The 57,671-nt window shown below is 60.3% G+C and carries 38 protein-coding genes (1 of these 38 running past the window's edge); 7 read left to right on the top strand and 31 right to left on the bottom strand.

The window, feature by feature from the left end:
* From MTX36_RS22040 to MTX36_RS22020, 5 genes are all read right to left on the bottom strand, one after another.
* Positions 1 to 326: the beginning of a ParA family protein gene (locus MTX36_RS22040; protein WP_243621783.1), read on the bottom strand. It extends 529 nt beyond the left edge of the window; 326 of the gene's 855 nt are visible here — the first part of the coding sequence; the start codon lies at positions 324 to 326; its stop codon lies beyond the left edge, outside the window.
* Positions 327 to 359: 33 nt separating this feature from the next.
* Positions 360 to 3,284 carry a Z1 domain-containing protein gene (locus MTX36_RS22035; RefSeq protein ID WP_243621782.1) on the bottom strand — a complete coding sequence of 975 codons (2,925 nt, stop codon included), beginning with the start codon at positions 3,282 to 3,284 and terminating at the stop codon, positions 360 to 362.
* A complete protein-coding gene (locus MTX36_RS22030) occupies positions 3,281 to 4,798 on the bottom strand; it encodes an ATP-binding protein (RefSeq protein ID WP_243621781.1) in 1,518 nt (505 codons plus the stop codon). Before MTX36_RS22030 ends, MTX36_RS22035 begins: the two co-directional genes overlap by 4 nt.
* Positions 4,791 to 6,839: a hypothetical protein gene (locus MTX36_RS22025; protein ID WP_243621802.1), complete on the bottom strand. Its 2,049-nt coding sequence runs from the start codon at positions 6,837 to 6,839 to the stop codon at positions 4,791 to 4,793. Before MTX36_RS22025 ends, MTX36_RS22030 begins: the two co-directional genes overlap by 8 nt.
* 133 nt (positions 6,840 to 6,972) lie before the next feature.
* Positions 6,973 to 8,073, bottom strand: coding sequence for an LLM class flavin-dependent oxidoreductase (locus tag MTX36_RS22020; protein WP_243621780.1), 1,101 nt, complete (start codon positions 8,071 to 8,073; stop codon positions 6,973 to 6,975).
* A 309-nt stretch (positions 8,074 to 8,382) separates the two neighbouring features.
* On the opposite strand from MTX36_RS22020, the gene MTX36_RS22015 reads away from it, so the two are divergent.
* Complete coding sequence (locus MTX36_RS22015) at positions 8,383 to 9,387, top strand: MBL fold metallo-hydrolase (RefSeq protein ID WP_243621778.1); 1,005 nt, start codon at positions 8,383 to 8,385, stop codon at positions 9,385 to 9,387.
* 57 nt (positions 9,388 to 9,444) lie between these two features.
* On the opposite strand, the gene MTX36_RS22010 is transcribed toward MTX36_RS22015, so the two are convergent.
* Positions 9,445 to 10,371: a universal stress protein gene (locus MTX36_RS22010; protein WP_243621777.1), complete on the bottom strand. Its 927-nt coding sequence runs from the start codon at positions 10,369 to 10,371 to the stop codon at positions 9,445 to 9,447.
* On the bottom strand, positions 10,368 to 11,801 hold the full coding sequence (locus tag MTX36_RS22005; RefSeq protein ID WP_243621775.1) for an amino acid permease: 1,434 nt from the start codon (positions 11,799 to 11,801) through the stop codon (positions 10,368 to 10,370). The genes MTX36_RS22010 and MTX36_RS22005 overlap by 4 nt, the downstream gene beginning before the upstream one ends.
* Positions 11,802 to 11,947: 146 nt before the next feature.
* Here MTX36_RS22005 and MTX36_RS22000 point away from each other — a divergent pair, with 146 nt between their 5' ends.
* Positions 11,948 to 13,741: an alanine racemase gene (locus MTX36_RS22000; protein WP_243621774.1), complete on the top strand. Its 1,794-nt coding sequence runs from the start codon at positions 11,948 to 11,950 to the stop codon at positions 13,739 to 13,741.
* 9 nt (positions 13,742 to 13,750) lie between these two features.
* Here MTX36_RS22000 and MTX36_RS21995 read toward each other — a convergent pair whose 3' ends face one another.
* Genes MTX36_RS21995 through MTX36_RS21975 form a run of 5 tightly spaced genes read right to left on the bottom strand, consistent with a single transcriptional unit; the run spans position 13,751 to position 19,931 of the window.
* Positions 13,751 to 14,725, bottom strand: coding sequence for a TauD/TfdA family dioxygenase (locus MTX36_RS21995; protein ID WP_243621772.1), 975 nt, complete (start codon positions 14,723 to 14,725; stop codon positions 13,751 to 13,753).
* 56 nt (positions 14,726 to 14,781) lie between these two features.
* Positions 14,782 to 16,482, bottom strand: a complete 1,701-nt coding sequence (locus MTX36_RS21990; RefSeq protein ID WP_243621771.1) for an ABC transporter ATP-binding protein — start codon at positions 16,480 to 16,482, stop codon at positions 14,782 to 14,784.
* A 25-nt stretch (positions 16,483 to 16,507) separates the two neighbouring features.
* Positions 16,508 to 17,362, bottom strand: a complete 855-nt coding sequence (locus tag MTX36_RS21985; RefSeq protein WP_243621769.1) for an ABC transporter permease — start codon at positions 17,360 to 17,362, stop codon at positions 16,508 to 16,510.
* Positions 17,359 to 18,318, bottom strand: a complete 960-nt coding sequence (locus tag MTX36_RS21980) for an ABC transporter permease (protein ID WP_243621768.1) — start codon at positions 18,316 to 18,318, stop codon at positions 17,359 to 17,361. The genes MTX36_RS21985 and MTX36_RS21980 overlap by 4 nt, the downstream gene beginning before the upstream one ends.
* A gap of 8 nt (positions 18,319 to 18,326) precedes the next feature.
* Positions 18,327 to 19,931, bottom strand: coding sequence for an ABC transporter substrate-binding protein (locus tag MTX36_RS21975; protein ID WP_243621766.1), 1,605 nt, complete (start codon positions 19,929 to 19,931; stop codon positions 18,327 to 18,329).
* 376 nt (positions 19,932 to 20,307) lie between these two features.
* On the opposite strand from MTX36_RS21975, the gene MTX36_RS21970 reads away from it, so the two are divergent.
* Positions 20,308 to 20,733: a nuclear transport factor 2 family protein gene (locus MTX36_RS21970; protein WP_243621765.1), complete on the top strand. Its 426-nt coding sequence runs from the start codon at positions 20,308 to 20,310 to the stop codon at positions 20,731 to 20,733.
* 3 nt (positions 20,734 to 20,736) lie between these two features.
* On the opposite strand, the gene MTX36_RS21965 is transcribed toward MTX36_RS21970, so the two are convergent.
* From MTX36_RS21965 to MTX36_RS21900, 14 genes are all read right to left on the bottom strand, one after another.
* Entirely contained in the window at positions 20,737 to 20,970 is a 234-nt protein-coding gene (locus MTX36_RS21965; RefSeq protein WP_243621764.1) for a hypothetical protein, read from the bottom strand.
* A gap of 57 nt (positions 20,971 to 21,027) precedes the next feature.
* Positions 21,028 to 22,527 (bottom strand): hypothetical protein, encoded by a 1,500-nt coding sequence (locus MTX36_RS21960; RefSeq protein WP_243621763.1) that lies wholly within the window; start codon positions 22,525 to 22,527, stop codon positions 21,028 to 21,030.
* Between the two features lie 36 nt (positions 22,528 to 22,563).
* Entirely contained in the window at positions 22,564 to 23,142 is a 579-nt protein-coding gene (locus tag MTX36_RS21955) for a hypothetical protein (protein ID WP_243621762.1), read from the bottom strand.
* Entirely contained in the window at positions 23,139 to 24,782 is a 1,644-nt protein-coding gene (locus tag MTX36_RS21950) for a DUF4407 domain-containing protein (RefSeq protein WP_243621761.1), read from the bottom strand. Before MTX36_RS21950 ends, MTX36_RS21955 begins: the two co-directional genes overlap by 4 nt.
* 39 nt (positions 24,783 to 24,821) lie before the next feature.
* The gene (locus MTX36_RS21945; RefSeq protein WP_243621760.1) at positions 24,822 to 25,436 is read right to left on the bottom strand and encodes a hypothetical protein; all 615 of its coding nucleotides are present in this window, start codon (positions 25,434 to 25,436) and stop codon (positions 24,822 to 24,824) included.
* Positions 25,433 to 26,797 (bottom strand): TerD family protein, encoded by a 1,365-nt coding sequence (locus MTX36_RS21940; RefSeq protein ID WP_243621758.1) that lies wholly within the window; start codon positions 26,795 to 26,797, stop codon positions 25,433 to 25,435. The genes MTX36_RS21945 and MTX36_RS21940 overlap by 4 nt, the downstream gene beginning before the upstream one ends.
* 4 nt (positions 26,798 to 26,801) lie before the next feature.
* Positions 26,802 to 27,971, bottom strand: coding sequence for a hypothetical protein (locus MTX36_RS21935; RefSeq protein ID WP_243621756.1), 1,170 nt, complete (start codon positions 27,969 to 27,971; stop codon positions 26,802 to 26,804).
* Positions 27,968 to 28,804 carry a hypothetical protein gene (locus MTX36_RS21930; protein WP_243621755.1) on the bottom strand — a complete coding sequence of 279 codons (837 nt, stop codon included), beginning with the start codon at positions 28,802 to 28,804 and terminating at the stop codon, positions 27,968 to 27,970. Before MTX36_RS21930 ends, MTX36_RS21935 begins: the two co-directional genes overlap by 4 nt.
* 167 nt (positions 28,805 to 28,971) lie before the next feature.
* Positions 28,972 to 31,911 (bottom strand): hypothetical protein, encoded by a 2,940-nt coding sequence (locus tag MTX36_RS21925; protein ID WP_243621753.1) that lies wholly within the window; start codon positions 31,909 to 31,911, stop codon positions 28,972 to 28,974.
* Complete coding sequence (locus MTX36_RS21920; RefSeq protein WP_243621752.1) at positions 31,908 to 33,890, bottom strand: hypothetical protein; 1,983 nt, start codon at positions 33,888 to 33,890, stop codon at positions 31,908 to 31,910. The genes MTX36_RS21925 and MTX36_RS21920 overlap by 4 nt, the downstream gene beginning before the upstream one ends.
* A gap of 14 nt (positions 33,891 to 33,904) precedes the next feature.
* Complete coding sequence (locus tag MTX36_RS21915) at positions 33,905 to 36,640, bottom strand: magnesium transporter (RefSeq protein WP_243621750.1); 2,736 nt, start codon at positions 36,638 to 36,640, stop codon at positions 33,905 to 33,907.
* Between the two features lies 1 nt (position 36,641).
* Positions 36,642 to 40,214 carry a tubulin-like doman-containing protein gene (locus MTX36_RS21910; protein ID WP_243621749.1) on the bottom strand — a complete coding sequence of 1,191 codons (3,573 nt, stop codon included), beginning with the start codon at positions 40,212 to 40,214 and terminating at the stop codon, positions 36,642 to 36,644.
* Positions 40,215 to 40,254: 40 nt separating this feature from the next.
* A complete protein-coding gene (locus MTX36_RS21905) occupies positions 40,255 to 43,023 on the bottom strand; it encodes a vWA domain-containing protein (protein WP_243621747.1) in 2,769 nt (922 codons plus the stop codon).
* On the bottom strand, positions 43,020 to 43,571 hold the full coding sequence (locus MTX36_RS21900; protein ID WP_243621746.1) for a hypothetical protein: 552 nt from the start codon (positions 43,569 to 43,571) through the stop codon (positions 43,020 to 43,022). Before MTX36_RS21900 ends, MTX36_RS21905 begins: the two co-directional genes overlap by 4 nt.
* Before the next feature lie 353 nt (positions 43,572 to 43,924).
* Here MTX36_RS21900 and MTX36_RS21895 point away from each other — a divergent pair, with 353 nt between their 5' ends.
* The gene (locus tag MTX36_RS21895) at positions 43,925 to 45,457 is read left to right on the top strand and encodes a stealth family protein (protein ID WP_243621801.1); all 1,533 of its coding nucleotides are present in this window, start codon (positions 43,925 to 43,927) and stop codon (positions 45,455 to 45,457) included.
* 2 nt (positions 45,458 to 45,459) lie between these two features.
* Here MTX36_RS21895 and MTX36_RS21890 read toward each other — a convergent pair whose 3' ends face one another.
* Entirely contained in the window at positions 45,460 to 46,359 is a 900-nt protein-coding gene (locus MTX36_RS21890) for a phosphodiesterase (RefSeq protein ID WP_243621744.1), read from the bottom strand.
* Positions 46,360 to 46,678: 319 nt separating this feature from the next.
* Between MTX36_RS21890 and MTX36_RS21885 the strand changes: the two genes are divergently transcribed.
* Positions 46,679 to 48,052, top strand: coding sequence for a dicarboxylate/amino acid:cation symporter (locus MTX36_RS21885; RefSeq protein ID WP_243621743.1), 1,374 nt, complete (start codon positions 46,679 to 46,681; stop codon positions 48,050 to 48,052).
* 77 nt (positions 48,053 to 48,129) lie between these two features.
* Here MTX36_RS21885 and MTX36_RS21880 read toward each other — a convergent pair whose 3' ends face one another.
* From MTX36_RS21880 to MTX36_RS21870, 3 genes are all read right to left on the bottom strand, one after another.
* Positions 48,130 to 49,224: an alpha/beta hydrolase family protein gene (locus MTX36_RS21880; RefSeq protein ID WP_243621741.1), complete on the bottom strand. Its 1,095-nt coding sequence runs from the start codon at positions 49,222 to 49,224 to the stop codon at positions 48,130 to 48,132.
* Between the two features lie 110 nt (positions 49,225 to 49,334).
* Positions 49,335 to 50,474 carry an alpha/beta hydrolase family protein gene (locus tag MTX36_RS21875; protein WP_243621740.1) on the bottom strand — a complete coding sequence of 380 codons (1,140 nt, stop codon included), beginning with the start codon at positions 50,472 to 50,474 and terminating at the stop codon, positions 49,335 to 49,337.
* A gap of 192 nt (positions 50,475 to 50,666) precedes the next feature.
* On the bottom strand, positions 50,667 to 51,839 hold the full coding sequence (locus MTX36_RS21870; RefSeq protein ID WP_279394895.1) for an alpha/beta hydrolase family protein: 1,173 nt from the start codon (positions 51,837 to 51,839) through the stop codon (positions 50,667 to 50,669).
* A 114-nt stretch (positions 51,840 to 51,953) separates the two neighbouring features.
* Between MTX36_RS21870 and MTX36_RS21865 the strand changes: the two genes are divergently transcribed.
* Complete coding sequence (locus tag MTX36_RS21865; protein WP_243621739.1) at positions 51,954 to 55,163, top strand: DEAD/DEAH box helicase; 3,210 nt, start codon at positions 51,954 to 51,956, stop codon at positions 55,161 to 55,163.
* A 122-nt stretch (positions 55,164 to 55,285) separates the two neighbouring features.
* Entirely contained in the window at positions 55,286 to 55,861 is a 576-nt protein-coding gene (locus MTX36_RS21860) for a TerD family protein (protein ID WP_094274183.1), read from the top strand.
* A 59-nt stretch (positions 55,862 to 55,920) separates the two neighbouring features.
* Here the strand turns inward: MTX36_RS21860 and MTX36_RS21855 are convergent, their stop codons facing one another.
* Complete coding sequence (locus MTX36_RS21855) at positions 55,921 to 57,354, bottom strand: plasmid pRiA4b ORF-3 family protein (RefSeq protein ID WP_243621738.1); 1,434 nt, start codon at positions 57,352 to 57,354, stop codon at positions 55,921 to 55,923.
* Positions 57,355 to 57,671 lie beyond the last annotated feature (317 nt).

Here is a 57,671-nt window from a genome sequence, read left to right as displayed (position 1 = left end):
ATCAGATCCAGTGACGACGGCAGCAGGTCTACGCCCGTCACCGGCTTTACCGGAGATACCGACCGCTGAATGGATCCCTCCAAGTCGAAGTTGGAGGTGCCGTCCACCGCGTCACGGAAGATAGTCGCGCTGGTCAGCCCCTTCTTGTTGAGTTCGAGCCAGTGATCCTCGCTGATCATCATGGTCGTGAGGTTGATCTGCGCATCCAAATCGACCAGCAACACCCGCTGCCCGAACTCCAGCGACATGAACTCCGCCAACCCCGCCGTGATCGTCGTCTTGCCGACCCCGCCTTTGAGGTTGATGGTCGCAATCGTCTTTGCCATCAGAATCTATTCCTGTCATTCACTCTGTCGTTCTCAGTTTGCATCGACGATCGCACCTGTTCCTGATTTCTTCACTCGAAAACCTATCCGCCCCAATGGCTCCGCTGCATGCGGCAATGCGTACGAAAACAGCGTCGCAAAGTCACGCGAATCCACCGGACCGGCCTTAGCCCGCTTGAGCTGACGCGGCCCCGGATCGTTGGCAAACACCAGAATCAGCGCGCCGCGAGTCTTGCGGTACAGCGACGCGGCCAGCGGCCCGCCGTTCTTCTTCGGGCTGCCTGCAATGTGCTCGATGGCATCCCGCTCGCGAACGGCGGTACCGGTGAATCCAGTCCGGTACTCGCGCTCCTGACGCTTACGATTGACGATCGGGACCTTTTCACCCCAACCGTTGATTTCGATGGGCTCGCGTGTCTTCGGTTGCGGGAGCAGTACGGCGAAGTCTTCGAGCAAACCGGATTCGATTGCGGCAGAAAGCGCCTCGCGGTGCGGACCGAAATTCCAGCCGGTGGCCCATTCGAACTGATCAAGCGCAACCAACACGTCCCCAGCCGGAACAATTCCGTACCGCGCCGTGAAGGAGCGCGAAATATCGTCCTTATCCAAGAAATTGAAGCTTCCGGAATCAGAGAGCATCTTCAACAGCGGTGAGACAGCCGTGAAGTGACGAGCATTGTTGGAACCGTCGCCGCGCGGCGGCTGCATCGTGAAACTGAAACTCTCGCCGCCCATTCCCCGATACGCCAGATCCGCATTGAACATCTTGTTGCGGGCGGTGGGCCTAAGCCACGGAAGCTGCTGAAACACCATCGGCGGGACATCGCGCGGCGTCACCCAAGGCTCACCCTTCTCGTTGGTGCCACTGAACCGAACCAGCTCCTGCCGAAATTCTTCTTCGTCCCGGACAACCGCTTCGAAGGCCTTGTACATATCGAAGTCGGCACCGGCCGGCCCACCCACCGTGCGACCGATGAAGAGCCGTACCAAGTCTCGGTATCCCGGCCGGAAGCCGAACCATCGACCCATCTGCATCAGCGTGTCGGCTTGCCCGGTCCGCCGGGTGTAATACGTGATGGTCAACCCCTCGACGGTAAAGCCGCGACTGAGTTTGGTACCACCGACGAGGATCTTCCAGACGCCCCGTGCCTGAAAGTCGAGAGAATCTTGTTTGTAGTCCTTCTCGGCCGCACCGTTGACCACGATGACCGGACTGGTGCCCTCCGAAATCTTGTCGTAGGCCGCGCCGACAAATTCTTCCAACTCGTCGAACGAGCGTGGATTCGATTGGTCACTGCCGCGGGCTGCACTCACTGGCGCAAAGTCGTCTGACCACAACTGTTCCAAGCGAGCAAGGCTTTTCGCCTGGCTGTACCCGGCTGACTTCCACAACGCCTTGAAATCGTCAGCGACAGCGTCGTGTTCAGCCTGCTTGACGGATTCGTGCACAAGCATCGTGTGATGGCGATACGGCTTGGCGCCCTTGGATTCCCGAAATAGTTTGATCGCACCGGACAGGACAAACGAGTCCAGGGCTCGAAGTTGTTCGAGCGCACGATCTTCGTCGGAGTCAGCCCTCAGATCTCGGACATACGCCTTTTCATTCGAGTTCTCCGGCGTCTTCTGATCCTCGTCGAGGTCGTCGAAATCGTGGAAGTCCGCACCACCCATATAGGGCCCGGGTCGTTCAAGACTGACGATGAAATCCGACGGGAAGACGTTGACGCTGTCTTCGGGATCGACAAACACGTTGGCGAACGGGGTTGCGGTGTAACCGATGTACTGCGCACGCTTGAGGAGTCCGAGAATCTCGGCGATCTGACCGTTGATGGCGGTTCGCTCGATCTGCTCCGACTTCATCTTCTTCGGATCGATCGTGTTGACCGAAGCCTGATCAGCCTCATCGTCGATGATGAGGGTCGGGATCTGATCCAGTTCGGTGGGAACCTTCTTCAAATCTGCGACCAACTTCTTGAGACTGGACACGTTCTTCTTGACCACGGCAATACGAATGTTGCTGGGGTAGAGATTCTTCGGATCGTTGAGCGGAAGCGAATGATCAACAGTTTCGAAGTGCAAGGCACTCAGACCTGCCAGCAAGCTCTTGTAATCGAATGTCGATGTGGTCAATCGACGAATCGCCGGAATCTCGTTGGTCTTATTGGGATCCAACTCGTGTTCGAGAAAGTTCCCGTCCCGCCAGTCCTGGTCGTTGACGTAGTCGTCGTCGACACCCGCGCTGATGTTCTGCCGGCCAACGAGTTCCATGTCGAGGCGTCGCTGCGTCTGGCTCCGCAAGATCTCGATCGTGCCGGTCAGGACGATGACCAATCGGTATCCGGCATCGATAGCCTTTGCTACTACCCCGCTGAAGTTGGCCGTCTTTCCGCTCTGCACGTAGCCGACAACAAGGCCTTTGGACTGATAGGGCTCGGCCCGAGTCGGATCTGCCAGTCGCTGAACAACTTCGGTTGTCGCAATATCCAACCTACCGATAGTTTCGTCGTCCCAGTTCTTCTCGGACAGTACGCGTTTGTAGGCGCGCCAATAGAAGTCGTGTTCTCGTCGCCGATCAGACGTGTACCACGGATCCCACGGTTGTTGCGCCGCAATCACTACGGGTCCACCCTCACGCGGAAATACCGCGTCGAGTTCGGCATGAACCTCGGTAGGGATACCGAGCAGTTCGTATACCAACGTACGACGCTGCTCACTGTGGGGAGCGGTCCCACCAACCCACTTCTCCACGCTCTCCGCATCCCACTGCCGCAGACGCGACTTCAACGCGGTCCGCACCGCGACGGCACTGCCGTCGAGAAAGACATCGACGATGTCAGCAATGGTCAGTCCATCCGGATAGCTCCCCCGCAACCGCGCGTTTACCGGGTACAACACATTCTCGGGTGGAAATCCGTCGCCGAGTTCGCGCGCGAGCGCCCGGAACACTTCCTCGCTCACAGCGCTACCTGCTCCCGGTGCGCGGCAATCGCAGCGATCAGCACTTCTTGCCAGGCGTCCATCTTTTCCTTCTGCCGTGCGCTGATGCGGACTCCTTCGAACATCTCACTCACCAACAGGAAGATCAGCGATTTGAGTACGGGTGCATCCGTGGGATTGAGACTTCGATGCCCCAGCAGGTCACGCCGAAACCTGGCATTGATCCACAAAGTGCGCGTCTTGAGATCGACTTCGAAGAACTGATCGCGGGCCAAGGCACGCCAACCCACGGCGACGGGATCCTCGCCGACGGTGAAATCGAATGCATCGCTGAAAGAATCGAGAACGTCCTCGGGAAATCCTGATACCGGCTCGATGACGCTGATGGGCCTGGGCTGATGACTTCGGGCCGCGCGCACTGCAGCTTCGGCATCGCCCAGATAGGTCCGAAAACCGCCATCACCGTCAGCGAACACCGCACTGTCAATTGCCGCCGAGGCCGTAGCGTCGAGAGTGACACCAGATTTCTCCGGGTTGATAGTGATGCGCTGCAACAGATTGTCATCGAGCTCGATTGCGATTCGAGCCAAACCGAGGTCCGGTCGAGCACGAACTATTCCGTTCCATCCACCAACCTGCAAGAGCCGCTCATGGCGATAGAAATAGATACCTTGATGCTCACGCCCCGGAGAGCCGTGCAGTCGAAACTCGGGTGCATTGCTCCGTGCCGGCCAGAGATGCGCTGCCGCAGGCACGGTCGATCCGTCCAGCGAAACAGTCAGCGGCCGTGGATACTTCCCAGCTCCGGCAACTGGGTACTTGAACGGATCTATCGCATTGACTGCACGGAGGGCGCCAGCCCGGCCTGCTTCGACGTCGAATACATCCACAGTCACAGCAACCCGGCGAGATTCGATCAGCCGATGGAACACGATGCCCACATGACTGCGCACATCGTTGATTGTTTGCTCGAGCCAGCTGGTCTGCTCGTCGACGTGCGCCGACATCAAGAAGGTGGAGATCCCACGCCATTCGACGATCGTACCGGTATCCAACGGGAATCTCGGCGTCACCGAACCGAAGAAGCCGGTGGCCTGATCTCCGTCGATCACCGAGACGCCTTGACGTCCGCGTTCCGACGCCGAATCGATTTCACGCCCCACCGCCGGATGACCCGTCGCCCGTGACCACACCCGCAGTACTCGCGCCTGACTCAGTGACGCAGCCTTCATCCCGACACCAAAATGGCCCAAATCCGCTGCAGCGTAGTCACGTCGGCGGCCATAGGTCATCGCCGAATCAATGGCGACGTTATCCATGCCGCTACCGTCGTCGATCACCATCATCGACACGATGCGGGTTCCGTCTTGAACAAACCTGATCAGCACATGAGCCGCGCCGGCGTCCAAGCTGTTGTCCACCAGATCGGCCAGCGCGGTGGGGATAGTGTGATGCAAACCCACAGCACTGGCGAGGGATTCGTCGGCTACAACTGTCTTGGTGCCGACAACCTTGATTTCGGAGACGTCAGGCATCTGGCACCTCCTTGACCCACGCAGCTTCCAACAAGTCGATGATCGCGTCCTCACCACGATCTTCGTACGCTCTCAATATCTTTCGTGGACGGTCTTCGCCCACCAAACCGACTGCTTCCGCGAGGATCCGGATAATGTGTCTCTCCGAAGTGCGCAGCGGTTCACGATTGCCGATCTGGGCAAGCGCCTGCCGGAGCGGATCGATATCCGAGTGCACAATTGCCGGCCGAACCACCCGGAAGCTTCCGTCGTGCCACAGTTCGAGGAGCACGTCCTCACCCTCGACCACGGAAAGTTCGCGAAGGAATCGGCGGATAGTTCCCAGGGTCGGCTGGGGCCCAGTCCACCGAACCGCTTGCACACCAAGATGACTGTCGAGTTCAAGAGTCTCGCCCCGCACGCAACCCGCGGCGACTGCGACGCCGGCCGGCACAGCAAATCCCGAGCCCCGTAAGTGCTCCGCAGTCACTGTCGTCCGGTAGCGCCAGGTACCGCCCGATCGATACAGGCGTCGCGTCTGCTCGGGCGTCTTCCAGACATTGCGAGTGCGTTTACGTCGCACAATTCCGTCACCGTCGACATTGAAGTCACTAACTTCCGAAGCGCTCTCTTCGGCAACGGAATCTGCACTACCCCAGGCTTGGAGGTGCCACCGACCACCGTCGAACAAAGCACGATCATCCGCTTCGAGGGCTCGCTCGAGAGATCGTTCGGAACGATCGAACTGCAATGCGTCAACCAACTCGGCTACCGTTTGCGACGAACCCAGAGCTTCCAACCCGCCGATTGCCAGATCAGATATACGCCGCACGCGGGTGAGCGCGGAACCCGCTACAACGATGACTCCGCACCAGGCAAGCCACTTTTCGAGTTCGCTTCGAGACATCGATACCGATTCTGCGACATCACCAAGAGCAACAACACCATTCGGCGACTCGAAATCTTCGAGCAAAGTCTGGGTTCGCTTCTTGGCCGCTGCCACCCCCGGCGCTGCGGCCCAGCCGTCGGTCACCTCGAAATAGTCGTCCAGGCGATCGAGAACCAACCACAGCGGCACACCGTAGCCGGGAACTTCCGCGGCGATACTCGGATGCAGTTCCAGTAGTCGTTCCAGCGAGGCCACCGGCTGAATTTCGAGCCGAAGGCTCGCGAGAGTGTTCCCGACAGCCGTCCCAAAACCGCAGGCAGCGTTCAGTTTTGCCTTCACCTCAGATTCGATCTGCCCCACGCGCCCCGAACCCACTCCGATTCTGGCTCCGATTGCACCCCGCCGCTGCGGCACCCGTGCCACGAGTCGCTCACGCAAGACCAGAGATTCACGTTCATCGAGTTGCGAAAACAGGTTGTCGATCTCGTCCATGACATCCGTGCGATCAGCATCCGGCAGATCGTTCGGAGTAAGCGCAGAGATCCGTGCCGCCAATTCCTGAATCGGCTCCGGCGACTCGTCGTCGATCTCAACCGTGACCAATGGCCGAGCATCCTGACCGCGGACGCGTCGCCACATCGCCAACTGTTCGAGGTCGTCGAGCAAGGCCGTAATCGCCGGCGTGGAGGCACTGTCGTCCTCCCCCTCGATGCGCGACCGGGGATCCGCCATCACAGCGCACACCAGCAAGTTCAGAACCACATCATGGACGCTCTGCTCACTAGTCCCACGAACACCGAAGATCGCTGTGGTTGTGTGCTCGAGCAGGGCGCCGATAGCTTTGCCAGACGTCAATCGCCCGAGCGACGTCGAAGCTCGGGTATCGAGTACCAGCGCGGCAAGAGGCAGCGCCGGGTCAACGAGCGGAAAACTCACGCTCAACACTTCCGACGCGTGGTGTGCGATGTAGAGCGCTGCCAGCTCGGACAGGACCTTCTCGAGGTCAACTTCCAGCGCGGTAAAGGACGGTGATTCGCTGAACCACCAGTCCGGCGAGGGCGCCAACGGCTCGAGCAGTGCGGCACGATCCGAAACGTAGTTATCCAGCCAAGGAAAGAGATCAACCCAGAGGGTCTGGCTCAGTTCTGTCGCGGGAAGCGAGTTAACACCCACAGTCAACGCACTACTCCCACCCACATGACGTCAATTCAGCCAAAACCGACCGTTATATCAAGTTGCTAAGTTACGGCAGGCGTGGGGAGGGAGCAGCAGCGGTCCTGCCTACTTCAGAGTGAGCATCTTTAGCTCAGCCAACCGCAGTAAATCCCTTCGCCCGATCCTGGTCTGCGGAGGTCCACAGCGTGGTGGACACCTCCGCCTTCACCAGTGGAATCACTTCTTCTGCAAACCTGCGCACAGTGTCCTTCTGCCGCTCGAAGTCGAGCACATGGTTGACCGATACCGACTGAAAGTCGTGGCCGTAGCTCTCGTAGTAATCCAGGATCTTTTCGGCGACGCGCTCCGAAGACCCGACCAACGCCGGGCCACGGTCGACGGCTTCTTCGATGGTCCGGAAACTCGTCGACTTTCCGACTGCCTTGGGATCGTGCTTACGCTTGTCCGCCTGAGCGACTGCGCCTTCGTAAATGGGGCGGAACTCCTCCACAGCTCGCTCGGTGGTGTCCCCAAGGAAAAGGCCGCCCGAGCCCGAGCCGACGTACGCCTTGGACGGATCATGGCCATGCGCTATGGACTGCTCGCGGTAGTGGTCGATCAGCACCTTGTAGTTCTCACGCGGCTGGAGTGCGTTGGCAGTAACTATGGGGTCGCCCCACTTGGCGGCAAGTTCGACGGCTTCGAAGGATGTCGCGGACCCATGCCAGATACGGAAAGGTCCGTCGTACGGACGGGGAAGTGTCGTCGCGTTCTCGAGCGACGGCCGGTGGGTACCGACCCACTTGACGTCTTCCTCGCTGATCAGGAGTTTGAGGAGTTCGTAGTTCTCGGTCAAATACTCGTACTGCTTGGTGATGTCAAGACCGAGTAGCGGGTACTGCAGTACCTCATTGCCTTTACCAATCACGATTTCGAGCCGTCCACGACTGAGTTGATCGATAGTTCCGAAGTCCTCGGCAACGCGGATCGGGTCAAGCAACGACAGGACGGTCACACCCGTCGACAGCAGGATTCTATCTGTGGCCTGCGCAATTGCGCCCAGAACAACCGTCGGCGCAGAGGAAAGTACGGGACCTGCATGACGCTCCCCGACCGAGAAGGAATCGATCCCCAACTCTTCGGCGAGAACTGCAAGTTCAACCACTCTGTTGAGCCTGTCCGACGGGGCAACTTCCTCTCCGGTCACGGGGTGAGGCGGATTGAAAATGATGTCCAGAACCTGAAAACGCATGACCCGACTCTCCTTCGAACCCCGCGGGGTGCCTGTGCTTCGCAGGCTAGTTTCTGCGACAGCCGGGGAACCGCGAGAGCCACGCCCGATCAGTGCCGCCCCGGCTCTAGAATATTCGAAACAACAACCCGCTCAACAACTTTCCAATCAAGGCGAGAGAACTACTGATAAAACTCTCATCGATTCGAAATCGTCGCCAAGTGCTGACGATTCCCGCCAAGTAGGACCAGCGTCACGCACCAGACGAGCGCACGGTAAACATGAAGGACATAGAAACAGATTCCCTTATCGGTAAATGAGGTACGACAGATGAACGGTGCAGCTGCCATCGGTGATGGCATATTCCAGATTCCAGTCCCCATCACAAATAACCCGCTGGGCAATACGCTGGTCTACGCGATGGAATCTCCCAACGGTTTGATCCTCGTCGATGCTGGTTGGGGCGATGACAACGGCTGGCAGGGCCTCAACGCCGGCTTGGCGGAGATCGGTCATTCGGTCACCGATATCGAGGGCGTTGTCGTGACGCACTTCCATCCTGACCACACGGGCCTATGCGGCCGGGTACGCGAGGCTTCGGGCGCCTGGATCGCAATGCACGAGGACGATCACGACCTCTTCAACAAGATGGCCACCACTCGCGATGACGACTGGATGGCACATCAACTCGGCAACATGACCAAGGCTGGGGCACCGGAAGCCGATCGCGAAGCTTTCCGGCATTCAGCCGCCGAAGGAGATTCTCCGGTCGGCATCGAGTCCGCTCCGGACCGCATTCTCTCGGACAACGAGATCATCGCGCTGACCGGTCGTGGACTCCGCGTCGTCTACACCCCCGGACACACGCCGGGCCACGTCTGCTTCTATCTCGAAGACGCGAATGTCATGTTCACCGGCGACCATGTCTTGCAGAAGACGACCCCGCACGTCGGAAACTTCACGTACCCCCTCGAAGAACGTGACGCGTTGGCCGATTTCTTCGCTTCACTACGACGCGTCCAGACCATGGACATCACGCGCGGCCTGGGCGCTCATGGCATTCCGATCGACAGTGTCGGTGGCCGCGCGGGCGAGCTGATCGAGCATCACGAGGAACGTCTCGAACACCTGCTCGAAGCTTTTGCCGATCAGAAGCTGACTGTATGGGACGTTGCGGCGCACATGAAGTGGTACAAGCCGTGGTCGGAGATTTCACCGATGGGCAAGACCATGGCATTGTCCGAAGGTGCTGCGCATCTGCGCCATCTGGTTGCGCGCGAGCAGGTGTCGCAGGTTCCGGATACGGACCCCGCACTGTTCATTCGTACGTACTGAAACAAACTGTACTGAGACAACGAATCAGGGCCGACGCGTATGCGTCGGCCCTGACTTCTATTTCGCGTCAGCTTCGGCTTGATCGACAATTCTTGTCGACGCCGACCGAGGAACCACCACCACCGGAACCGGTGAGTAGCGAACGATTTTCGCGGCCCGCGATCCGAGGAATACTCGGGCGATGGGTCCGGCCTGACTTGATCCGACGGTCAATACGTCACCGCGATCCCAGTCGATATCTTCGAGCGCCTCGTCCCAGTTGCGGCCATGACCGACAACGGCTTCCATGCTGTCGGGCGTCTCCGGCAAGGCTCGCACCCGCTCGAATGCGGCGTTGGTCTCCCGCTCGACAACTTCAGCCCATTCCATGACCACTTGGTTATCACCTTCGGTGCCGAGGGTGGTGGTGTACTGCGCCGAGGAACGAACGGCGAAGGCAGCCAGACGAAGTCCCGCGCTAACCCTCGCGGCAACTGTTGCAGCAGCCAAAACGAGCTCGTCCTGATCGGGAGTACCGGAATAGGCGGCGGTAACTCGCCGCACCACTTCGTTTTTCTTGACCCGGAAACCTCGGGGTGCCAGCGCTACCGGAACGTCGGAACTATGAAGGAGTCGAGAAGTCACACTGCCGAGCGCCACGTGACCGAAAACTCCGGCCGTCGACGAGTCCAGGATGATCATCTTCGCGTCGCGCTCGTGAACGAGGTCTAGTAGGCCACCGGCGGTGGAATTCGCCTCGTGGATGACGTACTGGGCATCGATGTCCGCGGGAACCTCGGCACGCGCCTTCGCCAGTGCCTCTTCGGCTTCGGCGCGTAGTTGCTGGTGGTACTCGGCGTCGACACGCATCATTCCGGGTTGCGGCGGAGACGGAATTACCGAGCACACGATCAGCGGTTCACCGGAAGATCTCGCCAACAGTGTTGCGAGATGAATGGTTCCGACGCTGCTGTGGTCCGGTGCGTAGCCTGCGAGGAGAGTCATGACTCAACCTCGGTTCGCTTCGGGTTACCCAACTTGGAGTGCTTCATAGAGTAAGCGAAGTACCAGATGATTGCGACGGAAACCCAGACGAGGAACACATAGATCGTGACGGTCCGAAGATCCTTGATGATCCACAGGCAACCCAGAATCGACAGGATCGGAGTCACCGGATACCCGGGAACCTTGAAGCTACGAGGCAGATCCGGATCACTGCGTCGCAAGAGAATGACACCCACCGAGACCACGAGGAACGCTACCAAGGTTCCGATGCTGGTCATCTCGGCGAGGAAATTAATGGGGATGAATCCGGCCAAAATACTGATGACGATGCAGACGATGATGGTGTTGGGAACGGGAGTGAGCGTCCGCGGATTCACCTTGTGGAAGATGGACGGAATCATGCCGTCGCGCGACATCGCAAACAAGATTCGGGTCTGACCGTAGATGACAACGAGGGTGACGCTGCAGATCGAGATCACCGCTCCGGCGGCCAACAACGTTCCCGGCCAAGTAGATCCGGTCACTCGCTCGAGGATGGCGGAGAGTCCGGCTTCTTGACCTTCGAATGATGCGGAGTCCTGAGCGCCGATGGCAACAACCACGACGGCGATGTAGATCGCGGTGACCGATACCAAAGCGATGAGGATGGCCAGCGGCAGGTTTCGACGCGGATTCTTGACCTCTTCACCGGCCGTCGACACGGCGTCGAGGCCGATGTACGAGAAGAAGATGATGCCGGCAGCGGACATGACGCCACTGAATCCGAACGGAGCGAAGTCAGCGAAGTGGTTGCTGTTCCACCCGGCGATACCGACGACGATGAAGAGCAGCAGAATCGCGAGCTTGATCGACACCATGATCGCGTTGGCCTTGGCGGATTCACTGGCACCGCGAATGAGGAGAACGCCGCAGAGGCAGACGAGGATCACAGCCGGCAGGTTGATGATGCCGCCCTGCTCGGGGGCCTGGGACAGCGCGTCGGGGATCCGGAATCCGAAGAGATTACCGAGCAACTGATTGAGATACTGCGACCACCCAACGGAGACAGCAGCGGCAGACACCCCGTATTCGAGAAGCAGGCAAGCGCCGACGGCCATGGCCGGTAGCTCTCCGAGCGTCGCGTAGGCGTAGGAGTACGACGAGCCCGACGCTGGGACAGCTCCGGCCAACTCGGCATAACAGATTGCCGTGAGTCCGGCGACAACACCGGCAACGATGAAGGAGATGATCACAGCCGGACCGGCGACCGGAACGGCCTGGGACAGGACGAAGAAGATGCCCGTACCGATAGTGGCGCCGATGCCGAACATCGACAGCTGCACCAACCCGATACTGCGGGTCAGCTCACCGCCTTCGGTATCGGCTCCTGTCTCCTTATCTATCTGTGTAGCAGGCTTGCGCCGAAGTACGTTTTTGACGAGAGTAGCCATCGACGCTCCTCTAGAGTGACTGGTAGGAAACTGCTGTATCCTCATACTGCACGTAAGTGTCCTAGGGCACAACAGTTGAAGCAAAGTTGTCTAGATCACGCCAACCGTCCGGTCTGCGCCCGGACTTTCGAGAAACCGGGGAGCTCATGACCGGACCGACGATCACCATCGACCTGCGCCGTATAGAACAGAATGCGCGCGTACTGGTCGAGGCGTCCAGACAGCACAGCATATCGGTGGCCGGTGTCAGCAAATCGACGTGCGGGTCCCCCAAAGTGGCGCGCGCCATGGTCCGCGGCGGCGTTGCCCAGATCGCCGACTCGCGCCTCGACAATCTCGCGCGGATTCGGCGCGACGGAATCACAGTTCCCCTGATGCTCATCCGTGCACCATCACTGAGCGAGATCGACGACACCGTGCGCTACGCCGACATCAGCCTCAACTCCGAACTGGCAACAATCGACGCTCTCGGTCGCGCAGCTCATGCCCGCGGACTGGTCCACGACATCGTGCTGATGATCGACCTCGGCGACCTCCGCGAAGGGATTCTGCCCGCCGAAGCCTTCGATGTCGTCTCGCAGATCCTCCCCATCGACGGAATCCGACTGATCGGAATTGGCGCAAACCTGGCCTGTGTCGGCGGCATTCAGCCCACCGTCGACAACCTGTCCAATCTTGTGTACATCGCCGAGGAGATAAAGAAGCGGTTCAAGATCGAGCTGCCGATAGTCTCCGGCGGCAACACATTCTCACTGCCACTCCTGGAAACCGGTGCCATGCCGGCGGGAATCAACCACCTCAGGTTGGGGGCCAGCATCGTACTGGCCGAATCTCCCACTCCCCCCGGGCTGTACGAGCTACTCAACAAAGACGCCTTCACTCTGACGGCCGACATCATCGAAGCCAAGATCAAACCGTCTCGGCCCTATGGCGTTTCGGGTGAAGACGCGTTCGGCCGGCGGCCGGTCTTCGATCACGAAGACACCCCCAGCCGACGCCTCATCCTGTCCATCGGCCGGGAAGACATCTCACCCGAAGGACTGACGCCGGTCGATCCGCGACTGAGGGTCATCAGCGCCAGTAGCGATCATCTGCTTGTCGACGCCGGAGAGACGGGCGACGAATACCGCCTGGGCGGGAGCGTGGATTTCACGATCGACTACGGCGCACTACTGATGGCGATGACGTCGCCGTACGTCGAAAAGCGTTATGTCCTGGGCACAGAACCTGTTGCTGCAAACGCAACTCTGGCTTTGCACAACCTCGGACGTGACGGATTGTCCCGACATCTTCTCGAACACGGTTTGCGCGACGACGTGAGTGGGATCGGGTACACGTGCACCGAAAGCGCAACCATCGCAGCTGGATCCACAACATTGCCACTGTGGTTGTCGCCCGACGCCTGGCAGAACACCCGGATTCCGATCGGCACCGACGCTGGAACCGACTTGGGCGCAATCGTATTCGCAGCGCACGGTGACATCGAGCAGCTGCTGCACCTGGCTACCGACGGCCACGGGCCGAGTTTGGAAAACACCGTGCTGGTCGGGGTCAAGAACGCAACCGTCAGCCACAAGCGCGCACTCGACGAATACGGGGTGCTACTGGTGACTATCGACGAAATCGACCGCCACGGTATGGCTTCCCTGATGCCGCGCGTGATCGCAGCGGCCGGTCAAGGTGTCAACGGAGTGCACGTGCATTTCGACCTGGACATCATCGACGGCCGCGTATTGGGCGTCGACGACATGCTGCATCAAGGCGGGCTGACCTTCCGCGAAGCGCACCTGGCGGCCGAGCTCATCAGTGAAACGGGATTAACCCGGTCCATCTCCATCGGCAGCACTGCAGATGAAGATTCAGATGTGAACGGCCGCCAGGCGCGGTTCGTCAACGGACTCCTTGCATCCCTACTCGGACGCAAAGTGGTGAAGCAATAGAACTCTCGATCAGTTGGTGGCAAACCCGGGCAGTCGCTCGACGTCCTCGATGATCGAGAACTCGGACGCGTCGCCCTTGATGATGCGACTGGACTCACCACGGACGTCGACGGGTACGTCGCCGGCCAGTGTCACGCGGTGCACGCTGCGCGCCTGGGTTCCGTAATCGGAAACGCCGTAGTGCTGGGTGGCCTGGTTGTCCCAGATTGCCAGATCACCGGGAGCCCACGACCAGCGAACGGTGTTTTCCAACTTGATGATTCGAGCCTGCAGCAGCTGATAGAGAGCTACCGACTCTGACGGCTTGAGTCCGACAAATTCCTTGACGAAGTGACCCAGAAGCAGAGTCTTCTCCCCCGTCACCGGGTGGATGCGGACCACCGGATGCTCCGTCTCGTAGATCTCCCGCGTGAATTCACCGTAATTGGTCACGCGCTGAGAGTTACCCTGCTGCACCTTGTCCACGATCTCTCCGTAGTCGTAAGCATTGGTATGAACGGCACGCAGGTTCTCGACCAGAACCTTGAGTGAGTGCGGCAGCTGGTTGTACGCAGCGGTCGTGGACGCCCAGGTGGTGGCTCCGCCGTACTCGGGAATGGTGGTGGGGCGCAGGATCGACGCCTTCGGGATGCGGTCGATGAACGTGACGTCGGTGTGCCAACTGCTGGCGGCGCCGTCGAGTACCAACAGCTTGTTGTCCTTGGACGTGAGCGTGGGGTGCGTGGTGGTCTGGGTGCCGAGGGTTCCCGCAAATTCGTACTGCGACACGTCGTCGAGGTGCTGCTGGCCGCGGAAGAACACAACCTTGTGCGCCGCCAATGCATATCGAATTGCGTAGGCCGTCTCTTCGGAGAGATCACCGGAGAGATGAACTCCGTCGATCCGGGCTCCGATCAGCTCTCCGACCTTGTGGACGGTGATGCCGCCGGCTGCGTAAATCGCTTCGGGGGTAAGGGTTACGCGCTCGAGTTCACTGATGGACATGAAATTCTCCTGGGGAATCTAAAGTGAAAGAAGTTGGTGTCGAACGTGCAGATGGGTCAAACCGCAACAGTCAGGTCGGGCGCCACACGTGCACGTTCCCGTCCTTCGCGCTGACGCAGCGGATCCGGAATCGGAACCGCCGCAACCAATTGCCGGGTGTAGTCCTGACGCGGTGAGCGAAATACTTCTGCAGCGGGGCCCTCTTCGATCAATTCCCCGCTGCGAAGTACTGCTACCCGATCGGCTACCTGATGGACAACGGCCAGATCGTGGCTGATGAACAGGCATGCGAAGTTGTATTCCTCTCGTAGATCGGCAAAAAGCGACAAAACATCAGCTTGAACGGACACATCCAGCGCGCTGGTCGGCTCGTCCGCCACCAAAAGTCGTGGCCCGAGCGCCAGTGCGCGGGCGAGCGCAACTCTCTGGCGTTGCCCACCGGAGAGCTCCCCCGGTGCTCGATGCGCAAAAGACCTTGGTAGACGGACTGATTCGAGCAACTCCCCCACCCTGTTCCGCAGCAGCGCGCCGGTCGCAAAGCGATGAACCTCGAGGGGCTCTCCGATGCTCTGGCCCACCGAACGTCGTGGATCAAGCGATGCCGCTGGATCCTGGTGGATGAGAGCCATCCCCTTACGCAGGCCTCGAAGGTTGGTTGCCGAGATCGTCCCGAGATCCGTGCCGTCGAAGCTCACACTGCCACTGGTGGCCCGGATAACCCCGAGGGCTGATCGCCCGAGAGTTGTTTTACCCGAGCCTGATTCGCCGACCAGCCCGACAACCTCACCCGGACGCACACTCAGACTCACACCGTCGACGGCCCGAAACGCCTTGTTACCCAGCCGCGACGGGTAAACGATGGATACGTCGTCGAACCGGAGAATCGGAGTGAGAAGCGAGTCTTCCAATCGTTCGACCAAAGCGACGGCCGGTCTTGCGTGCCCAGCCTCCGGCAACCGGGGAACAGCAGCCAGGAGGGCCTTCGTATACGGCTCAGTCGGTGCCGCAAAAAGATCGAAGACCGACCGCTCCTCCACCACCTGCCCCGACTTCAACACGAGCACGCGGTCGGCGATGTCCGCTACAACGCCCATGTTGTGGGTGATGAGCAGAATTGCGGTTCCGGATCGATCCCGCAAATCTCTCAGCAGTTCCAGAATCTCAGCCTGCACCGTCACGTCGAGCGCTGTGGTGGGCTCGTCGGCAATCAGGAGGTCCGGTGAACCCGACAGCGCCAGAGCAATGACCACACGTTGCTTCTGGCCACCCGAAAGTTGATGCGGGTACCAGTCGACTCGACGCTCCGGATCCGGAATCTCGACCATCGCCAACAGCTCGATCGCCCGGAAACGTGCTGCAGCCCTTGAAATCTTGCCGTGGGCCCGCAGCACCTGGGCGATCTGCCACCCCACCTTCTGAACCGGATTGAGTGCAGTCTGAGGTTCTTGGAAGACCATCGCAGCCTTGATACCTCGTACCTGATTCAACGTTGCCTCGTCGGCTCCGAGCACCTCCTCACCATCGAGTTCGATCGACCCACTCGCCTGCGCACCGTCCGGAAGCAGTCCGAGAACGGCCCGCGCGGTCAGCGACTTCCCGGAACCCGACTCGCCGACCAATGCAAGAATTTCCCCTTGTCTCACTTCGAGATTCACATGATCCACGACGGTAGTCAATGGGCCTCGGGAACCGTCGGCGCCGAACGTGATCACCAGGTCCTTGATGGAGAGGACCGCTTGTTTCGCTGCTGTTTTCATCGCTCGTCCTTTCAAAGTAGCGGAGTCAGATACGGCGGGCCCGGCCGAGGGACTGGGCAATCAGAAGGAAGCTCAGGACCAACGCCGACACGATCACCAGCGGTCCGACTGCGTAAGCCGGATTGGCATCAAGATTGGGGATAGCGCCGGCGATGATGGATCCCAACGACGGATCCGGCGGACGAACCCCGATGCCCAGGAAACTCATCGCGCTTTCCGCAAATACTGCGACCGACATCGAGAGCGCAATCTGCACACCCAAAGGTTCGATAGCGTTGGGCAACACATGCTTACGGAGCACCCACCATCGACTCGCGCCGATTACCTCGGCAGATTCCACGAACGGCAACTCCCGCACCTTGAGAACCGTCGTGCGCACCAGACGCCCGAACAACGGTATTTCCGCAGCCACGATCACGGCAATGACCGGGCCGACCCCGGGGCCGGTGATCGCGACCAAGGTAATCGCCAGAATCAACAGTGGGAAAGCAAGAATCACGTCGAAGATGCGCTGGGCGATGACGTCGGCAACGGGATTGATACTCGACACCAGGCCGGCCAGTGAGCCGATAATCGCGCCCAACGGCACGGCGACCAGCACAATGACGAGGTTGATCCGGATGCCGTAAAGCGAACGAGTGAAGACGTCACGGTTCACCTGATCAGTCCCGAACCAGTGCTGGGCACTGGCGCCCAACAGATTTGCGCCCTCGATCTGCTCGTTGGGCCCGTAGTGCGTCAGCAGTGGTGCTGCAATTCCCGCTGCCGCGATGACCAACAGAATCAGGACACCAGCCAAACCCTGACCGTGTGTCAGAGCCGCAAGGACGGGCCGCGATCGACGAACCTCGAGGTCGACGGGATGATCGACAACAGTCATGATTGGCCTCCGATTCGGATCCGTGGGTCAAGGTAGGCGTGCACGATGTCGGTCACAAGCTGAATCAAGACGAAGATCGTGACCGACAGCAGGAGAAGCACCTGCACAACCGGGTAGTCACGTCGGCCGATTCCCTGCTCGATCAACTGACCGATTCCCGGCCAGGCAAAGATTGCTTCCACCAGAACTGCACCGCCGAGGAGGTGGCCGGTCTGGATTCCGAGCACAGTAAGCATGGTCGGCAGTGCGTTACGTAACGCACTGCGCGTGACCAGGTTCCATCGAGACACACCAGCAGCCTGGGCCGTGATCACGTACTGCTGCGCCATCTCGGTACGCAGGGCTTCCGAGAGAAATCTGGTCAAGGCGGCCGCGACCGGAAGGGCCAGGCACAGAGACGGCAGCACCAGATACTGAAGCGTGATGTCGGGATGAGCAAGGTACCCGCCAGGCGGAACGCCGCCGGACGGCAGCACCGGAATCACTATGGCAAAGACCAGGACAAGCAGAACACCGGTCACAAAATTGGGCAATGCCACCGACAGAGTGTTGAGAACGTTCACCGCCGATGTGAGCCACTTCTTCGGCCACACCACCACCGCCACACTCAGGACCAAGCTCAGCACCACAGCCACGAGCAATGCGCTGCCGGCCAGAACTGCTGTATTGCCCAAACCTGCCAGCACCAGATCTGAAATCTGGCCACCGAGGACAAACGAACGTCCCAGATCCAGCGTCAGCACGTCGCCGATCCACGAAATGTACTGCGCCGGAATCGACTTGTCCAGACCGAGCGAATGACGAATGGCTGCAATCGATTCGGGCGTCGCATCCGGGCCGGCCAGCGCCAACGCAGGATCACCAGGCACGAGTCGCATCACCGAGAAGATCAGAAGTGACGCCAGAAAGAGAACCACCACCGCCGACGGTATTCGGCCGGCAACATAGCGAATCATGTTCTCCCCTAGGCCAGGAAGGTGTTGGCGAACTGCGGCTGACGACCCTTTGTCCACGCAAGATCACGAACTGTGGATGCCGCTGATACCTGCGGAACGACCACGCCGATCTCGATCAGGAACAACTCGTCGAGTAGTTGCGTTCCCAGATCGGCGTACAGCTTCTTGGCCGCGTCACTCGAACCATCCGGTACCTGCCATGCAGCGTCGGCCACTGCCGAGTACGCCGGCGAACTGAACTTGGATGCGTTGTGGGCGGCGTTGAAGGGATAGGCACTGACCGTCAACGTCGACGGAACATACTGGGCAAACGTGTGATTGGTCAACCACAGACCCTTGAACTCAGCGCCGATCAGCTGTTTGAAAAAGATAGTTGCCTCGACGGGATCCAACTCGACGGTGATTCCAGCCTCGGCAAGATTGGCCTGAACGATCTGCGCTGCCGCCTCGAAATCCGGGCTTGCGCCGGTATAGGTCAATGAAATCGTCGGCAGCGCTCCGACCTCACTCACCAACCCGCGGGCCTTCGCAACGTCACGGGTATACGTCGAGTTCTTGGCAGCGTCGTACGCCGGCGACGATTTCGGCCACGGCAGATTCACGGCGTAACCCGTGTCGCGATAGACCTCCGTCATGATGCGTTCTCGATCGATTGCATAGGCCAAGGCTTTTCGCGTCCGGACGTCAGTCAGCCCCTCGGCGGTCACATTGGCGCCGAGATAGATCTGCAATTCGGCCCCGTCGATCGACGTCGTTTCGAAGCCGCTGGTCTTGGCCAACGTCTGCGAGTCCCGGAAGGTCAACCAAGCCGGAGAGACCAGCGCGACCTGGCCCGATTTCAGTGAAGTCAGACGTGCCTGCGAATCGGGAACGATGCGCGCTTCCACCCGATCGAGGTACGGCCGCTCCGCAATCCAGTAGTTCGGGTTGCGTTCGAACGAGATTGCACTGTTCGGCGTCCGTGAAACGAATACGAATGGTCCTGTGCCGATGAAAGATTCACCGGTTACTGCCTTGTCAAACGTCTGGGAGTCGAAAATGGGTGCCAGGTCGAGCAAGTCGAAGATATTGCCGGTTCTATGCGCGAGGGTGATGACCAGGGTGTGTGGGTTCGAGGAATCGAACCCGGTGATAGCGGCGGCGGTACTTCTGAGCTGGGCGGAGAACTTGGGGTCGGCGTAGGCGCGAAGCGAAAACTCTGCGTCTGCCGAGGTGAACGGTCGACCGCTGTGGAACGTGACGTCGTCACGCAAATTCAGCGTCAGCGTGAGACCGTCGTCCGAAAGCTTCCAGTCCTTCGCCAGAACAGGCTGGGGCACTACGGAATCGAGCGGATACCGGGTCAATGTCTCGTACACGAGACCGGAAAGGGTGACACCCGCTGCGGTGGTGCTGGTCAGCAATGCTGACGGGCTGATGTCGTCCGGGATTGCCAGCGTCAGTGTGCCGCCGCGAACCGGATTCACGGATTCTCCGGCCCCGGAAGACTGTTCACCAACCGCCGAAGAGCACGCAGCGAGCGAACCGCTACCGAAGATTGCAAGCGCAGCAATGGCACTGCCACGGAAAAAGGCACGGCGGTCGAGGCCGGCCGTCGAAAGAGACGAGTTCACGACAGTTTTGGTCCTTCGTACGAGGGTCCGCAGCAGCGCACTCAGGGTGCGGGCATGCGAAACGAAATGTGTATCGTCCTGGCGGCCTCGAACACCCCGGTAATGAAGGGGAAGTGAGGGCTACGCCAGCCGGTGTGGCACTGAAGAAATCAGCGCAGACATCGCAGAGGGACGGACACGGTAAACCTTCCGGTCAGATTCAAGGCGCCTGCCTTGATAAACACACTTAATCATTTCCCCCGATACTGAGGACATAGTTGAACTCACCGTGATCTGAACTCGTGAGTCTGTCTACCGCTCAACGGGACAGCACTCCCGGTGCCGCACACCATCGCGATAGCGTCCGAGAAACCAGACGTCGACACCGAGGAGACCCATGCAGCCCGAAAGCCCGGCCGAGCAGATCCGAACCACCCTCGCACGGATCGCACACCTCGCAGATACCGGAACCGTCGAGGACTACGTCGAACAGTTCACTCACCAGGCCGAATGGACGATGCCCGCCAACCCGGACCGCGGATTGCCGACGCAGGTACGACGCGGCCGCGACGAAATTGCGGCCGGCGTGCGTGAGCGTCGTAGCGCCGGAATTCAGGGACCGGGCACGTTCACCCGCCACGTCACCACCGCTATCGCCGTCGATGTCACCTCGGAGACGACTGCGCTCGCCGAGGCTGTGTGGACGTTCTACGTCGATACCGCTACTGCACCTCGGCTGAGCGGCGTCGGGAGTTACGCCGACGAGTTCGAACTCGAGGATGGCCGCTGGAGACTGTCGAAGCGAGTGATCGCGCGCGGCTGACGGTCAGTCCTCCTCACCGGTGATCATCTCGCACCAGTCTTCGACCTGATCGATCCCTTCGTCAGCCCACTCCGGGCTGTTGTCCTCCAGGGCGTCGAAGACGCTCTCGCAGGTCAGCGCGTTCGGTAGACTTCCCGAACCCCCAGGTTCCGAGTCTTCGGCGGACGCAATCGAGACGGGACCAGCGACCAGCGCGAACGCGACGACGCCGGTCCCGACCAGGCTTTTCACACGCATGATTGACTCCTCCACACTTGCCGATGTTTTCGGAGTACCCGGAGCCAGTCGCGTTATTCACTTCGATCGCGCGTTGACGACTCTTGACGCCAGTGATTGCACTCGACTGACCACCATCGCCGCGGATGTCCGGAGGCTGCACCTGGCGCGTACTCCGCCCCGAACTTCGGTATCCGCGGCACGCATGACGTCATCGATGACTGCGGTCAACCCCTGCCAGTCCACCTGTTCCAGAGCCACTCCCGCCGATGCGAACTGCGGAAGATCCGGCAACGGCGGCAGCTGAGGCGACGCTACGGCGTCGAAACCTCCGTCGAGCCAACTGAATTCTGCACCCTCCACAACTTTGTCCGACAGTATCGTCGAATCGAGCCCTGTCATCGCCTTTTCGACGCCGCCCAACTCGGGAACTTCCATAAATCGCACGGCCGGCGGATCGAACGCGTACACGACGTCACTCAACCGCTCCGTGGTGCCATTGCGATTCGACGCTGTCAACCGGAACTGTCCCGATTGTTTGAGCATGAGCAGATGTTTCGACTCGCTGATATCGAGCTTGTGGATCTCGCCCCACGGCGTTTCGAGTGCAAGTTCTCGATATCCCGCAGCGTGCCAAGTGAATTCGATGTATTGATTGCGCAGACCATGTCCAGGAACTGCACCGAACATGCCGATGGAGGGCGGAGTCGACAGCGACATGATCTGGCTGTAAAAGTACTCGTACCAATCCAGTGCACTCGGGCGAAGTTCGCTCTTGCCGCCGAGTCCACTCTCGAACAATACAATTCCGTCGTGATCAATTCGTCCCGCCAGTGCAGCCAGCACCGAACTCCGGTCACCACCGACGCCCAGAATATCGCGAAACAGCACTGCCAATTTGTATCGGTCCGTGCCAAGATCCTGAACCGTCTGCCCACGAACAGATTCGGGCGGTTTCATGCCTGGTGCATGTATCTCCGGAATACTCGACCCCGAGGAACTGCTCAATGTGAACTCCGACGCAAGCAATACAACGTCGATCGGATCTGCGCTCCACACCACCCGAAGCGGACCGATGTCCCCGAACACAACGGAACGAGAATGCAGGAAGTGAACGGCGCGAGCAATTTGGGCACAGTAGGTAATTCGCGAGATGATGTCGTCAGGTTCGACAACAAGCGAAGCCTCGACCGCACGCGAATGTTCGGGACTGTTGAGCCAATCCAGAGTTCTGGCTACCTTCACCTGCCCAGAATGTGGCGTGTGCAGACTCTCTTCGAATCGGGCGGGTAGAACCCCGGTGATGTAACCCACTGCGGCGCCGTTCGATTCGACAATTTCGAGCGGCCACAGAAACAACGAATCGAGTGTGCGTCGATCGTTGTCGGGCAGCCTCCGCCGAAACTCGATCAACTCTCGCATGTTCGGCGCGAGGCCCGAATCGTCGTCCGCGAACTCGCGGTACAGACAGCGGAAACCTCGACCGACCCCCTTGGGTGCCTTGATCTCGGACACCAGAAAGCCTTCCGGCACATCGATAGTACGGAGGACAACCAGATCAGGAAGACTGATACTCACGCTTTCACTTCCTGCCCGAAAGAACGTGCAACCGGTTCATGAGACCACATAGCCGAGCCCTCCCATAGCGGCGCTCAAGGCGGTACTTTCCATCAATTCCGCACACGAATCCGCGGAACTGCCGACGGCAGCACGTACCAGTTTCCGGCAGATCTCGACAAACAACTCCGTCGACAGTGACGGATCAGCGACCGTTCTACGCCTGCGCGGAATCTGACTGTGGTGAACGGAGAGAAGGGAATCGAACGCATCCTCCCCCACCAACCAGACCAGGAGCGGCGCCTGCGAATCAACTTCCAGAATCTCCATGTTCTGCGCAACGGCCGTACCCGAACCGACCACAATCGACAGCACCCGGGAAGCCGGAATTCCGTCGTACATCCGGCCGCGCCCGTAGTCTGCGCGACTGTCGAAATATACGGTGCCGCCCTGGCCGCCGGTAACTGCAACCTCCAGCAGGTCTACCAGAATCGGCCGACGGGCAAACTCGTCATTCAGCCACTTCGTCAGTGGTACAAGACATTCAAGCTCAGGGGTGCTGATGAGTCCGCCCAGCGCAACACGAACATCGATCCGTACCCGAGTGATCGGTTCGATCTCGAGCCCGGCAGTCACGGCTGCATCGTCTCCGGCCGCGGCAGATGCGACGCCTGATCGGCAGCCCAGTTCGTCTCGGACATCCAGTGCGGCAGCGGCCCGGCTGCATGCGCTGTGCCTGCCACAGGGTTCTGGGGGTAGCTGCCGCCGACGTAGGCGGCAGTTACCGTCTCACGCTCGGGGGATACCGCCGGCTTGTCGAGCACCACACGGTTCGGCGGCGCCGCCGCCGGAGCAAACGTATCTGCCTCTCGCTGCCTCGACCGCTCGGGCTGCGCGTCACTTGCCGGACGCACCTGCCCAGCCCCGACCAGTCCACGCTCCCATTCCCGCAGACGCTCCGAAGACACACGCTTGGCGTGACGGCTCCATTGTTCGAGTGCCTCGTCGACAACTTCGGCCTGATGCGCCACAACGGTTTCGTTGACCTTGAGGACTGTTTCCTGCTGCTTGCTGATCCGATCCTGTTCGGCCTCGAACTCTGCATCTCGTCGAAGTTCACTCACGCGCTTGCGGGTATCGATCACCTCGGTCGCGTCGCGCTTTTCTTCCTCTTCAAACGCTTCGACCAATTCGTCGTATGCCGTTCGAGTACCCGCGTTGGACATCACTTTGAACAGAACGGGCAGAAGTTCGACAAGCATGAAGAGGATCGAGACCGCCATGTGCGCCATACCGGCGGTGCCGTCGCTACCCGACAGATCGTTGAGAGCCTTGAGCCGCGCAATGATTCCGGTGTTGGCCTGTTCGAGGGCATACGAACCGTTCTGCGCGCTGTCGACCTGCGAACGCAGCGTCTCGACGGTCTTCTCGACTATCGGCAGATCGTTCTCCGCGTCAGCGACGGCCTTCTTACTCTCCTCGAGGAGAACTCCCTTGAGTCGCTCGATAACCGCGGCCTTCTCACCTTCCTTGACGGCTATCTGGTCGAGAGTGCCCTGCCACAACTTCTCGGCATCGTCTGCCAGCCTCTTCTTTTCGACACACAACGCCGCACATCCCGCCACACCGGTACCGGCCGAACCCTCCTCTTCTTGAAGAGCTCTCGTGCGCGCAGCATCGTAATCAGCCTTTTGCTTTGCTGCAGTCGCCTCGAGCTTGTCGATCTCCGCTTGAACCAGGCCGACCTCCGGATTGACTGCCGGATCGGCGGTGGGCCCGGCATTGATCAGGGCACGCATTTGAGCTAGCTCGGCTTCGGCCTCGGTCAGGTCCGAACTCAACGTCGAATCCTTGAGTCCCGTACGCAACTCTTCCTGCGACGTGAGGATATTGCGGTTGAGCTGAGTTTCGATTTCGCTCTCGAACACCTTCAGCATCAACGGCGTCGAGATGACAAAGCCGATGACGATGGCCAGGACCACTCGGGGCAACGCCAGCATCAGACTGCGGCCGATACGCTTTTCGCCGGAGAGTCCGATCACCAACAACCGGTCGAGGTTGAGAATCGCCAGGCCCCACACCAAACCGCCTGCAATAGCAGTCCATCCGGTCGCAATGCCGGTAATCGACAATGCATAGGCAGCCGAAATCGTGGCAAATCCAGCCGTCGTCAGCAATACCGCACCCATCGCGGTCTGCTTCGCTACCGAGCCCGGAAGTTTCTCCAGGACATCGACGCGAGAGCCCGCCAAGCGCGCAAGAAAGTACTTTTTCATACCGATCCATTTCAAGTCTACGAGAAGAGATATCGAGGGCTACGTTTTCGACTGACCGAATCTGGCCAATGTGAGAGGAAAAAGAATGTAAATCATCGTGAGGGACAACAACATCGGCAAGGCCGTCGACATCTGCCACATTCGCACGTACCCGACAAACGAGTAGCACGAATCGGCGACTACCGGTCCGGTGAACGACTGGATGGTCTGGCAGGGACCGTACGACGGCCAGGTCGGTGTGGAACCGTAAATTGCCTGCGGCGTTGTAGCGCCCTGCCAACCGTCGGTCATCTCCGCCATCACCGAAGGAGCTGCCATAGCCGTGAGGTCGCCTCGAAAGAACACTTGCACGGCCGGTACCGAAAGCAGTGCTGCAACAACGACTATCAGCAGGTACGCGGTAACCTGGTACCGGCGACCAGGCGCCGCACCAGGACCGATACTTTCCAGTCCGGATCGGATCCGGCGGTGCAGTTTTTGTACAGAGAACAGTGCGATCACCGCAACGACATATCCGAGCGGCCTCCAGAGAATCGACCCCAGTGCGATCGCGGAGAGCACAGGCATCATCGTAACTACCAGCAACGACGCAGAGTACGGATTAGTCAGCAGTCCTCGTAGATCGGCGGTGCGGCGGGAAGCGAGTTCAGTCACCCGTGTCCGTCCACGACAACGCCATACGAAGTCGCGAGTTCCGCGAGACCCCCGTCATAGCCCTGCCACACCGAGCGCACTCGCCAGCGGCCGGCCCTCATATAGAACTCGCCGACGATCATCGCCTGTTCTGTGGTCCCGTGCACGCATACTGAATCGACAATCGGAACTTCGTTGTCCGTCAACACCATTCGTAGCGGATTCAATTGGCTGAACGAACCGTCACCGGTGATGACGACCCCCAGTGCCACGCGGTGATATCGCGGCGCAAGGGCGCCGAAATCGATGTCCACACGTTGAGTGTCGGGCGCTAGCGTGGCAAGTTTGACCGCTCCACCGCCGCCCACCGGCGTGTTGTAGAAAACAAAATCCTGGTCGCCGTTAACTTTTCGATTCTCGTCGAGGAGAAACGCAACGAGGTCGACGTCCAAAAAGTTCGATGCGGGCTGGGTCCAGGAGACCGAGCATCCCCAGCGCAGAGAGTCCGGCGATAAATCTACCGCTTCACCCATGACAATCGTGCGGGGCTCCGGTTGCGTTGCAACCGGATTGGGTGCCGATTGGGGTGCTGGAACCGATTCCGGCAGCCTGATCAATGGTTCTGGTGTGTGCAGTATCGGCTCGGGAGCAGGCCCGGCGGTCAATCGATCCCGCCACGCAACCGCTGCGTCGCGACCCAAACCGCCGGCAACAGTGCCGACCGCAAGGTTGAACAGTTCGGTCTGATCGACCAATGCCCACGGTGAGTGTTCCCGGATAACCTCTGCCGCGGTTCCCATCGACTCATGCATCTCCGGCGATGACGCCACGGCCATGGCCAAGGGCCACAACCGATGCACGCTCCCGTTCGCGAATTTCTTGTCGATGGATTCCTGAAGATCAAGCGCGTCGTGGGCCGTCTCCGGATCGACGAGTACCGCTTCGGCCAGAAGTGAAGCCTGCGTGACGGTCACGGACATCCCGCGCTCAGTCTGATGCGGATCGACCGACATCTCTCCCAGGCTGCAGTTGTCGTCCTCGCCGATCACCACGGCGCCGGTTCCCGCCCACATTGCCAGACTCGACACGGGAGCAGTGATCAGATGTCTGTCAGTGCCCACCTGAGCCGGGTCCATGGCGTGCTGCCAACGGAATTCGTCTGCCGAACTAGGTGCGCCGAGCATCGACACAGCGCCACTCCACAGTCGCCCGACCGGCAAGTCACGTACGCCGAGAACAACAACCGGACCGCCGCTGCGCGACGCATCGACCGCGTCGAGCAGCAGACTCAGTACACCGGTTCGCCATGTACCGGGTTCGAGGAGAAAGTCGAGGATCTCCGCGCGCGTTACCGCGCTCGGACTCGGATCCGATTGAGTCATGACGTCACTGCCAGTGCCACACGCCGCGGGTTGCGAGCACCCAACGGACAGGATCGAGGCAACGGAATGGTGTGATTCCACTGGCGTGCAAGCGATCTCCAACGGGAGATTCTCCCAACGCTGAAACAGCGAAGTAGCGGTTGGCCAACGGACGGCCGGTGTGCGGCTGATCCACCGACATCACCATCGGGGTGGCATCCAGCTTCTTGAGCAAGCTGCGCACTTCCTGATTGAGAAGCTGACCGTCGCCGTCATGATACGGCGCCGGCCGCAAGCTGAAGTCCCGCGAGAACGCCGCTCCCGGATTGGACATGATCCGGCTCCAGTCACTTCCTTCGACGCTCTGAAGCGCCTGCAGTGCATCAAATTTGGAAAGAATGATGGCCAGGTTCGGAGTTCCCAACCCGATGATGCCCAAAACAGTGCGCAATACGGTTCGGGGATCGCCGCCTACCCGCTCTTGAGTGGGCACCAGATCGTGCAGTTGGTTGGTCACCGATTCGACCTTCAGCGGATCGAACATGAAAAGCACACCGTCCGCGTGCGCGAAGAACTGCAGCCACGGCGCTCGTGCGTTCTCCTGATTCTCGAGGTCCTCGCCGGCAACGTCGCGAATCACGAGAATCTGCGACACGTTGTTCCAATGGCCGAGACTGAAAATCAGTGGCTCTCGCTGGTACGGATTTCCGGTGTGCGCGGCCGGGGTGGCTTCGAGGATTCCCCGAGCCTCGTACAGCGGCGCCTCGTAATGATCGCGATATGTTGCTTCGGTAGTGCTGTCGAATGGTTCGACGACGGCATTGAAGCTCTCACCGAGCAATTGCAGTTGCTTGATCAGCACCGCAATGTAGACGGTCTTACCCGTTGCACGGGCACCTGCCATCGCGATGCAGGTGACCTGTGCGTTGCGCCAGCCGTCAACGAGCACGTAGTGGCACGTGGGGCAGACTTCGCGGACGGGTCCACCGAGCTCGAGCTCAGCGTATTGCGGCGGCGGCGCCCAGCTCGCATGAGCGTCCGCCGGCCGACGCAACTCGATGATCTTGCGCGAGAGCACCTGGCCACCGTGATACGAGCTGGCAACCGGGTCTGCCTCGGTTGTCGTACCGGACACCTGGGTCCAGGCAAAATGGTCAGCAGTCAAGCTGACGAAGCAGCGTGGGCATTTGCTCACGGGAAACCACCGGTGGTCGAATCGGACATAACAGGAGACAATAGCTGGGAAACTATCCGGGACAGTCCACCCGGATCAGTGATGAGCGTCGCCACCGCCCCCGGCGCGATCACAGTGCAGTACGCCCCGACAGGAACCGTCCCCGGTAACGCATCGGACAACACCACCAGATGCCGAATCGCCGACGAGTCAGCCGTGGCCGCAGCAAAGTCAGCCGGTACGGCGTCGGTGATCGTGTAGACGATTCGCCGCGACTGCTCGGCAGATGGCAGAGCACGCGTGGCCTGGAAGCCGACACCGAGCAGCGCCGAATCCAGGTGTCCCTGAAGCACCGGCAGGAGATCGCGCAGTGCACATTCAGGCACGGGGTGCGTCTGCGAGCCGAGCACGGACACCGCCGGTGTCACATCGCCGAGCACAGTAGAGACTCCGGCCAGCAGATCTGCGACGGTAGCAACACTGGAATCGTCGAAACGACGCATCATCGACATGGAACTGTCGACGTCGATACTCACCGCGTATCGCTCCGCATCGCGAAGTCGATCGGTACGCAGAATTCCGCGGGCACTCGAGCGTGCCAGAGAAGCCAATTCACCCAGAGCAACATCGACTTCAGTTCTCCGCGCGGCAATTTCGAGCGAATCAGCACCCAACGTGACGGTGGCCAGATCGGCGCGATGCAAACCTGAAACATCCATCGGCCGAAGCTCGGCGCGGTCAGGGTCGTGATCGTTCTGGCTGTCGACACCGATCGTCACCCGCAGGACAGTTCCCTGAGGAAACGCAACAAGCCCGTTGCCGGGGCGAGCTGAAATCGTGATGACGTCTGCCACGCGAGGCAGAATCATCAGCCCCGGTCGAGGATGCACAGCACCAGTAGATTGGCCGGATTCCGCAGTGGCCGAAAGTTCGACACCCACTCCACCTGCATCGGCACTGACAGCCAACGGCCGGCGCGGAAGTTCTACTCTCCCAGATCCATCGAGCACATATGCGGGCATCAGCTATTGTCCCTTCTAAAACGAGCGAACATTCCATTTGAAGTCGGCTCGGACTTCGCCGTGACTAAATAGTCGAACCATTGCCACGCATGAGGGCGGTATCTGTCGACGTCCACCAACTGACCCGCGGACTCCCGACGCCACGCTTCATCACGAAACATGTCGACGATGGGCGACAGACTGTTGCGGTCGGCGTCATACAGATCGGCCAGCGACTCACGTGCCAGGAACTCCAGGAGTCCGTTTCCGTTCTTGCTCCCGAGTCCGAGACTCGTCAGGAGATCCGGAGTTGGGCGTTCCGTCTCGGGAGCGCCATCGGTCAAGAGCATCACTGTTGCCAGCAGCCACTCCCGATCGATGATGCGTGACCGAATCAGCTCGGCAATATTGTCGCTGACATAGTTGCTCGGACCCAGAATCGATCGCCTCAAACCGGCAATCTGAGCGTCACCAACAAACGGCACAAAGGGCGCACCGTGTCGGTCGCGAGCCCATCGGGATGTGAAGAACAGAACCGCGAGCCTGTCCAGGATATCGTTGGACAGTTCGGCAATCTCGGCTGCGTTCAGGTGGCAGTAATCGATGAGGGCGGGTCGCATCAGCCCTACCCGATACTGCAGTTCCCCGGAACCCTGCTCTGCCCATCGATCGATGAATCGCACCTGCGCCCAGGCCAATGCGGTTTCATCGCCCCGCCGATTCGGCGGGGTGATGACCGTATCCAGTCGTTGAGCCTCCACGTCGGTACACAACAGATGTGCTGCTGCCGTCGCGAGTTCGCCTGATCTCGGATTCAGATTATGCGACACCATGATCCGCTGAAGGAACCGTGGCGCAATCACTCCGGGATATTGTGCGGCCAAGTTCACGAGATCCTCGGCAAGAAGATGGGGAGAACTGAGCAATCTGCTCGCCGGTGAGGGCACAAACCCACCGTTGTAGGCCTCCCACAGAACGCGCCACAAGGATTGCGGCACATACGTTCCCCAACCGTCCGCGCCGTGATCAGACGGTCCGGAAAGTTTCCGGAGCACCAAATCCGACGCTAACGCCACGGCAGACTCGGCGACGACCTCCGGGTGCACGTCGATTCGCCCATCCGTGGGCAGATCGTCGAACTGCAGCATCCACTCGATCACATCACCTGGTACGCGAGCACCCAATGGTCGGGTTGCGAAGTACCCCGCGCCTTTTCCATCCGTGACGCATCCCCGAAGCAATCCCCGAAGCGGGGCATCGATCGCGCCGACGCCCTCGATAAAGGACGAGGCAACCGCTTCATCGAACAACAGGGGCACCACTGCCCACTCGACCAGACTCTGCACGACAGTGACGATGACATCATCGGTCACTCCGGCGAACATGATCACATCAGCAAACCGAAGGATTTCCGTTTCAATAAGGAACCGCTTGTCAGACTGCACACGCGGATTCTTGACACTGAGCCGGTTGAAGAAGTCCTCTGCCGTCGCCTCCACCATGGCCAAGAGCCCACGCGATGGCTGAAATTCGAAGCGCCCCAATTCATCACGAAAGTTGTACGGCCCACTCGACCAACCCGGGACGCGCCGAACGAACTCAAGAAACTGAAGCCAGCGTTCTTCGGACTGTTCGGAAGTGTCGCTGGGGAGCGCAAGAATGTCATGCATTGCCTGGGATGGTTCCCGGCGCTGCACCGAGTCCGGAGCATACGTCGAAGCAGGCGCGTAGCCATCCGGCCAACCCGGTACCGGCTTCGCGGTAGATGACGATGCAGCATGCGGAGCCGGTATGGCCGACGGCATAGGCGCGGGCGATGCCTGGAACCGCACTGCCGGCAACAGCGGCGGGACATGATTGATTACTCTCATCGCTTCGGTGTGCGCGTCACGAAAATCATCATCGACCCGCACGAGTGTCGCCAAGGGCCAAGCTGTTTCGGCACCACGCACCGGGTCTGAATCGGCAATCGCATCCAGGTCCCCCAACGCCTCGACTGCAGTGTCCGGATCCAGGAGCACTGCCTGCGCCAAAGCTGACCACTCTGTGACTGTGACCGCGACCCCCGCTGCGGTGAGGTGCGCCTCGACGCCAAGTTCGCCCGGTGACAAGCTCTCGATTTCGCTGATTACAACGAAACGATCTGGCAGTTCCAAGCTTTCGAGATCTTCGACCGGAACGCACACGACATGCACGTTCAACTCGTCGAGGTCTTCGGCACTCGGCCGCCGCTCGAAGGTGGAGAAGTAGAAGTGCGTCGACGCGGCGGCCGACATCAGCGCACTCAGGGCACCGATCCACATCGCGCCCCGGTCCGGATTCTCAACCCCGAGAACGACTGTGCCCCCGTTATGCATCGCATGATGCACTGCATCGAGCAGGACACACAGCACACCGATCCGCCACACGTCAGGATCGAGAATGAACTCCACCACTGCCCGTAGATCCACTACAGTGCCCGAACGAAACTCCGCGGCCGCAGCAAGCCCAGCTCGAAGCACCTGTTCGGCACCGAATGGAATCAACCAGTCACTGGAGTGCCACAACGAAATCGGCCTTCGACGCGGAGGCAGTTCCGGATTTCGGTCGACGAGGACGTGAACGAACACGTTGCCGGGGCGTCCCGATGCGTCCGAACCTGCCGGTACTGAATGCCAGTACGCAACATCACCGTCGTAGAGGGGTCCGTAATGCAGACGCCGCGGCCTCGACTCGATCTGCTCCTGAGTCGGAAAGGCCGGGGGCGCAACAACTGTTTCCAACCGAGTGTTGATGCCGGCACGCACTGCATCCTGCTCGGTCTCGTCCAGCTCGCCTGCAACGTCTTTGACCTGCCAGCCGCCCAGCACCTGACCGCGTCCGGTAGTCGGCCGATCAAAAGAGGTGTACGTCAACTGCCCGTACCGCGGGGTGCCGGCAAGCGCGAAGGCCTCAGCGCCGACTAGGTTTTCACCGCTCATCCCGCCTGCCCAGCTGACGCGCCTCGGCCGTCGACCCAGAGCTTCTCGACGGCCGGATCGATCAGGGCAAAGGTACTCCGATGGCTCGGCTGCAGATCTGCGAACAGCCGAATATAGCCGTAGAGCCCGCGCACGTCGGCACTCCACGTCGCTCCCCGATCAGCCCGACTGAGCTGGTTGGGCTGAAACTGCTTCGAACGTCCGTTGCCATCTGCTCCCGCAGCCCACACATCCACGGCTGTACCGTCCATGGAACTCAACGGCAATCGATTTGCGTTGTACACCAACATAAACGGCGGCGATCCGTGCGTATCACGTTCCGGAGCGAGCGTGATATCGACCGTGGAACCGGAATTGGGGCCGACAATGTCGTACTGCACCCGCAGCAGTCCGGGATAGTCGACGACAGTCGGCGCGCCCAGCACCTTGGCACCGGCCGTGTACGACACGGGAACCACATGCACCGAGCATCCGATCGCGGGCAACTGCGCGGGGAAATGCAGGCCTCCGTCCCGCTCGTAGCGGTTCCGCGAGATCTCGTGCCCGGCCGGCTGAGCCAGTGCGCTTGCCGAATCCATATCGCGTGTACTGACATACACCTCGATGGCAGCCGCACCTTCGGGCCAGGCGAACGTCAAGAGTTGCTCGGCGCAGCGCTCCACCAAACGCAAATGCCGGACCGCTCCGAGTGGTCGCGTCGCCGATACCGTCTTCCCGACCTGAACGCTGTTGTCGAGAGTCGTCACCGGCGTGAAGTAGGCGCGCGTCCATCCACGTGGCCAGGACACTTCGGCCATCACACAATTCCCGGTCTGGGCGCCCTTGATCGGATGGATCAGACGCGCGTCGGTCGGCAGCCCTCCGGACGCTTCGAGAGCGCCTTCCGCCAAGACCGATTCTTCGATGCCGGGTTTCGGGCCGCTCTCGGTGCGGTAGATGACGACCTTGCCCACCGGCGGACTGCTCCATCGCAAGTCGAAGCGGGGTTCCTCGGCGTCACCATAGGTCTCGACGGACAGATCGAGTACCGGCGAAAGAATCACCGAAACCGCAACGACCTCCTCGACCGGCGGCGACAGTTCGGTACCCCCGTCTACCGGCACTTCGCAGATAGCTCGATACAAATAGCGCTGACCGCGTTCCGCTGTCGAGTCCACAAATCCACCGAGGTTGTCGTCGTCTGGATGGAGCCGAACCTGACCGCCCGTTCCGGGACCGCCCGCCAGTGCCATCCGCATGACGCGAACAACTTTCACTCCGGGCCAGGTGTCCCAGCGCCCGATGACCGTGCCCTCGTCCTCTGAAATCGCCAGATCCACGACGGGACTGATGATCTGAGCCGTGCCGATCAGGGTCGGCTGCTCCGAGGCCGCATCGGCGATTGTCCGTCCGACATGGCACCACACCTGAACGAACCGCACTGCCGAACTCGGCGGACGCAAATCCGTCAGCGAGACGTCCGTCGTAGCACCGAGCAGTTCCCCGGCTTCCGGCTTGTAGGCACGATTTTCCTCGTTGGAGACAACCCGGTAGATGACAACCTGGCCGCTGCCGGCCGCATACGGTTCCCATTCGAAGCGATATCCCCCTTGAGACTTCTTTGCAGCCAGCTTGATTCCGTTGTCGACGTCAATGGAATAGTCGAATTCACAGAAATCGTCAGCACTCAGCTCAAGCAGATTTGCTACGACGGGCGTCTGCGGCACGACTGGTGCCACGGTGGCAGGTTCGGTAGCCGGCGCACTGCTCGGAGCGGCAGCGTCGGCGTTGTTGCCGAGTCCGGCAATGACATTCGCGATGTGTCCAGCCATGGGCTTGGCTGTGCGCGGAAGCATCGATTCGATTTCCGTGCTTGTCCGTCGGTTGGAACGCGCGATCTGCGTGAGATGCGCATCCTTGATCACGCCGATCTGCAGTTGGTCGGCCGCAATCGCTCCCGATCGCCATTGCAGAAGTGCGTCGAGTACCTGTCCGCTCATCGCTCAAGCCTCTTTCAGAAATTCATGCCGTCGATGGACGGCGCTCGGAAGGGATCGGAGACGGGGGCCGCACTGGGTGCACCACTGAAACCGCCGAGTGCCACGGAGTCCGGCGATACCGGAATCTCGTAGGAGTACTCGTCCACGGCGACTTTGCCCTCGCCGCCGAATTGGAGTTCCTCCCGCGCGAGCCCTTCACTGAACTGTGTAGTCACCGCGATCAAACCGAGTCCGAGCCGCGCTTGATCGGCACGGCCGCCGCGCACCGCTGCGCGACCGCTGGTTGACGCGAGGTCCGTCAGCAACGTCCGATCGAAGAATCCACTCTCCGCGAACTCTCCCCGAACGCCGACGCCCGCCATGAAACCGTCGAGAGTCAGTATCCGAGACTGACCTTCGTCGCGAACCTCGACCGAGGACACCAGCTCAGTGATCAACGAAGCCTTGGATCCACCGAGCTCGGTCAGAGCGCGTTCCCAGACCACATCGGCGCCGTCGAGTTCGATTTCACCGGCAGCCAACTTGGACGCCCAGACATCGAGTGCAGAACCCGAACCCCAACCTTGCTTTGCGTACAGCAATTCTGGACTTTGTCGCACGTCCAGCCCCAGCGCCCCCAAGTGCTCGCCGGCGCCGCGGGCCAGCTCGTCCCAAGGCGACGTCATCCAGCCCACCGTGAACAACTCACTGCGCAGTCGCTCGGCAACTTCTACGATCCGAACGGCCTCCGGACGCGCTGAACCGATGGCAGCTGAACGCGGAAGTCCCCAATTGATCTGGCGCGCCGAACCGGAACGCTTGGGCGCTTTCCCCAGCGGCTCGGCCAGGAAAGCCCCTAGTGCGCCGCTCCACGAAACGTGCTGACGGTAGGCGGCGGACAGCTGATCCAGATCACGGAAAGCAGTGCGAAGATTCGCCTGATCCGCTTCCAATTCTCCGGCTGCTCTTCGTTGCCGATTGAGCAACTGGAACAGTTCTTGCTGACTTCGTGTGAACAGGATGAACAAGCTGGAGAACCAGATGAGGATCGCGACAACGACGATCAACGCGCAGTGCCACCACTTCAGAACGTCGCGATACGTCAAGTACCCCGCTACACCCATGATCACGATGGACAGGAACGTGATTATCTGAGCCCATCGGGCGAGACTGCGTTGACTCCCGCGAATCCCCTCGGATTGGTCCTCGAATCCGGAGTGCGCGCGCAGCTTCATGACAAGGCCACTGATTTCACTTCTCGTCGAATGCATTCCCTCGGCAAGGATCTGGCCGAATGCGAAGCCGTACGAACGACGAATGGTCTGCCCCCAGGCGTCCACCGCACTGACGGTTCGACGCGCTTCCAATCCCAGAACCTGATCTTGTTCGAGTTCACGCAACTGAGCGCGGAAGTCCGAGATCGCCATGACGTCGTGCGCATCCAATCCGGATACGCCGGTGCTGGCCGCGATAATTCCCGGTACGTCGGTAAAACGTTGAGCTTTACCCGGAACGATGTCCCCGGCAATACGAATCACGGCCCGGTTGGCGCCGACCTGAACTGGCGGCAATCCCTGCGAACGTTCGCCCGCGTCAGCCAAAGTGAGTGCACCTGCCGAATAGTCGCTCCACAACCGCGACAAGTCGGCAGATGCTGCGTGATGTCGATTATCGGTTCCGGGGTCCAATGCCGTCATCATCTGATGTGACGCGTCACTGAACTCGGACCACTTCACCGAGCGCCCGTCCGGCCCAACTCCATTGACAACAATTGTGTACGCCGACGAATCCGATCCGAAGACAGCCGAGTTGACTGTCGCCGCAACAGCGCCCGAGACTCCCCGAGAGACGCGGTTGTAGAAGGCCATCGGAGCATTTCGCAGAGCGGAACCGATGAAGCTGAAGAACATCACCAGCGCCCGCCACAGACCGATCGCCTGCGAACCCTCGTCCACCGGCCGCGGTACCCGCGACCCGACGAGCATGCCGCGATGCTTGGTCCACAGGTTCTGGGCCATTCTCCCCGTTGCCAGTGGTACATCTTCGACGTAGACAACGCTGCCGCCGGCATCGAGTGGCAATGGAAGCGGACCACCGATGTCGAGAACTTGCTCCCGCAGGTCGTGCTCCGCCCCGGACGTTTCGAGTCGCCGATAAAACGACCGCACCAACCGAATCGCGTCACCCGGGACTACGTGCAAGTCGTCGAACGGCGCGTGCTGAGCGTGTGACCACAACCCCGCTATCCCGGCGATTACCGGAGCAGCATTGCGTCCGATCACCACCGCATCCGTCGTCGCTGCTAGAGACACGTGCCCCATTCCGGGGCCGTTGGAATCTTCCGGCGCGATCAACAGGTTGTGCCAACCGGCCAAAGCCGGCACGGCCGACGCGGGCACGCTCGCACCGCTGCGGGTCAGGATCATCCTGAGTCGAACCAACTGTGCACTTCCGGAATTCGCGACCAACATATCCGCGATGGCCCGCTCGGAATCAACGCGAACTGCCTGAGCTCCCTCGATGAACGGCACCAGAACACAGAGCCGGACCCGGGTGACCCGTGTCGACGCCAACACGTTCTGGAGTGCAATCGTGGACGACTCTCCGCCCACGACGGAGGTAGCGGTCACGCCCGCAGTGCCCGCCATTGCGTCGTGCTCGTCGATCCACAGGAAGGGGTCGAGCAGCCCTGCCGCCGAAAGATCGGTCAGGACGTCACGCACACCATCAGCCGGCCCATGGGCCGCGAGGAATACCGTCAACACACTCATGTCAGAACTGTCCTAGGTCGGGAATCACGATGTCGTTGTCTCCGAAACCGGCCGAAGGCATTGCGGGGATACCGCTGTGCGCGGGACGCATCGCTGCTTCCTCACATGCCTTGACCATCGTCGACAACTCGGCAGTTGCCCAGAAAACGTCGGGCGCGAGGTCACGGAAGATCGGGGTCTTGGACGCTTGACCTCTCGAAGTGATCAGCGAGAAGGTGCCGCCGCCGGCCGCACCGTCCTCACCCGGAGCCATATAGTGATGGCCCGCAAACGCATTCAACCGATCGAGCCACTCGACGGCCTTGGCGCTGCGCTCCTTGGTCGTGGAAACCCCGTCCGATTCCGGAACCGCCGACGGCCATCCGGTTTGGGTTTCCCCGGTACGCAGCCAGTCCGTCAACGCGGCCTTCGCCGAGATCTCGTTGATGCCGCGTGCCGGATCCTCCAGCGTCGCATCGTAAATCGAGCGCAGGGCCCGGTACGGATACATCGAGGACATGACCGGTTGCTGGTGCGACTGCGCCATGGCCAGGAGTACGGACTCGAGCACTGCCGGCAACCAGTCGTTGTTAGCGCCGAAGCGTGCCGGCGGAGTGAGCAGTGGGTTCGGGAAGTCCAGCCACGCACTGTCCGCTGCCGACCAGACCCGCACCGGCTCGAGGAACGGCGGAGCCGGAATCCGGATGCGCCCCAGAACCAGGCCGAGGAACCAGCCTGCCGTCATCGCGCGGCGCTCGTTCTCGTGCATGGGCAACGACGCGGCCAGCGGCCTCGACCGACGCATCGACCAGAATGCTTCCTGCTGCGACGGCGTCGAATCCGCCCACTGCTTCGCGGCCGGCTTGAGGACCGAATCGTAGGCCAGCGGTGAGTAGTTGGGGTAAGAGCCGAAGATGTCGAGTCGTTTGAGTCCACCCTCGTCCGTCAGGACGCGTCCGAAGCCGTCGCCGGTTTCACGGTCGATCTTCGGGTTGTGAATGATGACCTGAGCCAACAGTTCCGACACGGGAAGGTTGAGGAACGGCACTGCCGAGAACTTGTAGCGGTAGGCGATCTGCTGCCCCGGATGCAGCGCTTCCATGGCCTGCTGATTGACGCTCGCGAGCGGACGAGCCAGTGAGAGCGCCTCGCCGAACTTCGAGAGCAACAGCGAAGTACGCTGCGACAGTTCGTATTCAGGGACTCCGGCGGCCACGATGTAATCACGCAACGTCACCTTGCAGAACCGATCGAAGGACTCTCCGGTCCGCGAGACGTACGCCCGTGCACGGTCCAGCAATTCGGCGCCGCGCAGGTGAATGTCGTAACGAGCAGCCGACGGAATGAGCGCTTCATTGGTGGACGGGTTGACCGGGAATGCCTTGGAGCGCCAGGTTGCCGTCCGTTCGATCAATGGCACAACCTGACCCGGAGCCCGCGAACCGTCGGTGGTGGGCCACCGACCGGTAACAACACGCTGCGACGCGATCTGCACGGCCGTCTCGAATGGCGGCGGCACAGACGAATCTTCGGCAACCGCCATCGGCAGGTCACTGCGGTACTGCGAGAGGAACTCCGCCGACGGTGTGAGCATCACCTCGTTGTTCGCCTCGGCGAACCGCTGCGGAACACGCTCACCCGCATCGGAGGGCCAGGCGGCATACTGGTCGGTCTCGAGCCGGGCGAGCCCGACATCGACAGCCGGTGTCTTGCTCGCGATTCGCAACACTGTCTGAGATTCGTTGAGAGCAGCCAATAACGGCGTCATGATCTCCGGAACCAACGCGGCAGCGATGTCTCGAACCTTGCCCGACAGCGTCGAGTAGATCTGCCGACTGACGTTGCTCTGGTATTCAGCGACCACGGAATCGATCACCGCGCCGCTCATCGGGATCGTCCCGTTGAGGCTGGCCAGTGTTGCAGTGACACCCGGCGTGGGTGCGGTGACATCCGCCGGTGCCAGCTTTGCCAGGTCTTCGGCGGCCGGACGAATGATGTCACGCAGGTATGCCGCCAAGCGATTGACAATCGCTGTCGCGTAAGGCAGTCCGAGAGTGGAGACAGCTTCGCCGACCATCGACTCGATGTTGTAGACGATGCGGTCCTGCCAACCGAAGGCATGCAGCAGAGCAGCATTGTCCGACGCACCCCGCAAAGCAATCGAACGGCCACGGATAGCCATCTGGACGTCCGGAACCCACTGCTTGGCATTCATGCCGTCGCCGGACGGAATGTACGGGCGGAGCTGCGATTCGACGATCTGGCGCGACATCCGGCCGATCTCGTCCCACGGCAGAACAGTTCCCGTGATCCATCCGCTGACGTTCGCCGGAGCGGCACCGCCGCCGGAATTTCGATCGGACAGCCCGACGCGCGCCAGAATCGACGGCCATTGGCTGTCGAGAATCGCGTTGACCTGCTCCTCGTCCGAGGCCGGATTCCCCCGCTGAAGGTGTCCGTCGAGCAAACGGTCGACGCTACTGCGAGCGAGTCGCTGAGCCGAGTATTCCGCGTACCGGTCGCGACCCATGCTCAGGCTCGAGAATCCGAATGTGCCCCACGGCAAGCTGTCCCACGCCCCTGCGCCCCATCCGATGTGCTCTCGCAGACCCGCCAGGCCGCCACCGTTCGTGAGGTCGTACTGGATGAACTGGCGAGTCGCGGCACCACTCATCATCAGTCCCGACAGTCCACGTCCGAGACCGCGGTAAATCGCATTCTGAGACCCGTCACCGAACGGTGCGCCTTCGGTACCGACGCGACGGCCGACCGGGAATACCCGGGCGAACGGAACTTCGGCACCCTCACCGTTCTGCTGGCCCAGAGCTTTCAAAATCGTGACGTCGTGGTCGCGCGCCGAACCCATCTGGCTGGCGACGATCTCGCCGAGCATCGCCAATGCATTTGCACTGACGCCAGTAGTCGCGCTCTTCCCCAACCCGTCGAAGATGTCGGGCGCGACCATGAACACGCCCATCATTCGCGGATCCAAACGCGGTATGAGAGTAAGCAATCGGCAGATGTCCAGCGCCATCGACGCACCGGCACCACCAGCCATCGAGGAAACGACCAGAACGATCGGGGCTTCACCGGGATCGAAAGAACCGCCACCAGGAATGTTCAGCGAACGCATTTCCGTCTCGGTTGTGACGGTGAACAAGGTGTCCCACGCCCGTTGCAGCACTTCGCTGATACCCGTGGTCTTACTCAGCGTGATCATGCGTCCCAGCGCGCGGAATTGTCCGGCTCCCGAACCGATCGGCACCGGCACATTCCGCGGATCGCGGGGCGCCCAGGTCGCGATCGAGCTCAACTGCTGACGTGCTGTCAGCTGGTTGGAGAGAGCGTTGTCCAACACTGCATACGAATCACCTTGCGGCCCACTGCCGAAGTAGCTACCGCCCTGGTCGCGGACATTGTTGAGTCCGTCCGGACCCGACTCGGGCGCGGTAGGCACGTCGAGGCTCACGAACTGCCAGCCGGACGGGATCTTGTCGACGCCGACGGCTGCAAGATCGGAGCGCAGCTGATCCATCATGTAGGACAACGTGACCGCGCCCGATCCGCCGCAACCAACTACCAGAAAACGCCTCATGCCGGTCCTCTCGAAATGATGATGCCTACGCTGAAAGTCATTACCGGCCTCGACCGTTCGGCGGTCCGAATGGATCGAACCCGCTCGGCGGCGCAAATGGATCTGCGTTGCCGCCGCCGGAAGCCGGTGGAGCCCAAGTCGACTCACCCGGATGTCCGCTTGCCGGCTGGAAACCGCCCGGGACGGCTCCACCCGGCGGGCCGCCGAACGGATCTGCGGCCGACGAACCCTGCTGGCCGCCCGGACTATTCGGCCCGCCGGAAACACCGCCGGCACCAGAAGTACCGACTGATGCTGCACGCAACTGGGACACCGCACCGGCTGCGTTTCTCCGGACGTCGTCGAGCACTCGGGCGACCCGATTCTCGTCGGCATCGGCACTGATCAGCAGCAACAACGTCGCAGATTCTGCAGGACCGTTCGGATCGTGGAAGACCGCCCACGAGTTGTGTACTGCCAGCGGAAGTCGTGCGTTGCCGGCCTTGTCCGTTGCCGGAGCCGAACCCGACGCACCGAGCAATCCCGGCAGGCTTGCCGTGACATATCCGGCTCCGACCGGTGAAAGTCCCACATGTGTGCGCAATTCGACGCCGTCGGCGTCAAGCACGCGAGCCGCTTCGTGCATTCCACGTACCGACTCGACAAGATCGCGGTCACGCAGTTCGAACGGTCGCCCCTCGCGAAGAATTTCACCGTTTCTGATCTCGATCGGGAACTTCTTGGCTTTGAGCCCACCCGCCGGAATTTTTGCGGTCAGCCACTTGCCCAAGTACAGGAGCAGTAGTGGGATACCCGGGCCGAGCAGCAGCGCCACGATCAGTGTCAACCAGAAGCGGCCCGTATCGACCTGCTTCTGGACGTCCGCGGTGAACTCCACGGGCACGGAGACCTCGCGGTCACTCTCCCCCTCCGGCGATACCAGCAGTGACATCGTGCCACTGACAGTTCCGTTGGCAGCGTTCTCGATGTCGATCGACACCGGAAGTGTGCCAGTCGAATCGAGGCACTGCGCGTCACCCGACGTGGTCAGCACTACCGATCCGATGCCGTCCGGTGATCCCTTGATCGACACCGGATTTCCCGAGTCGAGCCGGATGCATCCGGCGCCGGTGACGTCGAGAGTTCGATCGAAACGTCCGCTACCTTCGAGGGTGCCGAAATCGACTCGCGTCGGAAGCGACGGGAATCCGATCGGCGGCGCGACTGGCAGAGCGATGTCGACCGACTGAGGCGTCAATGCCGTTCCCGGCTCGACGCCACCGTCCGCTCGAGTTGCGTTCGCCGTCGTGACGTTGAGTGTGAGCCGCAGTGTCGAATCTCCCGGTGGGACGTCGGTGAGGTCGAGTTCTACCGACTCACCGATTCGGTCCTTCGGCAACGGCGCTGCCACGTCGTGCACGGTGCCCGTCGAATCCACAATCGAGACCGACAGTTCGGCCGTTCCCAGCAACGTCTCCGGATCAATCGGCGCACGGTCGGCACCGACGATTCCGAGTTCGATGGCACTGGTCTTCTCACCGGTATGAACTGCGGCCGTCTTCTGGCCCAGCCAGGCTGGAAACAGGTTGCCGGAAATATGAATGTTGGACTTGGATCGCGCCTGCGCCGCAGACCCGGTGGGGTCGACAAATGCCAGTGCCCACACACCCTGCCACTGGGGTGAACCCGCATCGGTCATCGAGAAGGACACCGAATTCGGCGATTCCCATCGATAGTTGATCTCGACTCCGCCGAGTTGTCCACGAGAATCGGTTCCGACGGCAGTCAACGGCAAGGCCAGTTGCTCTCCGTTCGGAGAAATCAATGTCGGAATCAAGCCTGGCGCGTCCGCAAAGCCGAGCACGTTGACGGCGCTGATCGAGCTGTCCAGGACAAACCTGTGTTTGCCTTCCTCACACACGTCTCGGACGCAGACACCGCTCTCACGTTCCAACGGAGCCTGGCCTGGCGTGCTGATGGAATCGAACGCAAACAGCAGGTCGTCGATGTTCTGAGCGAGGAAGAACTCACCGGGCGGCGGAGCTTGCACAGCGCCGCACTGGGTACCGTCGCCGGAAGTTCCGGAGGTGATCGCGCGCATCAGATCGAAGTCGGCGGCGACGGCAGTACCGGCCGCAAGACCGATGCCGAACGTCTTGATTCCTGCGCTGCGCATCTGGTCTGCGATGCCCGCCGGTCGACAGATCGATTCGGTTGCTGCTGCTATGACCGCCTTGACGCCGTCCGGCGAACCCAATGTCGCTCCCGGCGCATACGGCTTGCTGCCGTCGCGTTCGGTGAAGTCCAGTTTGCCGTCGGAGAACCATGCGATTGCCTGGCACCGCCGGGATCCGTCGGTGCTCTGCGGGCGATCACCCAGATCGTTCCGAGCGCCGTCCATCGCCCCCCAGTAGTCGGTGTCGATTCCGTTTGTCCGGCTGCGGAACTCGTCGACCGAACTCTTGAGCGTAGGTAACGTTCCGGAATCCAGAGAGGTCCAACCCGTATGCACCGTGTAATCGCTCGAGAACCCGGCGATGGCGACGTTGAGGTCTACCGCGGCGGATTCTCCGAAAGCAGTAAGACGGTCCAACAGGAAATTCGCTGCGGATACTCGCGCCGCGGCGGGGTCGGATATCTGCAGGCTCGACGACTCGTCGACCAGAAGGAGAAGATCTCCCGTCTGCTGCGAGGCGAGGCACGAACCGAAGTCTTCGACCGCCGAAGTCGTATTTCCGGCTGCTTGCGCCGTGACGACTCCGAAACCGCTCACGGCATTGAGCATCAGTATTCCGAAAATGAAAAGCGCGCCGGTGCGTATTCTGCTCACAGCCGTCCAATCCAATCAGCAATGTTCCATGCACTGATCAGTACTGCAATGCATGAAACAGCGAGTACGACGCGGGTAGCCCAGGGCACCCACAGAGGCTCCGAATAGAACGCACTGGCCCGGGCCTGCGTATCTCGGTAAGTAAAGGCAGCAAGCAACCCGATTGCCACTGGGCCGCTGAGAACCCAGGCGATGACAGCAATTGGTCCCGAACCGAGCGCGACCAAGGCTACGACGGCCACGATCAGCCCGATCACCGCAGCGGCTCCGGCAGCGGTCAACCATGCTGTCGGCGCGGTACGCATCTGAATGGGAGCGCTGGGGCCGACTGTGCCGAAGGAATCGACGGCAGGCCTGCCCGGCGGTTGCCCGAAGCCCGCTGGAGGCTGCCCGAAGCCCGGTGGCGACTGCTGGCTCAGCGGCGGCGGAGCGCCGAATCCGCCGGAGGACCGAGTGAAGTCGCCGGCTCCTTGGTCAGGTACGCCACTGTTTCCCGGCTGCGGACGTGAATATTCGCTGAAGTCGAATGGATCAGGCGGACGTACCAAGGAACGCTCCTTGCAATGGGAATTGAAACGGCAACCAGAACTCGGAGAGCACTTACTGAGATACTTCGGTCAAACGAACTGCATTGCTACATTCGCGGCATTGAGGCGTGGAACGACCACAGGTGTCCTTCCCCCCCAAATTGCACGAACATATATCACCACACGAGTCGGACAATTTCCCCGGTGACCCTCGGAATGGTCGAACCGAGGTAGAGAACTCGGACGGAACGCCCAGACTAGACTGGAGGTTCACCGCCGATGTGCGGCTGGTAATCGAAAGGCACGTCATCACGCAATCTCCCGCTCCGCACGACATCTACTTCGTACCCCCGGAGCAGGACACCCCCGAACCCGTGAAACCCGTCTCGGCTTCGGTACGCGCTCGATTGAACGACCGCCCCGAAACAGTGCGATTCAAAAATCGGTTCGCACTCCCGATCACCACCACCACCCCGCTCGAAGCGATGATCGAGGATCTTCTGTTCATCCGCGACATTCTCGACGCGGCCGGCATCGAATACCTCCTCGTCCGTGGCAACGACGAACGCGCGGTCATCGCCGTCAACTGGATCTACCGCAAGAAATTGCGGCGTGCCTTGATCGAAGGATGCCAGGACACACCGTTCTATTCGAAGACTCTCGATGCAAAGAAGAGTCCGGCACTCCTGATCGCCGACGGCAGCATTTCCTCGACACCGAAAGCACGCATCTTTCGGTTGTTCCGCCCTCGGGTACATGTGACTAGCGGCCTCAACTACGGGGCGAACATCGGTCTTCAGATCGAACTGTGGTCCATGTCCGAAGAAGAAATAATTCTCCCCGTGGAGAATTCCCTGACCCGGCGCACCGTGCGTCCGGAAGAAGCAGTCCGCGGCACGGTGGAACGTTTCGGCAGAATCTGGCCGACGATCGAGAACATGTTCGCCGACCACGCCTCGGACATCAATTTCGACATCGACCTCGTCTTCTCGTGGGTCGACGGTTCGTCCAAGGAATTTCAGGCTCAGCGGGCGCTTCGGATGAAGAACTACGTCGTCGGCGAGGGAGACGATTCCGCGGCGCGTTTTCGACAGATCGACGAATTGAAATATGCACTGCGATCCGTGCACATGTACGCCCCGTGGATCCGACGGATATTTGTTGCTACCGATTCCGAACGACCGGCCTGGCTCGCCGACGATCCGCGCGTCACATTCATGCCGAGTGAAGAATTCTTCGCCGATACAACTGTGCTGCCGACACACAATTCGCAGGCCGTCGAATGCCAATTGCATCACATACCGGGGCTTTCCGAGCATTTCCTCTATTCCAACGACGACATGTTCTTCGGCCGCCCCGTCAGTCCGGACATGTTCTTCTCGCCCGGCGGAATCAGTATGTTCATCGAAGCAGACACGCGAATCGGGCTTGGGCACAACGATGACGACCGCAGTGGTTTCGAAAATGCGGCTCGGGTCAATCGACGACTCCTACAAGAGCGGTTCGGACTAATGACAACTCGTCATCTCGAACACGCCGCAACGCCCTTGCGCAAAAGCGTCATGGCGGAAATGGAAATCGAATTCGCGGCTGATTTTGCGGCAACCGCGGCAAGCACTTTCCGCGCGAGCTCCAACATTTCGGTGACCAACTCGCTGTACCACTACTACACCCTGATGAGCGGACGGTCTGTCGTCCAGAAGTCTGCGACAGTCAAGTACGTCGATACCACCGTCAAAGATGGCCTTCGACAGATGAATTCATTGCTCGAGAATCGTTCGATGGATTTCTTCTGCCTAAATGACGGCAGCGCTCCGGAGATCGACCTCGAGCTGCGCACACGAAAAGTGACCGAATTCCTCGAGAATTACTACCCCATCCCGGCTCCGTGGGAGCAGCGCAGTTGATCCTAACTGCCTGCAGTGCTTAATGTTTCACTGACCACGATGCCCGCAGCGGCCAATTTGACCGCCGCTGCGGCAGCATCGACTGGCTCGCCCACGCTGGGATAGGTGCCGATCGGAACCACCGAATGAACGATCGTATCGGCGTACACGTGAACCAGATTGCAACCCTGCGCACCGTCACGGCCACGCTGGCCACCCACCTCGACATTGAGGTCTTGGGTGTAACAGGTCGACGACGCCACCGATACCGGAATCCCGGCGAAAGTCGCCATCGTCGAATAGTGCAGGTGCCCAGCCAGAATAGACCTCACATCACTACCGCGAAGCACATCAGCCAACCGCGACTGGTCTCGAAGTTCCACAGAAACCGCCAGGTCTTGAATACAGGGAACCGGCGGATGATGAAGGGCCAGAATCGTTCCGTCCGGAGCGGGGCTTGCCAACTCGATTCGGAGCCAATCCAACTGGGCGTCGGTGATCTCGCCGTAGTGATGACCAGGAACACTCGAGTCCAGGGTGATGATGCGGAGTCCGTTGACGTCGTACACACGATCAACCGGCTGCTGTGACGGCAACTCGCTGAGCAACGACGTCCGGAAGTGTTCACGATCGTCGTGGTTTCCCATCGCCCAGATGACCTCGGCACCGACACCGGCTGCCACCGGCTCCACAATTGCCTTCAGTTTCTCGTACGCATCAGGTTCCCCGCCGTCGGTCAGATCGCCGGTGAAGATCAAAGCCTGCGGGCGCGCCCCAGAATTTTCGACACCGGCCAGGACCTCGCGAAGCCGCGCTTCTGCATCGACTGCGCCGTAGAGGTCCCCTTCGGCAACGAGGTGGGTGTCACTCAAGTGCACCAGGAAATGCTTCGGATGTGGGTACTCGGCATGTCGAACGCTCATCGGTCTCTCGCTTCCGCTAGCCGACGTGCAGGCGCCGGTGCACCTACGAACTTCGACAGTAGTCACCGCCCGTTTCGCACTGTCCGGGCACACCCTCGAGCAGCCCGCGGCAATCGGTAGTTGAAGCAACGAGTAGTGTGTGCCGAGTGTTGCTCCTGACCTCTCGACGCTACGTCGACCTTCGCCTGCAGGCGAGCGCCATCTGTATGCGCTCGCTCTGACCTAGCGCGTACCAGGACACATTTTTCGCAAAACCCCGCCTGAATCTCTTCATGGCGTGCTGTGTTTTGCTCTCTTCGATTTCTCGAAAGGCATTGTCATGCCCAGCTCCACCCAAACCGGTGCACCGGAAAGCTCCAAGACTCGATTTCCTTCTTGGGCAACATCATTCGGACCACAGATTATCGCCGGCCTCATTATCGGTGTGATCATCGGCCTCGTGGCACGAGCGATGCCCGACGCGGCAGACGGCAATAGCAACTGGCTCATCGGTACTGTGGCAACCATTGGTTCCAGCTACGTCAAGCTGCTCACCGTGGCCGTGATTCCGCTGGTCTTCACCGCCATCGTCAGCTCGATCGCCAACCTCCGCGAGGTCGCGAATGCCGCCCGCCTGGCAGTCCAGACATTGCTGTGGTTCGCGATCACCGCGTTCATCGCCGTGATCATCGGCATCGTCGTCGGTCTGATCACCGATCCGGGATCGCGGACCGACGTCGCCATCGACGCTGCCAAGGAACCGAAGAGTTCCGGTTCCTGGTGGGCGTTTGTCACCGGTTTGGTACCCAACAACTTCCTCGGCTTGGGCGCGAAGACCTCGGTCGTGGAGGGTGCGGCCACGACGTCGCTGAGCTTCAACGTTCTGCAGTTGCTCGTCATTGCCGCAGCTATCGGTATCGCCGCACTGAAGATCGGCGCGAAGGCCGAACCGTTCCTCGAATTCAACGCTTCACTTCTCGCCATCATCCAGAAGATCCTCTGGTGGATCATCCGCCTGGCACCGATCGGCACCGCCGCCCTGATCGCCAACGCCGTCGCAACCTACGGCTGGGACGCCATCGGCTCGCTGGGCGTCTTCACGGCTGCCGTCTACATCGGCCTCGCCATCGTCTTCTTCGTCGTGTACCCCGCCCTCATTGCCGCACACGGCCTCTCGGTTCGGAACTTCTTCTCCGGCGTGTGGCCTGCCACGCAGCTCGGCTTCGTTTCCCGCTCGTCGATCGGCACCCTGCCGTTGACCGAACGAGTCACCGAACGCAATCTCGGTGTTCCCCGCGAATATGCGTCGTTCGCTGTGCCGCTCGGTGCGACCACCAAGATGGACGGTTGCGCGGCGATCTACCCCGCAATCGCAGCGATCTTCGTCGCCGGTTTCTACGACGTCCCGCTCTCCTTCACCGATTACCTGCTGATCATCGTGGTTTCGGTCATCGGTTCTGCTGCAACTGCCGGCACCACGGGCGCAACGGTCATGCTCACGCTGACCCTCTCGACTCTGGGCCTCCCGCTCGCCGGCGTCGGATTGTTGCTTGCCGTTGAGCCAATCGTCGACATGGGCCGCACCGCAGTCAACGTCACCGGCCAGGCACTTGTCCCGGTCATCGTCGCCAAGCGTGAAGGCATTCTCGACACTGCACGCTTCAACGCCCCGCGCAACGGAGATCCCTTCTCCGAGGAGCTTGTCGACGCCTAATCCCCCGCTTCACACACAACGTCCCCCGCACCACTGAGATTTCGGTGCGGGGGACGTTGCTGTGTACGGGCAGAAGCTCAGAGTCCGAGAGCCTTCGACAGCGTCGGCCATGCTTTGGGGAAACGATCACGCCAATATCCCCACGAGTGAGTGCCGTTGGGCTCGTAATCCACGGTGGCGGCGATATCGAGTGAGCGCAGCCGCTCGTCGAAAGCCTGAGTACACATATTGGCGACCGCCTCGATCGTCCCGCCGACGATCAGACGATCAGCTAGGTCCGGCGTCTGCAGTGTCTCGTTCACACCAGGCGTGCCCGGCGCCGCGGACAGGTAGATTTCTGTTCCCCGGAGTTGCTCGGCATTGAGGAGCGAGTCGTGCGCTTCCCACTCCGGCCCACCGGGCTCGCCCCACATGTTGTCCACGTTCCCGCCACGCGAGGTCACGGTCGAGAGAATGCTGGCACGACCCCAGCGATCTGTCGTCGAGTAGCACCCGCTGAAACCCGCCACTCCCTTGTACATTCCGGGATGTCGCGTAGCGAGCATCATTGCGCCCTGCGCACCCATCGACGTGCCCGCAATTGCCTTGACGCCGTTGGTGGCGAATCTTGCATCGATGAGCGGAGGCAATTCGTTGGTGATGAACGTTTCCCACCGGTGCAAACCGAGATTCGGATCGACATTCTGCCAATCCGTGTACATACCGGCTTTGCCACCGTTGGTCATGACGACGTAGGCATTCTTGTCGGCAAAGAATGCCGGTGCCTCGCCGACGGTCACCCATCCGCTCGAGTCCTCCGCTGCTGCAGCACCGTCGAGGAGGTAAAGAGTAGGCCGCGGTACAGAATTGTCCGACGGGAGCAGGATTTCTACGCCCACGTCGCGCTGCAGAGCCGGCGACGCAATCGTCAGGCGCACAGCCTGCGGTCCGGTGACACTTTCACCGACGATTGTCGCGGCCCCGAGCCCGCTGCGCAGTTCCGGACGAATCCCCGGCTTACCCTGCATGGATCCTGGCACCGTGGAACCGTATTCCAAAACCTCCATGCTGTCGGAAGTCGGGGTCGCACCCACCGCTGCGGTACTGAACACCTGAATCCCAAGAGCACACAGGGCTGTCGCGACGACTCCGGCCCGGCGCGCAGAGGTGGGCGAAGTCAAGCTCTTCTTCATCAGGCTCCCAAACGGTGGAAATGAAATCCCGTGAAATATATCGTCTCGTTCAGGAGGAACCTCCGGTACACCTGTCCTGATACACAAAATGTCCGGTGGTTCGCCAGATCTCAAAGGCCGAGAGCCCTCGACAGAGTCGGCCACGCCTTGGGGAAACGCTCACGCCAGTACGCCCACGAATGAGTACCGTTCGGCTCGTAATCGACCGTTGCCGCGATATCGAGATCCTGCAATCGTCGGTCGAACTGCCTCGTGCACTCCTCGGCTGAGGCTTCGATACCGCCGCCGAGGAGCAGACGCTCACCGAGCTCCGGAGTCTCCAATGTTTCGTCCGAACCCGGCAATCCGTTGGCCACCGAAATATAGATCTCTTTGCCGCGCAATCTTTCCGCGTTCAAGAATGAGTCGTGTGCTTCCCACCCCGGTCCACCGAGTTCGCCCCACATGTTGTTGGGATCCCCGCTGCGCGAAGTGACCGTCATCTGCGTACTCGTCCTGCCCCACACATCCATCGTCGAATAGCAGCCGCTGAAAACCGCGATTCCGCTGTACAACGTCGGGTTTCGGTGGGCAAGCATCATCGCGCCCTGCGCACCCATCGAATGGCCTGAAATCGCCTTGACGCCGGTGGTCTCGAACCGCCCATCGATCAGCGGCGGCAGTTCCTGGGTGAGATATGTTTCCCACTTGTTCAGGCCGAGCTGGGGGTCTATCTCCTCCCAGTCCGTGTACAAGCTAGCTGCGCCGCCGTTCACCACCACCACGTACACATTCTTGTCTGCGAAGAACTCGGGTGCGCCGCCATCCGTTATCCACTTACTTGTGTTCTCACCCGCGTCGACTCCGTCGAGTATGTACAGGACCGGGCGCGGTACCGAACTGTCGGCGGGAAGCAGAATCTCGACCCCGACTTCGCGTCGTAATGCGGGCGACGCGACCGTCAGCCGCCGCGATTGAGCGCCAGTGACGCTCTCCCCGGTGATCTCCGGCGTGACGATATCGTCTCGAAGCACCGGTAGCGGTTCGGATGCATCCCGGAATTCCTCAGGCATAGTGGTCCCGAAACCCAGGCCTCCGAGAGACTCGATGGTCTCCATGGTTCCGACACTGCCGGCACTCTCGAGAGTTCCGGGGCTCGGAGCAGCACCTGCTGCCGTCGCACCGACCACCGGAGTGGACAGCGCGCACAACACGATCAGTGCCACGCCAAGCTTTCCGATTCGGGCGCGCGCGGTCGATGTGACGTTCAATTCGGACTCCAAGGGTTAAATGCGACCCCTGGAAGATACCGTGCAGTCGCGTTAAATTTCCTATTTCGGGCACTGTACCCAGCGACAAATCCGAAATCGCAAGACCGCAACGGAACTCGCAACCATAGGTCTTGATACACAAAATGTCCCTGCATCGATTGATCGACACAGGGACATCAGGTTCGCCAGATCTCAGACGCCGAGCGCCTTCGACAGAGTCGGCCACGCTTTGTAGAAACGCTCACGCCAGTACGCCCACGAATGAGTACCGTTGGGCTCGTAATCCACCGTTGCCGCGATATCGAGATCCTGTAACCGCTCGTCGAACTCGTGCGTGCACTGATTTGTCACCGCTTCGATACCGCCGCCGACGACCAGACGCTCGAGGAGTTCAGGAGTCTGCGACGTTTCGGCAAAGCCTGGCAATCCATTGGCCACCGAAATGTAAATCTCTTTGCCACGCAGACTTTCCGCATTCAAGAGCGAGTCGTGTGCTTCCCACTCCGGCCCGCCGGGCTCGCCCCATACATTGTTGAGACCCCCACCTCGCGAAGTGACAGTCGCCTGGGTACTCGCCCGACCCCACAGGTCCATCGTCGAATAGCAGCCACTGAAAACAGCGACTCCGCGATACATTTCCGGGTATCGGTGGGCAAGCATCATCGCGCCTTGCGCGCCCATCGAGTTGCCGGCAATGGCGTTGATGCCATTGGTATTGAATCGCGTATTGATCAACGGCGGCAGTTCCTGGGTGATGAAGGTTTCCCACTTGTGCAGGCCGACGTTGGGATCCACGTTGTCCCAGTCCGTGTACAGGCCCGCCACGCCACCGTTGATCATCACAACGTTCACGTTCTTGTCTGCGAAGAACGCCGGAGCGCCGCCGATCGTCATCCACCCGCTTGTGTCTTCCCCCGCGTCGACACCTTCGAGCATGTAAAGGGCCGGGCGCGGTACCGAAGCATCTCGTGGAAGCAGAATCTCGACGCCCACTTCGCGTCGCAATGCGCGCGACGCGACCGTCAGTCGCAGCGATTGAGCGCCGGTGACGTTCTCACCTTTGATCTCGGAGATCACAATGTCGTCGCGCAAGGCCGGAATTGGTCCCGGATCATTCTGGAATACCTTGGGCATCGTCGAGCCGAAATCAAAGCTCCCCATGGTCTCGAGGCTTCCCCCGACGCTCCCGAGACTGCCGGTGTTCGTCACGCTCCCCTCAACACTCCCGAGACTCCCCAGGCTCCCGGTGCTCGGCTCAGCACCTGCTGCCGTTGCACCGACTACCTGCGTAGCCAGCGCACACAGTGAAATCACCGCTACACCCAGCTTGCCGATTCGAGCGGGTGCGGTCGACTTGATCTTCAATTGGACTCCAAAAGTAAAATGCGATCATTGGAACATACAGGGCAGTCGCCTGAAATTTTTCGATATGCATCGCACTGTCTCGAGAGTGTCGGCAGCCCGGATTAGTCTGGAGCGATGCAACCGGCAGCAACGACAGTCCTCGACTTGGACCAGATCCGTGCAGTCGTCGGTACAACAACGTTTCAGCGCGGCCTCACCTATTTTCGGCAGGGCGCGGTCCGCGAATTCGAGTGGGACGGAGCATCCGAGACCCTGGTCGGTGAGGTTTCGGGTACCAAGACATACGTCACGACGGTCTTTCTCACGCGCCGACCGCACGGTGTAGTCACCATCCTCCGCGGCGTCTGCACCTGTCCGGTGCGTATGAATTGCAAGCACGTAGCCGCGCTCGTCGTAGCTGCCGCGGCACAGGCGGCACTACCAAAACCTTCCGTGACCTGGGAAGATTCGCTGCGCACCCTCCTGCGAGGCGGTGCTGTCGAACACGCAGCGGCTGATCTCGGCATTCAATTCACACTTCGAACACACGGCGAGCGCCGACAACTACTGATCAAACCTGTCCAGCCCGGAGCCCGGGGATGGATATCCGGCGGGCTGGCCTGGAACAAGCTCGGCACTTCGTATCGGCATCCTGCTCGACAAATCCGGATCCTGCACGACATCCACCTACTGTTCAACGGCGGATCGGTCTATCGGCACCAGACCGCCACAGAAATTGATCTGGCAGACTTCCCGAGCCCCGGACTCTGGACATTGCTCGCCGAAGCCGGCAGCGCCGGAATTCCCCTGATGCACTCCGATCCACGACTCGGGCCCGTCACGCTCGAACACGGTGCGCACCTATCCATCGACGTGACAACCGGCCCCGACGACGGACTGATCATCGCACCGAGCGTCCGAATCACCTCCGCTACCGGGGGGATGAAATCGACGCCATCGATGTGGGGACTCATCGGTCCTACTGCGCACGGGGTGTTCACCGCAGATCCCGAGGGTACTGTTCGGCTGGCCCCACTGAGTGATCCCATCACGGCGGAGCTTCAAGAATTCTTCAACGCCCGCAACACTATTGACGTACCTGCGGAGCATCGCGACACATTCTCGTCGCGCTACGCCGTCAATCTCACTGCGCTCGCAGACATTGTCTCCTCCGACAACTCGTATGTTGCGCCTGCCGTCACCGGACCCGTGCTGCATCTACAGGCCCGATTCAGCGATGATCATCGCGTCGACCTGCAGTGGGAGTGGCATTACGCCGTCGGCACCGAGCACTTTTCAGTAGCGGTGGAGGCACACTCCACCACCGTCGACTGCCGCTCGTACGACGCCGAACAGAGCATCCTCGACACAGTGCTCCCCCTGCTCACACCGACCGGCAACCCACCGAGTTCACAGAAATTAAGCGACGGCCCGTTGACCGGCCTGAACACCATGCGATTCGCTCTCGACGTCCTCCCCCTACTACTCGATCACCCCGACACCGAGGTCGCCGTCATAGGCTCGCCGGCACACTACAGAGCTACCGACGATTCACTCGTTATCGGACTCTCCGCTTCTGCTTCGTCGGACACCGTCAGTTCCGACTGGTTCGACCTCGACGTCACCATCAACGCCGACGGACAGAAAGTGCATTTCGCCGACATCTTTGCCGCACTCAGTCACGGTGACACCGAACTTCTACTCCCCGACGGCGCATACTTCAGCCTCGACAAACCCGAACTCCGTGAACTCGAGCGCCTCATCACCGAAGCTCGCTCGCTCCTCGACCGACCCAACGGGCCTCTCAAGATTAGTAAGTTCCAAGCTGGCCTCTGGGACGACCTCTCTTCATTGGGAATCATCGAACATCAAGCAGCACAATGGAAAGAACAAGTTGGCGGGCTTCTCGCTCACCCCACCATCGAGCAAGTCGACGTCCCCGAGACACTGCACGCCACACTCCGTCCCTACCAGATCGAAGGGTACCGCTGGCTCAACTTCTTACGAAAGCACGGCCTCGGCGGAATCCTCGCCGACGACATGGGACTGGGTAAAACACTGCAAACGCTGGCAATGATTGCCGTTGCACGCCAAACGGATCCGGCGACACCGCCATTTCTGATCGTTGCACCGACCAGCGTTGTGTCCAACTGGAAATCCGAAATCGCGAAATTCACACCGGAACTCGCAACGGTAGTCGTTGCCGGAACTCTCAAACGACAAAATATCGATCTCACCGACATCGTTGACGGCGCCGACATCGTGCTCACCTCGTACACATTGCTCCGGCTCGACGCCGAATCCTATTCCGCCAACAGTTGGTCCGGCCTCATCCTCGACGAGGCCCAGTTTGCAAAGAACCACAAATCCAAAGTCCACCAGTGCGCCCGAAACCTCGAAACACCGTTCAAGCTCGCAATCACGGGAACCCCGATGGAAAACAACCTGACGGAGCTCTGGTCACTACTCTCGATCACTGCTCCCGGGCTCTTCCCGAATGCCGTGCAGTTCACCGAACAGTACCGTCGACCCATTGAAAATGACGGCGACACAGACCGTTTGGAACAATTACGCCGACGCGTCAAGCCCTTGATGATTCGACGAACCAAAGAGCAGGTAGTTCACGATCTTCCGGCCAAGCAAGAACAAGTGCTCGAGATCGAACTCCACCCCAAACACCGCACGCTCTACGACACCCATCTTCAACGTGAGCGCCAGAAGATCTTGGGACTACTGACCGACGTCGACAAGAATCGATTCACGATCCTCGCGTCCCTCACACTCTTACGTCAGCTCAGCCTGGACGCTTCGCTGATCGACGACAAACACACGGCCATCCCGTCAGCAAAGGTCGACGCACTTGTCGAGCAACTGGACGACGTCATCGCCGGCGGGCACCGAGCACTGATCTTCAGCCAATTCACCGGATTCCTCGCCTCCGTTCGAAAACGGCTCGACGCCGAGAACATTCGCTACTGCTACCTCGACGGCAGTACGCGCAATCGCGGACAAGTATTGGACGAGTTCAAGACCGGCACTGCGCCGGTGTTTTTGATCAGCCTCAAAGCTGGTGGCTTCGGGCTCAACCTCACCGAAGCCGACTACTGCTTCATTCTCGATCCCTGGTGGAATCCTGCTACCGAAGCGCAAGCTGTGGACCGCGCCCATCGAATTGGCCAAACCCGGAACGTCATGGTGTACCGACTCATCGCCAAAGACACGATCGAAGACAAGGTCATGGCCCTCAAAGCCAAGAAATCCGCGTTGTTCTCGAGCGTCATGGACTCCGATGAATTGCTCAGCTCCACCCTGGGAGCCGACGACATCCGCGCACTGTTCGACTGAAAGGCCACAACACCTCACACCGCCCACCCTGGAATCGTGGGTAGCGGTATGGTGAATCAGGAACGGACAATACAGAACTCACGAATGTGGAATACCACCACACTCGAACGAGAGGAACCTGAATGGGCGTCACACTTGCCAAGGGCGGCAACGTATCTCTGTCGAAGGCAGCACCCAACCTGACCAAGATCTCGGTCGGCCTCGGATGGGACGCAAGAAGTACCAGCGGCGCTGACTTCGACCTCGACGCCAGCGCTTTGGTCACCGGCCCCGAACGCAAGGTACTTTCGGACCTTCACTTCGTGTTCTACAACAACCTCCGCTCTCCGGACGGTTCCATCGAACACACCGGAGACAACCTCACCGGAGATGGTGACGGCGACGACGAGGTAATTAACGTCGACCTTTCCGCCGTGCCTCCCAACGTCACCAACATCTTCTTCCCGGTATCGATTCACGACGCCGACGCTCGACTCCAGTCATTCGGTCAGGTCACCAACGCCTACATTCGCGTCGTCGACCTTTCCACTGGATCTGAACTCGCACGCTACGACCTCTCCGAAGATGCCTCGACGGAAACCGCGATGATCTTCGGTGAGCTGTACCGCCACAACGCCGAATGGAAGTTCCGGGCAATCGGCCAGGGATACGCGTCCGGTCTCGCCGGTATCGCCCGCGATTACGGCGTCAATATCTGACCTGTTGAACAGCAATGGGGTTCGGGCCGAAGTTCAAAGTCGGCCCGGGCCCCATTTCTTTAACGTTGCAGGACTGCCCGCGCAAGATCGACCGCCCACGGCATATCCTGCGTCGAGCCGATTCCCAAGAGATCCTGCCCAATTGCTCCGATCAGATCGAGAACCTCCACCGTGGTGTGGGCACGCTTCACCGGTACCGCTGACTCCGCCGTCAAAACAACCGATGATCGGATCTGCGACAGAGAGCCCGCAACAAGATGGTGGCGATCCGACGGATCCAATCCCGCAGCCACCGACAAAAGGATCAGAAGTTCAACTGCCCGCGCAGTTCCGTAAGGCGCAACAGGTACTCGCGCAACGATGCAGTCCCACAGCACATCGGCATCCTCCGACGCCGCGCGCCCACGACGGGTCAATACGATCTTGCCCTTGAGCTTCCTCGCCAGACCCCAACCTCGCAGCAGGACGAACAACCGCGTGGCCTTGGGCAAATTCACTGGCCCGAGTTCCGGCTGATCCAGCATAGCGTCGACCGTCGAGTCGAAGGTCGCCACTTCGATTCCCTCGGCGCCGATCAAAGTCAACAACATCTGAAGTCGAGCGCCTGCCTCGACACGAGTCTCGGTCGAGTTCTCGGAAGAATCATCGATACAAGCTATTTCGAAGACATCATGCAGCTCAGGAACACTTGCCGGTGCAAGCAATTCAAAAAGGTTTCGAATGTCGAAGTCGCGAGGGAACGACTGTACGACTGACTCACTCTTCGGCGTTCCAGCACAACGGGATAGTCGATCATTAACTTCGTCGAGGTCAAAATACTCGGGATCGAAATCCGTCTGAGCCCATTCCAACGTCCACTCACGCGACCGCAGTTCATCGGAAACGAGCACGCCGAGTAGTTGCTCGTATTCCTCGGGGCCAACGCACGCTTCCGGCGGACACGCGCCGACTCCGTCGACACAGATCGCAGAAACGCCGATATCGCAGTCGTCGACCGCATCGAGAATCAAAGCATGACGCCAGCTCCCCAAGCGACCGTATCGATACTGAATCTTATCTCCGGGCAAGACCAGAATCTCGTCCAAACGGATTTCGTTTTCAGCGACAGCGATCTGCCCCGCACCACGACGGTCGGAAACTCGGTGAAGGGGTACGTACTCCTCGAAATCTCCGGGGAACCGTGTGCCGGCCTTTCTCCATGTATGTCCGTGCGTATCGCGCCAGCCCATGGCGCGCTGGACGAGGGAATGGAGGTGGTCCAGCGTGACATCGGAATTTACGATAATCCGACGCGATACCTGCGTGGATATGTCATCAAGTCGGACCGAGATCCGATAACTCATCGATAACGAACGCCTCTGTGCTCGAAGCGAGTAGCCGAATGGATATTCCGGCGCACCGTCACCAAGGTCGGCCACATCACCTTCTTGCGCACTCAGATCTTCCGGTACAAGTCGCAAGTGCGATGCACCGGAGTCACGGAAGCCAACCATAGGTGTCCACTATGCCACGGATTGCCGACAATCCCGGGGTATCTTTCGCCAGTCCGCATTTCAGATCCACCCTGGTATCGAGCGAGCGATACGTTCACCCACCCACCGCATCGCGTGAACGTATCACCACCCCTGCCGAACCCCGGCAGCGATACGTTCACCCCGGCCCGCACCACCCCGACCGGCCCCACAGAATCGTTCCGGAACACGAAAAAACCCCCAACCACGAATGGTTGGGGGCTATCTCGTAAATTGTGTTCGGCGGTGTCCTACTCTCCCACACCCTGTCGAGTGCAGTACCATCGGCGCTGAAGGGC

Origin of the sequence: Rhodococcus sp. ARC_M6 (assembly GCF_022810305.1) — a bacterium.
Lineage (GTDB): Bacteria > Actinomycetota > Actinomycetes > Mycobacteriales > Mycobacteriaceae > Rhodococcus_F.
The sequence above is the reverse complement of the archived record's forward strand: the minus strand, read 5'-3'. Positions and strand labels throughout refer to the sequence as shown.

Excerpts from the sequence above, each read along its gene's own strand:
- MTX36_RS22030 (WP_243621781.1), bottom strand. The coding sequence starts at position 4,798 with ATGCCTGACGTCTCCGAAATCAAGGTTGTCGGCACCAAGACAGTTGTA.
- MTX36_RS22020 (WP_243621780.1), bottom strand. The coding sequence starts at position 8,073 with ATGCGTTTTCAGGTTCTGGACATCATTTTCAATCCGCCTCACCCCGTG.
- MTX36_RS22015 (WP_243621778.1), top strand. The coding sequence starts at position 8,383 with ATGAACGGTGCAGCTGCCATCGGTGATGGCATATTCCAGATTCCAGTC.
- MTX36_RS22010 (WP_243621777.1), bottom strand. The coding sequence starts at position 10,371 with ATGACTCTCCTCGCAGGCTACGCACCGGACCACAGCAGCGTCGGAACC.
- MTX36_RS22005 (WP_243621775.1), bottom strand. The coding sequence starts at position 11,801 with ATGGCTACTCTCGTCAAAAACGTACTTCGGCGCAAGCCTGCTACACAG.
- MTX36_RS22000 (WP_243621774.1), top strand. The coding sequence starts at position 11,948 with ATGACCGGACCGACGATCACCATCGACCTGCGCCGTATAGAACAGAAT.
- MTX36_RS21995 (WP_243621772.1), bottom strand. The coding sequence starts at position 14,725 with ATGTCCATCAGTGAACTCGAGCGCGTAACCCTTACCCCCGAAGCGATT.
- MTX36_RS21990 (WP_243621771.1), bottom strand. The coding sequence starts at position 16,482 with ATGAAAACAGCAGCGAAACAAGCGGTCCTCTCCATCAAGGACCTGGTG.
- MTX36_RS21985 (WP_243621769.1), bottom strand. The coding sequence starts at position 17,362 with ATGACTGTTGTCGATCATCCCGTCGACCTCGAGGTTCGTCGATCGCGG.
- MTX36_RS21980 (WP_243621768.1), bottom strand. The coding sequence starts at position 18,318 with ATGATTCGCTATGTTGCCGGCCGAATACCGTCGGCGGTGGTGGTTCTC.
- MTX36_RS21970 (WP_243621765.1), top strand. The coding sequence starts at position 20,308 with ATGCAGCCCGAAAGCCCGGCCGAGCAGATCCGAACCACCCTCGCACGG.
- MTX36_RS21965 (WP_243621764.1), bottom strand. The coding sequence starts at position 20,970 with ATGCGTGTGAAAAGCCTGGTCGGGACCGGCGTCGTCGCGTTCGCGCTG.
- MTX36_RS21950 (WP_243621761.1), bottom strand. The coding sequence starts at position 24,782 with ATGAAAAAGTACTTTCTTGCGCGCTTGGCGGGCTCTCGCGTCGATGTC.
- MTX36_RS21940 (WP_243621758.1), bottom strand. The coding sequence starts at position 26,797 with ATGACTCAATCGGATCCGAGTCCGAGCGCGGTAACGCGCGCGGAGATC.
- MTX36_RS21925 (WP_243621753.1), bottom strand. The coding sequence starts at position 31,911 with ATGAGCGGTGAAAACCTAGTCGGCGCTGAGGCCTTCGCGCTTGCCGGC.
- MTX36_RS21920 (WP_243621752.1), bottom strand. The coding sequence starts at position 33,890 with ATGAGCGGACAGGTACTCGACGCACTTCTGCAATGGCGATCGGGAGCG.
- MTX36_RS21915 (WP_243621750.1), bottom strand. The coding sequence starts at position 36,640 with ATGAGTGTGTTGACGGTATTCCTCGCGGCCCATGGGCCGGCTGATGGT.
- MTX36_RS21910 (WP_243621749.1), bottom strand. The coding sequence starts at position 40,214 with ATGAGGCGTTTTCTGGTAGTTGGTTGCGGCGGATCGGGCGCGGTCACG.
- MTX36_RS21890 (WP_243621744.1), bottom strand. The coding sequence starts at position 46,359 with ATGAGCGTTCGACATGCCGAGTACCCACATCCGAAGCATTTCCTGGTG.
- MTX36_RS21885 (WP_243621743.1), top strand. The coding sequence starts at position 46,679 with ATGCCCAGCTCCACCCAAACCGGTGCACCGGAAAGCTCCAAGACTCGA.
- MTX36_RS21880 (WP_243621741.1), bottom strand. The coding sequence starts at position 49,224 with ATGAAGAAGAGCTTGACTTCGCCCACCTCTGCGCGCCGGGCCGGAGTC.
- MTX36_RS21865 (WP_243621739.1), top strand. The coding sequence starts at position 51,954 with ATGCAACCGGCAGCAACGACAGTCCTCGACTTGGACCAGATCCGTGCA.
- MTX36_RS21860 (WP_094274183.1), top strand. The coding sequence starts at position 55,286 with ATGGGCGTCACACTTGCCAAGGGCGGCAACGTATCTCTGTCGAAGGCA.
- MTX36_RS21855 (WP_243621738.1), bottom strand. The coding sequence starts at position 57,354 with ATGGTTGGCTTCCGTGACTCCGGTGCATCGCACTTGCGACTTGTACCG.